Below are 57,671 nucleotides of genomic sequence, written 5' to 3' on the forward strand. Positions count from 1 at the left end.
TGTATAACATGAGGGGGATATATGTTGGCTTCGGATTGGGAGCGATAAATAACAACATATCCAACATTGCAAGGTATCCACCTCATACTTCCGGTTCTGACAGACAACCCTATGGCGGAGAAGATAAAAGTACTAACCTGTTATTGCCGATAAATTTGGGTTTTAATTATTACATAAAAGATTCCTTTGGTTACATGAGGTATGTAATTAATGTAAATGCACAGTCTAACTTTACTTTTGGCGAAGGCTTAGATGGTTATAATGAGTCGAGACTAAGCGCTAATAATACCTATCCGGACATGTATAATTCCATTACTGTAGGCTTCAGGTATCTGTTCGGTAACGTTCGCTCGTACCATAAAACGCTATAAACTCTATTTATCAATAGCATGAGGATATTATTATTGGTTTTTACATTTTCCTTTTCATTAACTTCAATGGCACAGCAATCGCCTTTTGAGTTAAGTGGAAAAACAGCAACTACAACATACACTGAAGCCATATCTTATTATCAAAACCTGGCTAAAACCTACCGGCAAGCCAAACTGTTAACCTATGGGCTTACTGATTTTGGAAAACCTTTACACTTATTGGTTTTATCACGTAACCGGGTTTTCGATCCCGTGCAGATCAGGAAGCAAAATAAAAGAATTTTATTGATCAATAATGGCATTCATCCAGGCGAACCAGAAGGGATAGATGCATCGATGATGCTGGCTCGTGATTTGCTCAAAGCGGGTAAATTGCCAAAGGATGTGGTAATCTGCATCATTCCGCTTTACAATATAGACGGCAGTTTTAACCGTAGTGGAACATCAAGGGCAAACCAAAACGGGCCGGTTGCTTACGGTTTTAGAGGAAATAGCAAAAACCTTGATCTGAACCGTGATTTTATTAAAACAGATTCCAAAAATTCGGCAGCATTTCAACTTATTTTTAATACCTGGCAGCCCGAGATATTTGTAGATACCCATACCAGCAATGGCGCCGATTATCAATATGTGATGACGCTTATCCCGACACAAAAAGATAAGCTAAACCTTATACTTTCTGATTATTTAACCAAAACTTTAGTGCCTGATTTATATTCCGGTATGGAAAAACTGGGTTATCCGATGATTCCTTATGTAAACTCGATAGGCGAAACCCCTGAAACCGGGATAACAGGTTTTATTGAATCGCCACGTTACTCTACTGGTTATACCACGCTGCACAATACCATTGGGTTTATGCCCGAAACGCATATGTTAAAATCGTACGATTTACGCGTAGATGCTACTTACAAGCTTTTGAAAACCTATATCCAGGTGATCGAACGGGATGCCAAAATCATTGGGGCAAATAAGAAAAAGGCCAATGAGGCTGTTGCTGCACAAAAAGAATATCCTTTAGCGTGGAAACTAAACAAAAACGATGTTAACGATATCCCATTTAAGGGATTTGAAGCAGGGCAAAAGCCCAGCACGGTAAGCGGCGCTGAACGTTTATATTACGATCGTAGCAAGCCTTACGTCAAAACCATTAAAGAGTGGAACAAGTATGAGCCCGCATTATCTGTTCAAAAACCTGTCGCCTATATCATCCCAAAAGCATGGGATCGGGTAATTACGCTGCTTAAACTGAATCAGGTTAAATTAAGGGAATTAAAAAGCGATCAGAAAATTGTTGTCGACAGTTATTACATCGGTGATTTTAAAACCGGAACCAAGCCATATGAAGGCCATTACCTGCACTCAGGTGTAACTGTAAATACTGTTCCACAAAAGTTGCAATACTATGCTGGTGATTATGTGGTTTATGTAAACCAGCCAGGCAACCGGTATATTGTAGAAACCTTAGAACCTCAGGCCACAGATTCTTATTTCAACTGGAATTTTTTCGATTCTATTCTGGATATGAAAGAGCATTATTCGGCCTATGTTTTTGAAGATACGGCTACAGAACTGCTAAAAAATAACCCTGATTTAAAAAGTAAACTGGACGCCAAAAAGTTGGCTGACCCTGAATTTGCAAAGAATGGTGCCGCACAACTTGATTTTGTGTATAAAAATTCTGATTATTACGAAAAAACACACAACAGATATCCGGTTGCACGTTTGGTTACAGATGTAAAACTGGATTTAAAATAAGCCCAAATGGAATACTTCAATATAGCACCAGTTGCCTCCTTAATTTTCGTTTTTACCATCATTACCAGCCTTTACGCTTTCTACGATCATTCGATTTATGGAAAATTTATGCTACATCCTTTTAGTGTTTCTAAAGGGCAGAATGTATATACATTAATTACCAGCGGACTTGTGCACGCCGATTGGATGCACCTCTTTTTTAACATGTTTACTTTTTACGCTTTTGCCTTTGCGCTTGAGAGTATGATGGGGAGCTGGCGGTTTGGGTTGCTTTACTTTTTGGGTCTGGTGTTGAGCGATCTGCCAACGGTAATCAAACATAAAGATAACTTTCACTACAATAGTCTGGGCGCTTCAGGCGCAATCAGCGCGGTACTTTTTAGTTATATATTGTATAACCCAATGTCTAAAATCTATATCATGTTTATCCCGATCGGGATTCCTGCTGTAGTTTTTGGAATTATATATTTAATTTATTGTGCTTACGCTTCCCGCAATTCAAGGGATCATATCAATCATGATGCACACTTTTTTGGCGCCTTAACCGGATTGATATTTACAATCATTTTCGTACCAGGTATTCTACAGAACTTTATTGCCATGTTAACGGGTGGTAGATAATTTTCATTAGAAAGAATCGTCATTCTCCTGAAAACTTATCGTGTGGATGCATCGCTGTTAATCCTTTTAGTACACATTCATTAAGTCAGCCGTCATGCTGATCCGATAGATTCTGCGTTACTTTACAAGTAGAAATAATATTTTTTCAATGGCCTTGTAGCTACTTCGTGGTCAGCATCTTTCATGCAGGATATACCCTGAAATGAATTACCTTCAGTGAGCTCGCTAAGGCTGGGTTCAGTGTGACGACTAGAATTTATTACCCTGCCGTAGGCAGATAAGGTTTCTCAAAGAAACTCATTGGCTCATCAGGATTTTTAATAATCTCAAACACGACATAACCCCAGGGTTTCCAGAAGTTTTCCAGCACCTGTGCATATATCTTATGCTGCCAGACATCAAAAAGGGGTTTGGTCATGTTGCCACGAAGAGGCATTGCTTCGATGTATGTGGTACCTTCAACAGGCATAAAGGTATATTCGGGTAAACGGTTAAAAAGGTAAGCAGAATAATAAAAGCGGGCGCTCAATTCTTCAAATTGCTCGGCGGTTAAAGCTTTTCCTTTTATCTCATTGATAATATCCTGATGGTAGCGTTTATTGGTGCCATTATCCTGTAAACAGGCGATGATCCCAAAATCTTTCATTTTTAACGAGAAGGTTAACGTATTAATCTCATCACGGAAGCTGAATGGTGTTTTTGTGTTTTCCAGTTTTACCACAATGATAGACCATGGCGTGAAATCTTCAAACTCCAGGCTGGTGTACAGGTTTTGCATCATGAAATTCAGGTTGGCAAATTTCATCATCAGCGATTGCGACATGTTTAAACCATCGGCAGTCATTTCTTTACGTAAGGCCGAATGCATTTCAATATATACAAAGCCATAAAGGAATTTGCCAATCCAGTTAAAAAGATCCAGCTCTGGCAGTGTGGAAACAGCATCATAACCTTTTGCAAATGCAGCTTCGATTTTATCTTCCAGTGGATTTAAAAACTGCTCATTGATCTCGGCATTCACCGGAATAACCAATGTATTGTATGAACGGATACTTTCATCCAAAAACTGGATCTGCTCTTCGCCACTTAAACCTGCCTGTTCCAACAACCATTTTGGAAGCAGAGGCACCTGGATTACAGGAGAATTAAATGTTTTTCCGCTTAAAAAGCAGGTTTTGTATAAAAAATCGAAATTTTTGAAAGGATTGTATAAGCCGGTATTCATCGCTGCAATATTAGCCATTATATTTTTAGGGCTAAGTAACGATGTTTTATTTTAACGCAGGGATTACAACCTTACTTAAGGGTTTGCGTTAATGATTACCGCTGCAGATATTGTATTATCAATATAGATTTGTTAATCCCCTGAGCTTGCCTAACGACCTACGTCATACACATTAAGGTGTTTCAACAGGCTCAACATGACAGCATCTGAGGTAAAATCGCCTTATGATACAATTCCAACTTAAGATATTACAAAGCTGCATCCATTAACAAATTAAGGTTTTTTAGCTCCCCTCCTTTTCAAGGAGGGGCCGGGGGTGGTTAAGCTAGTAATTATTGTAATAATAACTGATATCATCCACCAGCTGGTTGTAAATGGGTTTGGTAAATTCTAAAAACAGCGCGTTTGGCGGTGGCGGTAACTGCTCTCTGCGTTTGGTAATGGCTAATTGCGGTTTAGTTAAGGCCCTGTCGTCTCCCTTATAACTGGCCCAGCTGTCTCTCCAAACATAGGTTCCGGGAAATTTCTGTTGGTGAACCAGTTTCCTTGTTTTCCAATCAGTAATGCTCATGTCCAGTAAACCGGATGAAGAAATGTTCTTTTCAAAAATACTCAGCGTAGCTTTTACAGTGCCATAAACCGGCTTTTTATCACGCGTTTCGCCGATTACTACGCTATCACGTTTTAGCTTTTCTACCCTTTCTTTTACATAGGTTTGGCCTACCACAAAATCATCAAAATTTAAGCTGAGTACCTGATCTGGAACAATTTTTTGCTCGGTAGCTTGTCTTTCCCCGTAAAAAATAACAAACTTGTTTTTGGAATATTTTGCGATATACTGATCAATCTGCTGTTGAAAATAATCAGCGCTTAACTTATACAGACTGCTGTTAACGATAATCGGTTGTACCACAACCCTGGTTACAGCAGACCAATATGCATCTTCCATTTTTGCTTTGGCATCTTTGTAGTTTGGCTGAAGATTCAGCGTTTTCTCAAATTCGTAATATGCTTTTTTGGCGGCCTGGCGGCTACCATCTCTTAAATAGCTTAAGCCGGAATTATACCTTGCGCCGGCAGCATTATATTTAGCATCAGCCAGTTCAGTACTATATTTTGAAGGGTTCGGAATAATTGCCAAACATGCCGGACAGCTATTGATTTCATCTGCCAGTTGATTGATTTTCTGATAATCGTACATCACCGATTCCCATCTGAATAGATCGTTAGATATTTTTGCTTCCTCAATTTTCCGTAAATGATCTTTTAAAGCTAATTCGTAAGCCATTTTCAATACCTGCATGGCTTCGCTGTTTTTTGGCGAATTTTGTAGCCTGCTTACTGATTTTTGAACAGATAAATCGTAATCACCTTTTTGAAGGGCATTTTTTCCTGTGGTACATCCTCCAATAATTATGAGGGATAAATAAATAAAGTACCTTAATTTTGAGCTATTTTTCATGGCGATGGCGTTATGTTAATAAATAAAGATAATTTTAACACAATAATAACCTTATATATTAAGTAGACGATTGATAATGAAAATTAGTTGCAGGCCATTTGAATTAACGTTAAAACATCCTTTTTCAATTTCGAAATTTACCCGTACCAGTACGCCCTTAATGTTGTTGAAAATTGAATATGAAGGGGTAACCGGTTATGGCGAGGCATCTATGGTGCCTTATATGGGTGAGAGTTATGAAAGTGCGACAGCTTTTCTGAACCTTGTAGATTGGGACAAAATCCAATTTCCATTCGATTTTAAGGAGATTATTCCTTATTTAGATGTTCTGGCTCCTGGCCAGCCGGCAATCAAAGCTGCTATTGACATTGCGCTTAACGATGTTCAGGGGAAACTGTTAAATAAACCTTGTTACGAAATTTATGGTGCAGATCCTGCTAAAATGCCGGTAACTTCTTATACCATTGGGATTGATACGCCTGACGTCATCCGCGAAAAACTGAAAGATGCCGAAGCATTTAAAGTGATTAAGGTTAAGCTGGGAAGAGATAACGATCAGGAAATTATAGAAACGATCAGGAGCATGACCAATGTACCCTTATATGTGGATGCTAACCAGGGCTGGGCAGATAAGATTAAAGCCATTGATTTAATTTACTGGCTACATAACCAGGGGGTGGTATTAATTGAGCAGCCTATGGATAAGACCAACCTGGACGGGAACGCCTGGTTAACCGAACGAAGCCCTATTCCCTTACTTGCGGATGAAGCTGTACAGCGTTTAGCCGATATGGATAGTTTAAAAGGGGCTTATCATGGAATCAATGTAAAACTGATGAAGAGTTGTGGCATGTACGAAGGGCATCAGATGATTTTGAAAGCCCGTTCGTTCGGAATGAAAGTGCTGATCGGTTGTATGAGCGAAACCAGTTGCGCTACTTTGGCCGCCGCTGCTTTGGCTCCGTTATGCAACTGGGCGGATTTGGATGGGCCCTGGCTGACCAAAAACAATCCGTTTAAAGATCCGGCCTTTGAAAATGGAAAGTATATCCTCAATAATTTGCCGGGTTTAGGGCTGGAAGGTGTTACTCCTGATCTTTTTATTTAAACAGAGTAGAAATGATGAATGACAGGATGATAGAATGATTGAAGATCCTAAGCGATACGAGATAGGTGAATTTTGGCTGGGCACTATCCCTGATATTCACTCATTCAAAACTCACCCATGCTGTCATTAAATTGCTACTTCTGGTCTTTTTCTTTAAAACTTTTTCTGATGTCTTTGGTAAGTTGATACTTAAAGTAAAATAAACAAGCGGTTGTACCTACCAAAAAACCAGCTGGCAGATATTTGTGGTTATTATAACACCAAACCAGTCCGAAAATAGAAAGAATAATGGCCAGGTTATAGAAAATGTTTAAAGCAAATTTTTTTCCCACAGATAGAGGATTTTAGTTTTAAGAGAATTTACGTGCAAAGTACCAATTAGCAATAATCAATTTTCAAACACCATCCTGAGCTGAAATATTCAAAAGGTTTGCTCCTGTAAGGTTTAAGTTTGAAAATTGATCTTTGTTTGTGCTATAAAACCCTTCTCCAATTGATCATTGGAGTTTGGTTATTGGTCATTGTTTTCTTGATAATTGTTTATTGAATACTGGTTATGCTAATAAACCGGCATATTCGGATCAAAAGCTGCTTGCCAGGCCAAAATGCCGCCTTTTAAGTTATAAAGATTGTCAAATCCATATTGTTGCTCTAACTGCATAACCGCTGCAGCGCTTCTTTTTCCACTGCGGCACTGGATAATTACCGGCTTATCTTTCGCAACCTTGTCGGCCTCAATTAAAATTCCGCCCAAAGGGATGTTCTCGCCTTCAAGATTGGAAACCTCATATTCGAATGTTTCACGAACATCAATTAATTGAAAATCTTCTTTGTTATCGATTTTCTCTTTTAGTTCTTGTACCGATATTTCTTTCATTTTATAAATGTATTTATGCAAATATAGGAAAATCAAATTTACGCTCCCTATCAAAAAAATGCCATAAAATTTTGCTTAAAAGTGTAACAACCGGAACCCTTAGGCGTTTAACTATAAATAGTTACAAATGGACAAACTGAACCGTTTCTTTTGGTTTTGCTCTGGCGCTCACATCCCGACACTGGAAAAATATCCTTCAGAACAAAATAAATATACAGGCATTGGTGCCACCATTTTTTTTACCGGCCTTTTTGCTGCCCTTTCCGGAGGTTATGCCATGTATTTTGTATTTAAAGGTGATGATCTGGCCGTAATTTTTGCTATTGTTTTCGGTTTTTTATGGGGAGCAGCCATCTTTAATATGGATCGGTACATCGTGTCCAGCATTAATAAAAGTGCCAGCACCAATAAGCAGATATTACAGGCTACGCCGCGTATTCTGTTGGCTATTATGATCGGTATGGTTATTTCCAGGCCGATAGAGCTTAAAATCTTCGATAAAGAAATTAAAGAACGCCTAAAAGTAAGTTATTTAAATGGTCAGCGCGCTAAAATAGATACGCTGAACAAAGCATTTGAGAAAAAATATCAGGTAGAATTTGGCCGGTTAAACCAGCAGAAAGCTACCCGCGACTCGCTTGAAAAAGGAATCAAGGCCGACAGGCAAAAACTTAACTTCGAGATTTTCGGCAATAAAACCACCGAAACATCGGGTGTAATGGGTTATGGGCCATATGCCAAACGAAAGGAAGCAGAGATTGCACAACGTACAGCAGAGTTAGATTCGCTTAAAGCGAACATCAATAAATCGGAAAGTTTTGTAGATAAACGCAAAGAATTCGATGGATTGTTTACTGAAAAGCTGTACACCAAAAAACAGTTGGATAGTTTATCGGATATCGCCGGTTTTGCCGATCGCAACTGGGCATTAGGGCAGCTTAAATTTAATGTGGATGGTACGCGGGATAACAATACCGCAATTGCGGTTACTTTTATTGGACTGTTGTTTATCTTTTTTGAATGTTTGCCTGTTTTTGTAAAGCTGATGAGTGCCAGAGGCCCTTATGACTATGCAATTGCAGACGGGGATGAAGTATCGATTTACCATTCTAAAAAAGATAAGGATTTCCATTTGGAAGTGGCCGATAATATTCATGAAACGAGGGTCGATTCTGAGTCGTCAAAAAAGAAGGAAATCATAAAAGGCAAAGCCTATCGTGATCTCGAAAAATACGATTGGGACCGTGAGGGTTAATGATGTAAGATGTAAAATGGATGATATAAAACGGATGGTGTAGGGCGGATTATGGAAGACGGGTTATAGGAAAGGGAATCTGTTGTAAACATCAACCATACACTATTAAACCATTAACTAATAAACTACCAACCAAAAATCCTAAATTCACCCCGCTATAAATATAATATGAAGAAAATACTCTTTTTTACCCTTGTAGGGATGACAAGTTTGCAGCTTAAAGCGCAAAACATTGATAAAATCATTACCCGTGAATATACTGATCACCTGATTAAAACCTTAAGCGCTGATGACATGCAGGGACGTGCAACTTTTACGCCTGGTATTGATAAAGCAGCCACTTTTATTGAATCTGAATTCAAAAAGATTGGTTTACAGCCCCTGGCTGGTGAGAAAACTTTCCGGCAAACTTTTTATAAGTATCAGGTTAGCTCATTAAGTACAATCGTTAAAATTGACGGACAGGAAATTACACCTGCCAACATAATGGTTACAGGTGTTGCCACAGAAAGTGTTGCGCTTGATAAATCCAACGCCACTGTTGTTAAGTTAGACCCCGAAAAGCCTTTTGTAGCGCAGTTCAGGGCCATGCTAAATAGTGATAAAAGCCAGATCGTTTTAGTCGACAATAAGTTTGCTGATCTTTTTAACCGTTATAAAGATCATTTCAGCAAACCAACTACTATTGATGAAAAAGACGTAAAAGCAACCAACGGCGCAGTACAGGTTTTCGTTTTGGGTAAAGATGCCGCAACAGATTTTTCGGTAACAATTAAAAGTAAGGTAGATAAAATGCCTTTGTTTAATGTGGCCGGGGTAATTCCTGGTAAATCGAAAGCGAAAGAAATGGTCATCTTCTCTGGTCATTACGATCACCTTGGTTTCTTAAAAGCGGTAGATGGCGATAGTATAGCCAACGGTGCCGATGATGATGCTTCTGGCACAACAGCAATGATTGCTTTAGCGAAATATTATAAAGCACAAAAAAATAACGAGCGTACCTTAATCTTTGTTGCTTTTACTGCTGAAGAAATTGGCGGTTATGGTGCCAGATATTTCTCTGCAAAACTGAATCCTGATGATGTGGTAGCCATGTTTAATATTGAGATGATTGGCAAAGATTCGAAATTTGGTAAAAATACGGCCTTTATTACGGGTTATGAAAGATCTGATTTTGGAAAGATTTTGCAGAAAAACTTAGCAGGAACTGAGTTTACTTTCCATCCTGATCCCTATCCTGAGCAGAACTTATTCTATAGAAGTGATAACGCAACTTTAGCGGCTCTAGGTGTTCCGGCACACACCATTAGTACGGATAAAATTGATATTGATAAATTGTACCACAGCGTGAAAGACGAATATAATTCTTTAGATGTAGACAACATTCTTTCTACCATTAAAGCCATTGCCAAAAGTGCAACCAGTATTGTAAACGGTACAGATACGCCAACAAGGATTCCGAAGTTGAAGCAATAATAGCGATTAGATAACCTATCAGGTTTTTTAAAACCTGATAGGTTTAAACGCGATAGTAAAAAAAATGACCAGTGAAATCATCACTGGCCATTTTTATTTAGAATCTGGTGAAGGTTTACTTACTCAAATACATCGATTTGTCTTTGTAAAGCTTGCGGAAGTAAGGGTCTTCCAGATCTTTGATAAAGCGGATGGCCTCACCAGTAGATTTCATTTCAGGACCTAATTCTTTCGTTACCTCAGGGAATTTCTCGTAAGAGAAAACCGGTTCTTTAATAGCATAACCTTTAAGTTTACGCACAATGGTAAAGTCTTTCAGTTTGGCAACGCCCAGCATTATTTTAGCAGCAATGTTGATGTATGGAACATCATAAGCTTTTGCGATGAAAGGAACCGTACGTGATGCCCTGGGATTTGCTTCGATTACATAAACTTTCTCATCTTTAATGGCAAACTGAATGTTTAACAAACCACGTACATCTAACGCTTTTGCAATTTTAACAGAGTATTCTTCCATGGCCTGAGTTACCTTTTCTGATAAGCTGAATGTTGGCAATACCGCAAATGAATCTCCTGAGTGTATACCAGCAGGCTCAATGTGCTCCATCATACCGACAATATGCACATCTTCACCGTCAGAGATCGAATCAGATTCTGCCTCCTCTGCCCTATCTAAAAAGTGATCGATTAATACACGGTTGCCGGGTAAATCGCCTAACAGTTTTACAACAGCTTTTTCAAGGTCTTCATCGTTGATTACAATACTCATGCCTTGTCCGCCCAATACATAACTCGGGCGCACCAATACCGGATAGCCTACCTCGTTTGCTACAACGATGGCCTCTTCAGCATTTTCTGCAACACCATATTTTGGATAAGGAATATCCAATTCTTTTAACAGGTCAGAGAAACGGCCACGGTCTTCAGCAATGTCCATATTCTCGAAAGAAGTTCCAATAATTTTGATGCCGTTTTGGGTCAGTTTTTCAGCCATTTTCAAGGCAGTTTGACCACCTAGCTGAACAATTACGCCTTCAGGTTTTTCTAAGTCGATAATTTCGCGAACGTGTTCCCAGAAAACAGGTTCGAAGTACAATTTATCGGCCATGTTAAAATCAGTTGAAACCGTTTCAGGGTTACAGTTAACCATAACCGCTTCGAAACCCGATTCTTTTGCAGCCAATAAACCATGTACACATGAGTAATCGAACTCAATACCCTGACCGATACGGTTAGGGCCTGAACCTAAAACAATTATTTTTTTCCTGTCAGAAGGTTTTGATTCATTCTCTTCTTCAAAAGTGGAGTAATAGTATGGCGTTTTGGCCGGAAACTCTGCAGCACAGGTATCAACCATCTTGTATACCCTTTTTATGCCTAAAGCTTTACGGCGCTCGTAAACCTCATCCTCCGTAACATTGCCTAACAACCAGGCAATCTGAACGTCAGAGAAACCTTTTTGTTTTAGCGTTACAAAGAAATCCTGAGGGATATTATTTAGTGAGTATCTTTTTAATTCATTTTCAAGCAATACCAATTCCTGAATCTGGTTTAAGAACCATTTATCAATTTTGGTTACCTTACGGATAGATTCCAGCGGTACACCCATGGCCATGGCATCTTTTATCAGGAATAAACGGTTCCACGAAGCGTGCTCCAAACCGTCCATAATCTCTTCAATATTACGTACCTGTCTTCCATCTGCACCTAAACCCGCACGGTTGATTTCTAAACTCTGACAAGCTTTTTGTAATGCTTCGATAAATGTACGGCCAATGGCCATTACCTCACCTACCGATTTCATTTGCAAGCCAAGCTCTTTGTTGGCGCCTTTGAATTTATCGAAGTTCCAACGCGGTACTTTAACAATTACGTAATCTAAAGTAGGTTCGAAATATGCTGAAGTGGTTTTGGTAATCTGGTTTTCAATTTCATCAAGGTTATAGCCGATAGCCAGTTTAGCTGCGATTTTTGCAATTGGGTAACCAGTTGCCTTGCTGGCCAATGCTGATGATCGGGATACACGTGGGTTGATTTCGATGGCGATAATTTCATCGTTTGCCGGATTAACCGAAAACTGAACGTTACAGCCGCCTGCGAAGTTACCAATGGCACGCATCATTTTGATTGCCTGGTTACGCATATCCTGGTAACAACGGTCAGACAGGGTCATTGCAGGAGCAACTGTAATTGAATCTCCTGTGTGGATGCCCATTGGATCGAAGTTTTCAATCGAACAGATGATAATTACGTTATCATTGCTATCTCTTAGTAACTCTAACTCATATTCTTTCCATCCTAAAACCGCTTTTTCTACCAGTACTTCATGTGTTGGCGAAGCTTCCAGGCCGCGTTTTAAAGCTGCATCGAATTCTTCTTTTCTGTGTACGAAACCACCACCAGAGCCACCCAAAGTATATGAAGGGCGGATTACCAGCGGAAATCCGATTTCCTGAGCGGCTTCTTTACCTTCTAAAAATGAGTTGGCTATTTTAGATTGCGCAACACCCACACCGATATCAACCATTAACTGGCGGAAAGCCTCACGGTTTTCAGTTTTCTCAATTGCATCTACATCAACCCCTACAACCTTAACCCCGTATTTTTCCCAAACACCACGTTCTTCCGCTTCTTTACAAAGGTTTAGCGCTGTCTGACCGCCCATTGTAGGAAGTACCGCATCAATTCTAGGTAAATCTTCAGAGGCGATATGCTCCTGTAAAATAACTTCTATTGAATCAACAGTCAGCGGGCGCAGGTAAACATGGTCGCCAATAACCTTATCCGTCATAATCGTAGCCGGATTGGAGTTGATAATAGAAACGGTAATTCCTTCTTCTTTTAAAGAAAGTGCCGCTTGCGAACCTGAGTAATCAAACTCACAGGCTTGGCCAATAATAATTGGTCCAGATCCGATAATCAGTACTGAGCGTATGGAAGTGTCTTTAGGCATGATAAAGCTTAAAATAATTAAAATTCTAAAGTGTTTGAACCCGAAGGTGAAGAAGCAAAAGGTCTTATGCTTGCAAGAAGAAAATCCCAACTGTTCTGTCGGGATGCAAAGATACATCTTTGGATGTGATTTGAGCCGTTTTTTTTAAAATAAAAAAGAGTACTATTTTAGTACTCTTTTATGGTTTTTTCTTTTGTAAAATAAGCTACTGCTGTAATTTAATTTCGCCTAAATCGGTAGTGGCGCTATCTTTAACGGCAACCCTTTCTACTGTTGTATCTTTATACGGTGCATTGGCCTTGATTACCACAGTATAAACACCTTCTTTAAGGTTTGTAAAAGTAAAAACACCCTGATTGATCTGTGCACTTAGCGTGTCTTTCGCTGCTACAAGTGATACGGTTGACGCGGCATCAACTGGTGTAATTTTTCCGATTATGCCACCCGTTTTAATGTTGGTAAAAGCGATAGAACCCAATGCCGATATAATGAGCAGCGATAATGCAACACACAATTTTTTCATGGTATAACGTTTTAGTTGCCTAATGTCTTAAATAAATAACAGCATTTAGGACAAATAGTTTTAAATACTGAACACTATTTTTTCATTTGTACTATAAATTATACATAAATGTAAAATATAAATGTGTATATTTGTGATGAGTTCTTAATTAATGTGATAATACGTTCGTCAATGTAGTGCTGTTGGTCAGAATTAAGTCACGAAGTTGTGATGATCGGATTATTGGCAATAATGTTGTAATAACTGAAACGTATATGCGTTTTGTATATACTTTAGACAATGATCTAAAGCCTCCTCCGCGGATTAGTTACCCGCCATGAGGATTTCTTCATAAATAGTTTGTTTGGTTTATTATCCGGTTAGAGGAGCCCTCCTCAACCGGATTTTTTCTTTTAAGGCTTTTTCTTTTACATTTGACTATATTCAGAAAATGTATCGTGAATAAAAACATTAAAAAAATCGCTGTTGTTGGTCCGGAAAGTACAGGGAAATCTACGATATCTCAGTTACTGGCCAAATACTACAAAGTTTCGTGGGTGCCGGAGTATGCCCGTTATTACTGCGAAAATCTGGTTGCCGATTATACCCTGCAAGATGAAGTGAATATGTATTACGGGCAGGTAGCGTTAGAGGATGCAATTTTGGTTACCACCGAAAGTGATTTCATTATTTGCGATACCACTTTTATTACGGTTAAGATATGGAGCGATGAAGTACTTGGAGAGACGCCCCAGATTGTATTGGATGCTCTACCGAAAAAGCCTTACGATTTGTATCTGTTAATGGATATCGATTTGCCATGGCAGGATGATCCTCTTCGCGATTTTCCGGAGAAACGGGAATATTTTATGGAAGTTTGGCATCAGGAATTACAGGCGCTTCAAGCCAATTATCAAGTTATTGGTGGTTTAGGTGAAGAACGGGTCGCAAATGCCGTTAGAGCCATTGATGATTTTTTAAGCAGGTAAAAAGGTTATCTTTTTTGGGAAATGATTGTTGGTCGTTTTTTGGCAGCCGGCAGTCCCGCTTTCGCTTTAATCACCCGATGAAAAATCAGGGTTCGTGTTCGCTACTATCGGGTTTAAGAACAAGGGCTTGTTAACATGGTGCCTAAACATGAAACGTTCCTATGGAACGAAAAAAAAATAAACATTTTTTTTACCGATGATCCGTCCCGATGGGACGAGACGGTGTTATAAATTAACAACCGACCATTCTGGTTTGTTAAAAAATGTTCGCCCCGTCGGGACACCTCATTGGTAGCCAATTGTTTAATTGGCGAGGTTTAGTTCCATAGGAACGTTTGGTGTTTTAACGTTGATATCTCTACCTGCCTGGCCACCTGAACCCGATTGGAACGGATGCCAATTTCCTTCAAATTGGCAGGAGGGAAAGCGGGACTGAAAATGCCATGCGCACAGAACCGTTCATTTTCAAATCCATAATAACAAATAGTTCCACGTCTGTACGGGCAGGTATTATGCCATTAATTTTTACCCTATTAAACCCAATACATTAAAAAATATTCGGATTGCTTAAAATTTTCTACATTTGTCCCATCATTAGGGGTGCCTTGTTTAAATAAACACAAAAACAGGCTGAGATCATACCCATTTTGAGGCAAAAGGTAGAAGGTAAAAAGGTAGAGGGTTAAATCCCGTCAGCCTTAAAACCCTCCAGCCATCAACCTCAAATGCACCTGATCCGGGTAATGCCGGCGTAGGGATTGGAGTTATGGAAGTTTAACTGAAATCGGGGAAGCCCCTTTTTCCGATGGGTTTAACTAAAAACAAAACATTGAAAAATTTACTTTTTGCAGCACTTGTTGCAATGTTGCCCTTCTTTGTATCGGCACAAATTTCGGTTACGGGCAAAGTAACAGATCAGAATCAGCAGCCGCTGCCAGGTGCCACAGTTAAATTGCGGAATCAAAAAACAGCGGTGGTAACCAATGCCACGGGAACTTATAGTATTACCAACCTATCAGGCGGAAAATATACCATTGTTGTCAGTTACGTAGGTTATAAAACAGTTGAAAAGACTATTGACATTAACCAAAATACTACCGCTGATTTTAGCCTGACGCCACAAAATTTCCTGGCTGATGAAGTCATTGTACGTGCAACCCGTGCCACAGATAAATCGGCAACTACTTACAAGAATATTAGTAAGGAAGAAATTCAGCAGAATAATTTCGGGCAGGATTTGCCTTTTATTTTACAGAATACACCGGGTGTAGTGGTTACTTCTGATGCTGGTGCTGGTGTAGGTTATACAGGTATCAGAATACGTGGGAGCGATAACAGCAGGATTAACGTAACGGTTAACGGCATTCCCATCAATGATAGCGAAAGCCAGGGAACATTTTATGTGAACATGCCTGATTTTGCCTCGTCGGTTGATAACGTGCAGATTCAGCGTGGCGTTGGTACCTCAACCAACGGTGCAGGTGCATTTGGCGCAAGTTTAAACATTCAGACTACCGCCAATGAAACAGAACCCTATGCTGAACTGAACAATACTTATGGCAGTTTCAATACCTGGAAAAATACCGTAAAGGTAGGAACAGGTTTGATTAACAACCGATTTAGCTTTGATGGCCGTTTATCAAGAATCAGCTCTGATGGTTATGTAAATCGTGGCTCTTCATTATTGAAATCGTACTTTTTATCTGGTGCTTACCATGGAGATAAGGATTTATTGCGTGTAAATGTTTTCTCTGGAAATGAGAAAACCTACCAATCGTGGAACGGAATCCCACAATCACGTTTAGAAAATGATTTAGCTGGAATGCAGGCTTATATTGATAGAAATGGATTAAGTGCAGAGGATGCGGCAAACCTGCTTAACTCGGGCAGGCGATACAACAGTTTTCTTTATAATAATCAAACTGATAACTATACACAGAACCACTACCAGTTAATCTATGCCAGACAGTTTTCTGAACAGTTTTCTTTTAATGGTGCCTTACATTATACCAAGGGTGAAGGTTATTATGAAGAATACCGGGTACAGGATAGCCTGAAACATTATGGCTTGAATCCAGTTGCTGTTGCTGGTGGTACACCTATTGCCGAAACTGATTTAATTCGCAGACGTTGGTTAGATAATGATTTCTACGGCGTTACCTATGCTTTTAACTACGTACCTGAAAAGAATTTAAACTTTACTTTGGGTGGCGCATACAATGAATATAAGGGTGCGCATTTTGGCCAGGTAATTTGGGCGCAATATGCTTCAAACGGCAATATTGATCGCCATTATTATGATAATGAGGGTTTCAAAACCGATTTTAACGTTTATGGCAAGGTAAATTATAGCCCAATTGAAAATTTGAGTTTATTTGCCGATCTGCAATACCGTCGTGTATATTATGATATTGCCGGAACAGAAAATAAACTGAATACTTTGGCCATTAACCAAACCTTGAATTTCTTTAACCCGAAATTTGGGGCAACTTATTTTATTGATCCGCAAAGCAATATATATGCTTCGTATAGTGTGGCCAATAAAGAACCCAACCGTGATGACTTTACAGATGCCGCCGTGGGCGTTATTCCTAAACCAGAGCGTTTAAATGATTTAGAATTGGGCTACCGTTTTAAAAACGAACAATTTAATATAGGTGCCAATGCTTATGGCATGTTTTATAAAAACCAGTTGGTGGTTACCGGAAAAATAAATGATGTGGGCGGAAACTTTCGTCAAAATGTAGACAGGAGTTACCGTTTAGGGATCGAATTAGATGGTTCATACGTCCTTAGTCGTCAGTTTGTGTTAAATGCAAATGCAGCACTGAGCAGGAATAAAATCAAAAACTTTACCGAATATTATGATGATTATGATAACGGCGGACAAGTAGTTAAAAACTATGAATTAACTGATATCTCTTATTCTCCAAATACCGTGCTTTTTGGCGAGCTGGTTTATAAACCGGTAAGTGGTTTTGCAGTAGCTTTGCAAAGTAAATATGTAAGCAAGCAATACCTGGATAATACACAGAATAACGATAGGACGCTTAATGGTTATTGGGTAAGCAATGCACGTTTGGGTTATGATTTTAAATTTGCAGGTGTTAAAAACATGAACCTTGGTTTACTGGTAAACAATATTTTCGATAAAAAGTATGAAAGCAACGGTTATACATATGGCTATCAGTCAGGCGGAAGCAGAATAACTGAAAACTTCTTTTATCCGCAGGCGGGAACCAACTTTTTGCTAAGTTTGAATGTGAAATTTTAAGAAAGACTAAAGCAAAAAGCTGAAAGACTAAAGCAGAAAATCATTAAGATCGCCATTGCAAGATAAACGTTCAATGGCGATTTTGTTTATCTTGCCCTACTGATTTTAAAATCCTTTAATTTTAATTGTCCTGATTCAGAATGAAATACATAGAAAAACTTCATTACATCACGCACGATATCCCACATCTAAGTCACATTGAACAGGCACAACTGGCCTGTGAGGCCGGTGCAAAATGGATCCAGTACCGCTGCCTGAGCAAAAGTGATGAAGCACTGTTACAGGATATTAATGCGATAGCTGAAATATGTGATGATTGGGGAACCACTTTAATTGTTACCGATCATGTTCATTTAAATGGAAAGGCCGATATCCAAGGTTTTCATATAGAAGATATGAATGCTGATTTTATTGCCCTGCGCAAACTGGTTGGCAATGATATTACGCTTGGGGGATCTGCAAACACGTTAGAAAATCTAATCAGGCTAGCCAAAGAGGGTGCCGATTATGCCGGTTATGGTCCATTTGGAGCAACTGAAACTAAACCCAACAATTACCAACACCTGGGTTTTGAAGGTTATCAGCAAGTGGTAAAAGCATTAAAAGCTCAGGCCATCAACATTCCAATATTGGCTGTAGGCGGCATCAAAACCTATGATGTAGAAGCATTAATGCAAACTGGCATTTATGGGATAGCTGTTTCAGGGGCGATTAACTTTGCTGATGATTTTATTGAAGCCTATCAGGATTTTTACACGTTAGTTAAAGAAAGCGCTGTTAATTAACATTTTATGATTTGAACCGTGTAGGATAATTTTTAGCTTTGGATAAAGCCAAACAAAATATGTCTGAAAACGCTCTTCAAAATGCTGCACCCTGGAATATTTATAAAAAAATCTCTTTCAGGTTCTTTTTTCTGCTCCTGTCTCTTTTCATCATTCTGAATAATAACGGGGCTTTTACTTTATTGTCAAGTATACTGCAGTTGCCAAACCTGGTATTGCATGATTTTATTCCCTGGTTTTCTAAACACATTATCCACTATCATTACGATTTTACCATTTACACCAATGGCAGCGGCGATACCTCCTATGATTGGATATTGCTGCTCTTTATATTTTTGGTATCCGTAATTGGCAGCATCATCTGGTCGGTTTTTGATCGCAAACGCAAAAGTTACCACGCAGCTTATTACTGGTTAGTGGTACTGGTGAGATTTTATTTAGCCTTTACTTTGATACTATATGGCGCGATTAAAGTAATCAAACTACAGTTTCCCGATCCTTCATTGATGAGATTGCTCCAGCCATTCGGAGATGCCTCGCCAATGGGCCTAGCCTGGACATTTCTGGGTTTTTCTAAAGGGTATAATATTTTCATGGGTATTATCGAAGTTTCAGCCATCCTGTTATTATTCCGTAGAACAGTTGTTATAGGTACCTTTCTATCACTGGCTGCAACAGTGCATGTAATGGCGATGAATTATTTTTTTGATGTTCCTGTAAAACTACTCTCTACCGCACTGGTAGTAATGTGTCTTTTTATTTTAGCTCCGCATTTCTTAAAGCTATATCGCTTTTTTATTAAGTATGAAAGCCAGCAGCTTGAGCAAATGTACCGACCTGAATTTAAAAAGAAATGGCTTTATTATACGGCTTATGGTGTAAAATATCTATATATCGCAGCTTCACTACTATTTTTAATATCATCATTAATTGATCAAAGAAAAACGTATGGCAGTGCAGCGCCAAAGCCATTTATGTATGGCATTTACAATGTCGAGCACATGCGCTTTAAAGGTAAAATTCTGCAGCCACTCACAACAGATAGTACAAGGTGGAAACAGCTGATTATTAACTACCCCGGCTACGCACGAATAAAAAAGATGAACGATAGCACTGTTAATTTCACTACGGTTTTTGATCAGGGGAAAAAGATACTGGTACTCAAATCAACTGATAAAGACTCTGCAAAATATGTTTTAAACTATATCATTACGGGAAAAGACAAGCTGACCTTATCGGGCCTGACAGAAAAAGATTCGATATCGGTTAGTTTTAAACGAAAAGACCTTAAAGATTTTAAACTCATTAACAGGGGATTCCATTGGATAAGTGAATATCCATATAATCGTTAATCATTTTACGCCTGGCTGATTCTTCCTGTACCTTACTTTAAGCGAAATTTCTATATTCGCATTATGTCTTCACACCATATTGTAAAAGAAAAACAGGAACCAGCTTTGTACATTGATGAGCTTGGCGATTTTAACGAAGAACTTTTGGGACAGTTGCTCGAATGGAGTCCTACGCTTTTGGTTAACGGAGAAAATTACGACAAGATTTTCTCTCTGGGTTTAAAGGTAGATGTGCTGGTAAACGGGAGCGGACAGGAGGCGCAGGAAGATACAAAAGTTGTTCAGGGGCCTGCTGACGCTTTAATGGTAGCTGTTAATTATCTGTACGAAGAGAAGTATCCTGCGGTAAATGTGATTACAAGAAAATTCGACCTGGAGAAATTTGCCGGATTTGAAGATAAAATTAACCTGGTGGTATTCACCGAAAGGGCAAAACATTATCCTATAAAATCGGGATTTTCCGTTTGGAAGCCTGCCGGAAGCGAATTCCTGATCCATGGCAACCGATACCTCGAAGTAACGAACCTCGCACAGAATGAAGATGAAATTTTTATTGTAGTTAAAGACGGTTTTGTAGAGTTTACTTTTTCAGGACAACCGATTTTTATTAGCGAACCTATATGATCACCCTTAGAAGAGCAAAAGAAGAAGATATAGAAGTAATCAGGGATATTGCTGCTGCAACCTGGCCCTCAACCTATCTTGAAATTATCGGGCAAACCCAGATTGATTATATGTTGGATAAAATGTATAGCAAAGGGGAACTGCTGAAACAATTGATGGAAGGCTATATTTTCCTGATTGCAGAGGAAGGCGAAAATCAGTTTGGCTTTGCAGGATATTCCATTATTGGTCATGATGAACGCATTTATAAACTACACAAACTTTATGTGCTTCCATCTGCACATGGTAAAGGCATCGGAAAAAACTTAATTAATGAGGTTTTTAACCAGGTGAAAAATGCCGGGGGAAGTGCTTTGCAATTAAATGTGAACAAGCATAATAAAGCAAAGGATTTTTATTTAAAATGCGGTTTTGCGGTTAAAGAATCGGTAAAACTTGATATTGGTGAGGGTTATTTTATGGATGATTATGTAATGGAATATAAGTTTTAAACCCCACCAATCGTCATCCTGAACTTGATTCAGGCTCTTATGAATATATGCTGAAATAAATTCAGGGTGACGCATAGTCGAAAGGACGGGTAAAATTATTCCTAATTCTTCATCCTTCCCTGCTCTGCTTCGGTACCTGTTGAGCGGCGACGGGCCGGTTTAATCTCATTTTTACCGAAACGATAGGTAAAGCTAATCCGGCCGACCTGTGTTTCATTTTTTTGATGTAATGAGTAGGTTAAACCAGGATAAGCACTTGATAAATTACTTTCAGACATATTGAATACATCCGACAAAGCCAGCTTCAAACTTGCTTTTTTGTTGAACATTGATTTACTTAAGCCTGCGTCAATATAATAACGGGCTTTTAAACTTAGTGTTCCATAGTCCAGTGGCGATTCGTAGCTGCCGTTTATCTCCGCCGTAAATCCGTCCATAATGGTAAAGGTTTGCTGAGATTTAAACTGAAAAGATGTTTTTCCGGTTTTTAAAGCACTTCCGGCCAGATCTGGCGCTTCAAAACTAAGGTAAAAAACATTTAAGTTGTTATTGGTCTGCCACCATTTTGTAAGTTGAAGTGGTACATTTAGATTAGCATTGTAGCTGATATTGGTGGCAATATTTGCATTGGTTTGGTATAGCGATTGGCTTGCTGCGTCAGGCAAAATCACTTCAGCAATTACATCATTAATTCTGCTATAACCTATTGAGAGCATATATTTTTGCAACAGGGTATAACTCAGTTCAAAATTGTGTGTATACTGTGGATTTAAAAAAGGATTTCCTTTGCTATAGGTAAACTCATCCAAATAATAAATAAATGGATTTAAAGCATCATAACTCGGGCGGTCTATCCTTCTGCTGTAAGAAAACCCTAATTGATTGTTTTTTGAAAGTTTTTGCTGCACGAATAATGTAGGGAAAAAATCCCAGTAATTTCGCTCAACAACCGTATTTTTAGTGATCAGGTTTCCTTTTGAATTGGTTTGCTCAACCCTCAATCCAATTTGCACACTGGTATTTTTAAACTGTTTGTTTACATTGGTATAAGCTGCATTTACATTTTCGTCGTATACAAATTGATTGCTTCTTCTGGTATCATTCTCCCAGGTACTATTGACATACGCTTCTGCCTGAAGATCATTATCCGTCTTCACCCAACTGCTTTTGAGCCCGGCTTCAAGTTTAACCGTTTTGGTTAGCGAAACATTATAATCGATTTTAAATGCTTTGATATCAATAATGGAAGGGGTGTTGTTCCGGGTATAAATTATCGGACGGATTCTGTCTCCATTTTGAAAACGGTAATCGTTTTCATAGTTAGAACCATCGTTCCCTTTGTATCTCGAATAATCTAGATCGGCAGATATTTCTGAGCCGGCGGTATCTAAAACAGATTTGTAATTTAGATTATAAGAAACATTATTGTATTTGTTTGTCTGCAATGAATTGGTTATCAAAGTTGAATCTATCTTTTGAAAAGACGGACCAATTAAGGTGTTATTAGTTGAAGTTTCATTGCCGTGGTTAAAATAACCGTTAACCAATATTCCAATGGTGTTTTTCTTGTCAATGAAATAATCCAGTCCGGCCTTCAGGTTATTGTTATATTGTTTTCTGTTGCTCTCACCTACCTGCATAAAATAAGTATCGGTTGTGCCATTTGATATGCGGTCGATAGCAATCAGGTTATCGCGCTCAAATTTGCCATAACTATAATTGCCAAAAAGATTAACTTTCTGTGCGCGGTAGTTTAGGTTTAAACCCGTATTTGCCCTCAGGTTTTTGCCATAACCTAATGATCCGTTTATGCTACCGTTTGTGCCGCCGTTTTTATTCTTTTTGGTTTTGATATTGATGATTCCTGAATTACCTGAGGCATCATATTTGGAAGATGGATTGGTAATCAATTCAATGCTCTCAATGTCTGAACTCTGCATATTCCGTAGCAGGTTGGCTACATCGGCACTGCTCATGTAGGTTTGCTTGCCATCCAGTTGAATTAATACGCCCTGCTTGCCCATCATCGAAATCTTATCGTTTTGATCAACGGTTACGCCGGGTGCTTTTTGTAAAACTTCAAGCGCAGTGGAGCCGGTCATAACCGCACTATTGGAAACGTTCATTACAATCTTATCCATTTTTCTTTCGATTATTGGTTTGGTAACCGCTACATTTACATCTTTTAGGTTTTGAGTGCTTGCAATAAGCTGTGCCGTTCCAAAATCTACTTTCTGATGATCTTCTGTTAGAACAATGGTTTTACTTTTAAGGGTTTTGTACCCCATGTTGCTGGCTTTATAGTAATAACTCCCCTTGCCCGAAACGGTGAAATTAAATGTTCCGCTTGGGTCGGTAAATGCCGTTTTAACCACACTGGAATCGGATGCTTTAAAGAGTACGACGGTAACGTAATCTGCAGGTTTTTTATTTTCATCTAAAATTATCCCGCTGATGTTCGGTTTAGGATTGGTTTGTGCAAAACCTGTTTTAATAGTAAAAAGAAGCGTGAGGAAAAATGTTATTTTGTATAATGTTTTCATGTTTGGTGTATTTATTCTTTAAAAAATGGGCAAAAAAATCCCTATACCGCATTGCATGCGCTTTCAGTTTAATTACCTGCTTATTTAAAGTTTAGTCCGGGAAACGAAGGGTTTCCGTAATTTGTTATCAGTAAGACGACCGTTTTTTGAAAAGGTTACAGGGATTTTGAAAAAGTCCGAAGTCGGGATTTCGAAGTTCCGTACTGAGGTGGAAATCTATGGCCGGGTTTAGAGATTGAAAAAATGAAGAATAGCGCTGTTTAAATTAAGTTTGTGCCATGCCTTAACTAAACTTACAGCGAAATGTATATGCAAATCTTATTTCGTTGCGTCATTCTGAACTTGTTTCAGAATCCTTAGGGAGAGATAAATAGATATCTCATAGCATATGCCAGATAGAGCCTGAAACAAGTTCAGGACGACAATTTGCAGAAAGAAGTGAATAAAAAGGCACAGGCCAACAAATAAAATATCTGTTGGCCTGTACCTTAAATTATTTGAGCTGGCAAATATTATTTTACGCCCAGTACATCAACCCCTTGTTCAAAAACTACATCAACCGGAATATTCTTTTTGGTCAAACGGTCAAGGTCTGTTTGAAGCGTTGGATGAATGACTGCTTTCTCTTTTTGTGCCTTTTCTACTGCAGCTTTATCGCCGTTACCTTGAAGGGTAAGGATGAACGCACTCAAATCGTTCATTGCTGATGCAAATTTTTCGAAGTTTACTTTATAGGTGCCTTTTGGCGTACGCTCGAAAGCACCTTTTTCCTGAAAATAATTAAAGCATTGCATGTTTGCCTTTCCATGTGCTTCAGAAACACCAAAGCGGACTGAGCGCAAGATACCGGCCATAAATGTGGTATAGTAATCTTTAATATCACCTTGCAATTCGCCCTTTTTAAGCAGGCCGGTTACCATATATAAACCTAATATGTCGGCTTTGCCTTCTTCCAGCCAGCTGTATTGTTCTTTTAATGCGGCACGAACAAAGCCTTTTCCGGTAATGGTTTTTTTAATCCCTAAACCATGTGCTACTTCATGAAACATTACGTTTGCAAAAAAAGCATCAAATTTAATGTACTGCTGTTGGTCGGCTTCAATTAATTCTTTTGATATCGGTACCAGGATCTTGTCGAATTTTGCCTGCATGGCATTTTTCAGCTGCGAACGGCGTGTGCCTTTTTCCTGTTGAATTTTTTCATCGTTTGGTAGGTTAACAGCTATGGTTTTAGATCCCGCATTACAATCTCCGGCATAATAAACTACATCATACGCGTTTAACTCCGAGTCCGTTCCAGGGGTTTCGGTTTTATATTTTGCTGCAACCGGTAGGTTTTTCTGTAATTCGGGAAGCATTTTTACATACTTTGCCAAACGTTTGCTCCATTCCTTATCTTTAATTAATACATAAGCTTCGTAACTGGTACGGGCGTTAAAAAGTTTGTCTTCATAATTTTCGATCGGGCCGATAATAATATCCAGGCCATTGGTTTTCATATCCAGCCAGGCATAATCACTCGCCGTAAAATTATCGGTTACCAAGGCGTCCGCTCTTAAGTTTAAATATTTTTTTAAACCGGCATCTTCTGCAATTAAAGCAGCCTGTTTTAACAAGGAGCTTGCTTTTTGTAATTCAGCAGCAAACAGTACGTGATAAGGGGCGGTTGATAATTTGCCTGTACTGTCTTTTTGAACAACAGAATAGGCACCAAATTTATCTTTGAGGTCTGATTTTTCTATCGCTTCCTTTGTAATTCCCTTTGGATAAAAGAATGCTCCTTCTGGTTTAGGGCCTACACCTTCAACAAAAGGTTTATCGTTATTTAATCTATCCCAGGGGCCATAGTTGATATTAACAAAATCGCGGGTTTTTTCATCTTTAATAGTAGCCAGCAGGCTATCTCTTTGCGGGTAAGCTTGTTTCCAATAAAGCTGATCCATAATTTCTGCCGCCTGGATTAACAGAGGCAAAATTTTGCGGTCGTTAACACTAAGCCCGTTAATATTGGTCGTTAATTTTACCCTTTCATAAATCGGTAACCTCTGTGCAACATAATCGGTAAGACTATCTTTTTGTACTACTGCAGTATTTTCATGATTAGATTTATTATTGCCGGTACAAGATGATAATGCACCTGCTGAAATGGCTATCGCTGATACAAACAGGGTTGATCTGTATAAATTCTTCATAGTAAAGTATATGGCCGCTAAATTAGTAAATTTTAAAAGCTTTGTATAAAGTTTGATGCATTGGGCGAAGTTTAGCATAACTTTGTACCTTCATTTTTTTTAAAATCAACATGCCCATGCCGTTTTCCAATTTATACAAAACATCTTTATTAACTGCTTTTTCTCTGGCCATGATTTTGGCCTCATGCACAACCAACAGGTACGCGGCAACAGAAAAAATTTATAAGGATAAGGCAAAAGGCTTTGCAGAAATTATCGGAACGGTACCTCCAGCCGGGCAATTATACGATTCGTTAAATCCAACAAATCAGCAGTGGATTGGTTCTGTAAATTTTGGGATACGCAAACCAAATTTTGTGGTGATCCATCATACGGCTCAGGACAGTTTAGCACAAACCATCAAAACATTTTTTTCTGCCAAAGCCGGCACCAGCGCACATTATGTAATTGGCCGGGATGGTAAGGTGGTACATATGGTTAATGACTATTTACGGGCAAACCATGCTGGTGTGAGCAAATGGGGTAAAGATACCGACCTCAACTCTTCATCTATAGGAATTGAACTGGATAATAATGGTTTAACCGATCCATGGCCCGATGCACAGATCAATAGCTTGTTAAAGTTGCTGGCAACGCTAAAAAAAACATATAACATACCGACGGCGAATTTCATTGGTCATGCAGATATTGCACCAGGCCGTAAAAATGACCCCAGGAATTTCCCGTGGAAGAAATTAGCAGACAAGGGTTTCGGGTTTTGGTATGATGATGTGCTGAAAAATCCACCTGCAGACTTTGATACAGAAAAAGCCCTTAAATACATTGGTTATAATACGGCTAACCTGCCGGCTGCCATTGAAGCTTTCAAGATACACTTTATACAATCAGACATCACAAAAACATTAACACCGGTTGATATTTTGGTGTTGTATAACCTTTATACGAAGTATTAAGCGGAGTGACCTTTTGTTGTAGATTGCACTCATGCCATCATCATGAGGGATAGATTTTATAAAAATCATATAGATTACAGAGGAGTTTTTTTGCAGTGATAGGCATTGAGGAATCGTCATTGCGAGAAGGCTTTTTCAGCCGAAGAAGCAATCTTACAACAATCGCTACTAGCATGCGCTTTAAGATTGCTTCGTACCTCGCAATGACGACTCTTTATTAAGAAATTTGTCAAAGGAAGTTTGTTCCAGGATCTTTAAAAGTATAATGTCCAAAGTTTATGGCGTAAAAAAGAATGCTAATATTTGCTATCACATTCTTCCCTGTATGCATTTTCAGCCAAATTCTGGCAAAAAAAACACGGATAATCTGTGGTTATCCGTGTCTATTTGTGGTTTAAAATATTATTAATTTGGCTTCTTAAATGTATCTTTTAGCGTTACTGTTCTATTGAAAACCAATTTTTCGGCTGTTGAATCTTTATCTAAACAGAAATAACCTTTACGGATAAACTGATAGCGGCCATCCAAATCTGCATCTGCCAAAGCAGGTTCAATATAAGCGTTTGGCAATACCGTTAAGCTTTCTGGGTTTAAATAATCTTTAAAATCACCTTCTTCAGCATCTGGTGTTTCTGAAACAAATAACCGGTCGTAAAGGCGGATTTCGGCTGTTTTAGCGTGTGATGCACTCACCCAATGGATGGTTCCTTTAACATTGATCCCGCTCGTGTCGCTTCCGCTTTTCGATTCCGGAATGTAAGTACAATGAATTTCGGTCACGTTTCCGTTTTCGTCCTTCACAAAATCTTCGCATTTAACAATATAGGCAAATTTTAAGCGTACCATTGCACCAGGAGCCAGGCGGAACCATTTTTTTGCCGGCACTTCCATAAAATCTTCACGTTCTATCCAAAGCTCATTGCTAAAAGGGATCACTCGTGTGCCACCGCCGTCTTCAGCTTCAGGATTGTTTTCACCGATTAAATCTTCTGTTCCTTTTTCGTAATTCGTAATGACCAGTTTAATCGGGTCTAAAACTGCCATTACGCGATTAGCCGTTTTATTTAAATCCTCACGGATGCAGAATTCCAATAAGCTGAGTTCAATTAAGTTTTCGCGCTTGGCAATACCGATACGTTCGCAAAACTCGCGGATACTTTTTGGCGTAAAACCTCTCCTGCGCAAACCGCTGATGGTAGGCATGCGCGGATCGTCCCATCCGTTTACCAGGTTTTCGTTAACCAGTTGAAGCAGCTTACGCTTACTCATTACTGTACTGGTGAGATTTAAACGGGCAAATTCATATTGCTTGGAAGGAAAAATTTCCAATTTTTCGATAAACCAATCATATAATTCGCGGTGCGAAACATATTCTAAGGTACAGATGGAGTGGGTAATATGCTCAATACTATCGCTTTGTCCGTGAGCAAAATCGTACATTGGATAAATGCACCATTTATTGCCTGTTCGGTGATGTTCGGCATGTTTAATGCGATAGATAATCGGATCGCGCATTAACATGTTCGGACTGGCCATATCGATTTTAGCTCTCAAAATATACGCACCATCAGGAAATTCTCCATTTTTCATTTTCGTGAAAATGTCTAAATTTTCTTCAATGCTGCGGTTTCGGTATGGGCTATCCTGTCCCGGCTCAGTTGGTGTGCCTTTTAATGCTGCAATTTCGTCTGCAGCGCTTTCATCAACATAAGCCAGACCTTTTTCAATCAGCTTAACGGCAAAGCCATACAGCTCATCAAAATAATCTGAAGCATATAATTCATTTTTCCAGTTAAAGCCCAGCCACCTGATATCTTCTTGCTGACTGTTTACATATTCTGTTTTTTCCGTAACGGGATTGGTATCGTCAAAACGCAGGTTGGTATAACCGCCGTATTTTTGTGTTAGTCCGAAATTTAAGCATATCGCTTTAGCATGGCCAATGTGTAGATAACCATTAGGTTCAGGCGGGAAACGCGTAACCAAAGTTTCATACTTACCACTATTTAAGTCGTTCTCAACAATTTCTTCAATAAAGTTCAATGACTTTTCTTCACTCATAAAAACCTGTAAATTAGGAATGCAAATGTAAAAAGATTAGTGCAATTCTACTTGTTTTAGTTAATGATTAATTTGAAAGCCAAAATCGATACATTTACATCAACTTAATATGAATGATGAGCAAAGTATTAAATCGGCCTATCCGTGTTTTAGTAGCTAAAGTTGGATTAGATGGCCATGACAGAGGCGCTAAAGTAATTGCAACTTCTTTAAGAGACGCCGGCATGGAGGTAATTTATACCGGATTGCGCCAGACCCCTGAAATGGTGGTAAACACCGCACTTCAGGAGGATGTAGATGCCATCGGGATCTCTATTCTATCTGGTGCACACATGACGGTTTTTCCAAAGATTATTCATTTTATGAAAGAAAAACAGTTGGATGATGTGTTATTAACCGGCGGTGGGATTATCCCCGAGGCAGATCGGTTGAAACTAGCCGCTATGGGTGTTGGAGAGCTGTTTCCTCCGGGTACAACAATGGCCAGTATTGTAGAATATATCCAGAATTGGGTAACAGAAAATAGAAATTTTTAAGCTATGGCATATCAAAATTTAATTTCAGAACTAAAGGAAAACATTTTATACGTTACGATAAAAAGGGAAAAGGCACTAAATGCTTTAAATAAAGATACGTTGGCAGAACTTGCAGATGTAATTGCCTATGCAGATAAAACGGATGAGGTAAGAGGGGTTATTTTAACAGGCGCGGGTGAAAAGGCCTTCGTTGCAGGAGCCGATATTAAAGAGTTTTCTGATTATAGCGGTAAGCAGGGAGAAGATTTAGCCAAAATTGGTCAAGATCAGGTTTTTAATGCTATTGAAAACTCTCCAAAGCCATTTATTGCCGCAATTAATGGCTTTGCTTTAGGTGGAGGATTGGAGTTGGCTATGGCCTGCCACATGCGTATTGCGGCAGATCATGCAAAGTTGGGTTTGCCGGAAGTTACTTTAGGATTGATTCCGGGTTACGGAGGTACGCAGCGTCTTACCCAATTGGTTGGAAAAGGCAAAGCGATAGAAATGATTACAACTGCAAGCATGATTACAGCTCCAGCGGCAGAAAAAATAGGCCTGGTAAATTATGTGGTTCCGCAGCCTGATCTGATAAGCAAGGCCGAAGAAATATTGAATTTGATCAAACAACGTGCGCCATTGGCTGTTTCGGCTGCCATAAAAGCTGTCATCGCAGCGGTGAATAATAATAATGGCTATGCTACCGAAATTGAGGCGTTTGGCAAATGTTTCGAAACGGCCGATTTTAAAGAAGGGGTATCTGCATTTGTTGAAAAGAGAAAACCAAAATTTTCCGGAAAATAAGATTAGTGTAGTATTAATCTGATGTTTGTATAACAAAAATGTTGCAAATCCTTTTCAATGCAAATTTTTTTGAGTAACTATGTTATTTAATTATTAACTCTATATGTTGTCGATGTATATGGGTTTTTAGGATAACAACGCTGCTCATGAAAAAGAAGATACTCATTGTTGACGATGAAATTAGCATCGGCTTATTGCTCTCCAGATTTTTAACCAAAAAAGGATTTGAAGTTTCGAATGTAACAAGCGGTAAAAAGGTGATGCAGGCGCTTGGAAAAGAGCGGTTCGATCTGGTATTGTGTGATTATCGTTTAGATGATACAGATGGGAAGGAGATTTTAATCTATATTAAGGAGCACTATCCACATACCAGTGTAATTATTATCACGGGCTATTCAGATATTAAGCTTGCTGTAGAACTGATCAAACTTGGGGCTTTCGATTATATTGAGAAACCGCTTTACACGGATGAAATTTTAAATACCATTAATAAGGCCCTGGAAGCGCAGGGCGAATTAAGATCTGTTAAACATTTCGACCATGCCGGATGCAAGGTTGTTTCTGATCGGTTTAATTGTCAGGAGTATATTAATGGCGAGAGCGCAGCTTCAGCGTTCTTGCTGAAACAGATCCAGCTCATTGCACCAACAGGTTATACCGTTATTTTAACGGGGAAAAGTGGAACGGGAAAAGAATGTGTGGCCAAAACCATTCATTTAAATAGTTCTCGTCGTGAACAGCCTTTCATTGCCATGGATTGTGGTTCGTTAACCAAAGATTTAGCGGCCAGTGAATTTTTTGGACATGAAAAAGGAGCATTTACCGGTGCCGCCTTTACTAAAATTGGTCATTTTGAACAAGCTAATGGTGGTACATTATTTCTTGATGAGGTCGGTAATTTGTCGTACGAAATTCAGGCAACCTTGCTCAGGGCGGTGCAGGAGCGGAAAATAAAGCGGATTGGCAGTACAAAGGAGATTGATGTGGATGTACGGCTTATTGTAGCTACCAATGAAAATTTAAAGGAAGCGATCGAGAAGGGTGCATTTAGGGAAGATTTATATCACCGATTTGATGAATTTTCGATACACGTGCCGGCATTGAAAGATCGTGACCAGGATATCCTGATTTTTGCCGAACACTTTTTGGCGACAGCAAACCAGGAACTGAATAAAGAAATCAAAGGCTTTTCTGATGAAGTGAAGCAGTGTTTATTGGCATACAACTGGCCTGGTAACGTACGCGAGCTGAAGAACGTGATCAGGCGCATTGCCTTATTAACTGATGGCGACTGGATTGAGCCGCATGTTTTGCCATTGGAATTTGGGATGGCTGATTACCCGAAGAAACCGGGTGAAAAAAAAGCCGCACTTTTTCCGCATAGGTTAAATCACGATCCGTCTCTCAATTTACGCCATGCGGCTAAAGAAGCTGAATATCATACTATTTTAGAAGTATTGAGGACAGTTAATTTTAACAAAACCAAGGCTGCAAAAATCTTGAATATCGACAGAAAAACACTTTATAATAAAATCAAATTTATTGATCCTGAAAAAGGGATATAAATCTTAAATCGGGAAAACAAAACCGGCTATTTTAGGATTTAAAGAATAACCTTATTGTCTAAAAATGTCAGTATTTTCTTATAAGCAACGAAATAACATCAACCTGGTTATTATTATTGCGCTTGGGGTGCTAATTGCGTATTCCCTGCAGAGTATCTTTGGTGCAATTTTAAGTACTTTGGTGTTATATACGATCATGAGGCCAGCCTATATCCATTTGGCTGAACATAGGGGATGGAACAAAAGAGTAACGGCTATTTTCCTCATTGTCATTTCCATTATACTTATTGTGATGCCTTTTTATGCGTTAAGCAGCATGGTGATCAGTAAAATTTCAGAATTGAAGAATAATGAGGTTTTTTTCAGGAATTTACTGATTAAACTACAGCACCTCATTCCGTTTAAAATTAACCAGGGTCTTATTCAGGAAGGATTAAACCGCTTAGGCAATTGGGCTACCGACCTTTTTCCTTCTTTACTGTCAAGTGCAGTAAATATTGTGTTAAGCTTGTTGGTCGTTTACTTCTTACTCTACTTTATGCTGATTGAGCGGGAAAGATTCGAGTTTTCCCTGATAAAATATGCCCCATTTAGGGAACAGAACGCGCTTCGTTTTGGCGATGAAATGAGAAATACCACCTATGCGAATGTATTGGGCCAGGGATTAATCTGTCTTGTTCAAGGCTCACTGGTAAGCCTGTCTTTTTATGTTTTGGGTTATAAAGACCCGATGTTTTGGGGTGTAATTACAACTTTTATTTCCTTTGTACCTGTTTTAGGACCTCCTGTTGTTTTTGTGCCCGCTGCGATTTTACAGATCGCAAACGGAAATAATTTTGCAGGTTGGGCGATGCTTGTTTTCGGTTTCGTAGTCATTATCAATATCGATAATGTGCTGCGGTTTATGATTGCAAAAAAAGTTGGCAATATTCATCCTATAATAACAGTAATTGGCGTAATTATTGGTATACCTTTATTCGGAATACTGGGCCTTGTTTTTGGTCCGCTACTATTATCTTATTTTATACTGCTGGTTAAGATTTACGAAACCAGCACGCTTGCATCAGAAAGATTGGAAAGAATTAAAACAAATAATGAGCATAGCGAGTTATAATATAGCTTAACAATAAATAATGTAGTAGTTTTATATCGTACATCATTGTTAAACCCTTAAAATAATTAATTATGAATGATAACTCAAAAGTTGTAGTTGCGCTTTTAGCTGGCTTAGCTGCCGGTGCAGCTCTAGGAATTTTGTTCGCACCAGATAAAGGTGATGAAACCCGTGATAAACTTAGCCAGTCATTGAAAGATCTTGGCGATTCTATCAAAGATAAAGCTGCAGATGAGATTAATAATCTGGCTAGCCTGAAAGATAAAGTAGTAGACTCGATTAAAACTAAATTGAGAAGCGTAGAAGAAGAATATAGCGACGACGTAGAGCACGCATAATAAATAAACATTGCATAGCCGGGTTTTTACCCGGCTAAATCTCATCTGAACTATGCAAGAGAATAAAGATAAAAGTATTGAAGATCTGATAGACGACGCCAAAGGCTTTTTAGATGCCAGGGTTGAGTATACCAGACTTTATATTGTAGAAAAAGCGTCGAAAATTTTTGCTGATCTGGTAACCAGTACTACTGTTATCGTTTGCTTTATTTTGGCCTTTTTATTTGGCTCTGTAACATTGGCACTATACGTATCCGACCTTTTGGGCAGTTATGCAGGAGGTTTTGGCTGTGTTTCCCTATTCTATATTTTACTGGCCGTTATTGTTTATTTAACGAAAGATAAATACATTGAAAAAGCCATTATCAATATAGCGATCAGGAAATATTTTGATAAACTTGCAGATAAGGAGGAAGATGAGAAGTTATAAAGACATCCGTAACCTGGAAGACTTGCAGGCCAGAAAATTAGAACTTAAGGTGGAGTATACGCTTAAGCAAAATATGCTTAAAACAGATACCAAAACTTTCTTTAAACAATTTACACTTAGTGCATTGATAAAGAAATATGCAACGCCTAATAACCTGTTCAAAGCCGATGAAAAATTAAATATAAGCGGTACAGCAATGTCACTGCTTTTACCTATGGTGATGAATAAAACCCTATTCAGAGGTGCTGGTTTTTTAACTAAGGCGGCTGTGGGATTCGTATCTGGTAAGGTTGGTAAATCGCTTGATGCAGAACATTTATCGGCAATTTTTAATTCTGTTAAAGGCTGGTTTGGTAAAAGGAAAGAGAAAAAACAAAAGAAATTTATAGACTATGGGATTCCACCCGATAGTGAAACTTATTAACCTAAGTTCGATTATTAATATTACCTGTAGTAGCTGATATTGAATTTTTGATTAATCGACCATCACCCTGAACCGAGCCTTGGCGAGCTCACCGAAGGTAATTCATTTCAGGGTCTTCCCTGCTAAAAAGATGCTGACCACTGAGTAGCTACAAGGCCATTGAAATATTATTTCTACTTGTAAAACAAGTTCAGCATGACGAATCGGTCAGGGATAGGGCGCTTATAAGACAGTATTTTACTAAATAATTATCAAATTCAGGTTATTTGTTCAATGTGTCATTCGGAATTAGTTCATTATTGACATAATGACTAGATGAAGATAAAAAAGCCTCAGGATTTTAAATTCTGAGGCTTTTTTATGCATTTCGTTACCTGATCCGATAGTCGTATTTATTCAGGATCTTTTTAAAGATGCTAATCATGCAGTAATTATGGCACAATTTAAAGCACCACTACTTATCATAAGTACTGCATGTCGGAATCTATTACAAATCCGTCTTTATCTTCAGTTCTTTTAATTGTTTTTCGTCAATCGTACTTGGACTATCAATCATCACATCTCTGCCCGAATTGTTTTTAGGGAAGGCAATTACATCGCGGATAGAATCTAAACCAGCAAAAATTGAGGTTAAACGGTCGAAACCAAAGGCAATACCGCCATGCGGAGGTGCACCGAATTCGAATGCATCCATTAAGAAACCGAATTGCTTTTGTGCTTCTTCCGCAGTAAAGCCTAAATGTTTAAACATTAAAGCCTGCAACGCGCGGTCATGGATACGGATAGATCCGCCACCTACTTCTGTCCCGTTAATGACCAAATCGTATGCATTGGCGCGTACTTCACCCGGATTGGTATCCAATAGAGCAATATCTTCTGGTTTTGGCGAGGTGAACGGATGGTGCATGGCATGGTAACGTTCGGTTTCTTCATCCCATTCCAAAAGCGGAAAATCCAATACCCAAAGGGCAGAGAAGGTATTTTTATCGCGTAAACCTAAACGGTTGCCCATTTCTAAGCGAAGCTCATTCAGTTGTTTACGTACTTTATCTGTAGAACCGGCTAATATCAATAACAAATCGCCTTTTTCTGTTGCGAAAGCCTCACTCCATTGTTTGAGGTCTTCCTCATTAAAAAATTTATCTACAGAAGATTTTATGGTTCCATCGTCATTATGACGGGCATAAATCAAGCCTGTGGCGCCAATTTGCGGGCGTTTGATAAAATCTGTTAGTTCATCCAGTTGCTTGCGTGTATAGCTTGCTGCACCTTTAGCATTGATACCAACAACTAACTCTGCGTTGTCAAATACAGGAAAGCCTTTGCCTTTTACCAGGTGGTTAAGTTCCACAAACTGCATGGCAAAACGGGTATCTGGTTTATCAGAACCATACAAACGCATTGCATCTGCATATTGCATACGGGGTACTTCCGGTAAATCGTAGTTACGCACTTCTTTAAATAAAGTACGGATCAGGCCTTCAAAAGTATTTAAGATATCTTCCTGCTCAATGAACGACATTTCGCAATCGATCTGCGTAAATTCCGGCTGACGGTCGGCCCTTAAATCTTCATCCCTGAAACATTTTACAATTTGAAAATAACGGTCAAAACCCGATACCATCAATAATTGCTTAAAGGTTTGTGGCGATTGAGGCAAAGCATAAAACTCACCTTCGTTCATGCGGCTAGGCACCACAAAATCTCTTGCCCCTTCAGGTGTTGATTTAATTAATACAGGCGTTTCTACCTCAATAAAATCTAAGGCATCTAAATAACGGCGAACCGATTGGGCCATTTTATGACGTAAAACCAGGTTATTGCGCACCGGGTTACGGCGTAGATCCAAATAACGGTATTTCATACGCAACTCATCACCACCATCTGTTTCATCATCGATCATGAATGGAGGTAATTTCGCCGCGTTTAAAATCTCCAAAGCAGAAACTTTGATCTCTACTTCACCGGTCGGCATTTTTGGGTTTTTATTGCTTCTTTCTACAACCGTACCAACCGCTTTGATCACAAATTCACGGCCTAAAGTACGTGCGGTTTCACAAAGCCCGCGATTATCGTCCATGTTAAAAACCAACTGGGTAATACCATAACGATCGCGGATGTCGATAAAAGTCATACCGCCTAAATCTCTTGATTTTTGTACCCAACCACATAGCGTAACACTTTCGCCTAAGTTATTTAGGTTTAATGCACCACAAGTTACTGTTCTTAACATATATATAATCTAAATTGAGCGGCAAAAATACCGATTTTGTTTTAAAGTTTAAGATAGAAGAGTTAAGGAAAATTTTGCTAATGATTATTATTGCTTTGACCACAAAGGCACAAAGATCACAAAGAAAAATAGTTGGCAATTTCAACAATTAGGTATCTGTTGTAATATGATCCCAGTTATCTTCATAAAACGTGATCCAATTAATTGCCCGATGCCATTCCGGAACTACATCCTGATTGATATTTTGAACTTCTATATCATCTATGCCAGACTGTCTTTCTGCCCAATGTGAGATAAGCGATAATATCTTCTCTATCATCACGATTATCAATTGTGGTATTTAAATATGCAAGAATCAAAATCCGTTTAGCAATATCTGCGGCAGGTCTGATTACCGCTTCGCTTTCTTCCTCTATTAGGGGTAAATATTAATTTATCGGGATGTTATTTTCTTTTAGGATTATTTCAGTTTGGTCCTTACGTTGTTGGGCAGTCATATTTAATGATAATTTAATTTAGCATCACAACCTAAATTTATGCTTTTGATTTTAATCTGCTCAGCGTTTCTTGTGATATGTTTAGGTAAGAAGCCACCATCCTATTAGGCAGGCGCATCACCACAGTTGGATTCTGCGCCAGCAACTGGCGGTAACGCTCGGTCGCATCAAGTGTAATAAACGACATTAAGCGGTTGGTATTAGTTACGTAAGCATATTCCAGATAATGGCGGTAAAATTTCTCCCACTGCGGGATCATTTGAAGCAACTGTTGAAAATCGTTTTGAGAAATGTAGTATAGACTGGTATCTTCTACAGCTTGGACATATTCCTTGGAGATATCGTTGGTAATGAAACTTACCAGGGCTGAGGCAAACTGATTTTCAAAAGCAAAATGCCGGGTGGCTTCCGTACCACCGGCCGTTAGGAAGAAAATTCGTAAGCAACCTTTATCAATAAAGTAAAGACGCTGACATGTTTCCCCAGGACTGATCAGGATTTCGTTTTTCTTTACCTGCAACATCTTGAAAAAAGACAATACCTGTTCGAGCTCCGCATCGTTAATGATAATTTTTGCGCTGATATAACTGGAAAGCTGTTCTTGCATGATATGACTTTTACCAAATGTAACAATGTTTAGGTTTTGGAGGTAACCTTCTCAGCCAGTTTACGTGCGTTGGGAATAATAATGAAAGCTGCCAGATAAGCTACGGGTAACATTACGCTCCAGGCCTTCAGGAATTTGAGGAACCAATCTTCGCCAAAACCATAGTTTCGCATTAAACCCACAAATGCCATAATTAATGTCATCGGGATCACCACAAAAAGTGTGTTGATGTGTTTGAAATGTTCTTTTTTCATATTGATTTTTTTAATACATCAAAGTTGAGTGTATTAACAAACTTAACCTTTGATGTAAGTCAAAAAATGAAGCAAGCTAAATTTAAGTAACATGACAAACCTGATAAAAATATTTATTATTTCTTATGAATAGCGTTTAGAAAACCTGAATTCTAGGGAAATCGCTTTTAACTTTTCTCTGTTAGTTTCCAGCTCTTTCTGCGCATGCCTAAGTGTTATGTTTGCCACGGAAGCACGAAAAACACGGAAAAATTTAATCTACTCCGTGATTTCTGTGACTAATTAATTTTTGCACATTTTTTAAAAGCAATATCCCTAACCTGAATTCGATTCATGATTTTTTTCGAAGATATTCATAATGAAGTTTTAATATTTTTCTTCCAGCACAATTTCAAGCGCAACTACTTTCCACTCTCCCTTAATATTTTTCCAATGATAAATTTCTTCAGTCTGTACGGTCTGTTTTTTTGAAAAAATAAGCAGGTTTGGTTTTATAAGAACCGATTTACGTGCAATTTTCTCAGTAAAAATATCATTCTCTGCAGAAGATTTGATTCTATAATGAGTGGTTTGTATGGTTTTGGCTCCGCTGAAATATTTTTTTAGGTCGATGGTAAAATCACGTTTGTTTATCGCAGTTTTTTCAAAGGGTGTGAAACTCAAATCGTCGGCAAACATATCCGTATACGCTACGACATCTTTACTCTCCAGCGCCAGGTTTGCTTTTTTATGTATTTCGTTTATTGCTGAAATGATTAAGTCGGTTTCCATGCCATGAAGTTAGCGGTTTGGATCAGGGATTTCAAATTTATGATGAACTCGCAGCTGAATTTCCATAAATGTTAAAAAGTAAAGGCATTTAATTGCCGATACTTATCAATCATTTCTGTTTTCTGGAAATGAGCGGCAGCATTTCATCGGTTTATTTAACAAGGGGTTGTTTAAGTGGTACCAAAAGCGGGACTGAAATTGCGAAAGTGCAAAACCCTGCATTTCTCAATACTAAAAAAAGTATTTCTATTTTTTTGGAAATGAAAGGCAGCATTTTATAGGTGCTTTCGTCCCGCCATTCGCTTATAGTCCTCATTTCGTTTCCCTCCATTCCTGGCTATCCGCTGCTGTCGGGTTTATTAACAAGGGTTTGTTCAAAATAGTAGGTCTCTCACGGAGAATAAGGTAAGATAAATCCGATTGTCGGGGGAGCGCTTCCGATCCTTCATAGGAACTCGTACCCAAAGCGGGACTGAAATTGCGAAAAGTGCAAAACCCTGCATTTCCCAATACTTAAGAAGTATTTCTATTTTTTTGGAAATGAAAGGCAGCATTTCATAGGTGCTTTCGTCCCGCCATTCGCTTGTAGTCCTCATTTCGTTTCCCTCCATTCCGGGCTACTCGCTGCTGTCGGGTTTATTTAACAAGGGTTTGTTTTCAGGACGCCAAACTTTGTGTCTAAACCCGATTGTCGGGAAGAGCTTCCGATCCTTCATCGGAACTCGTACCAAAAGCGGGGCTGGAATTGCCAAAAGCGCAGAACCGCACATTTCCAAATACTTAAAAATCATTTCTATTTTTTGGAAATGAAAAGCAGTATTTCATAGGTGCTATATTCCCGCCATTCGCTTGTAGTCCTCATTTCGTTTCCCTCCATTCCGGGCTACTCGCTGCTGTTGGGTTTATTAACAAGGGTCTGTTTATAATAGCTATTTTAAGTGGTTAATTAAAGATTTGGGTTTCTAGCACATGCTTAGGTTAAATAAACCTGATCGGACGGACGCCAATTTCCTTCAATTGGCTGGAGGGAGAGCAGGGCTGAACATGCCAAAGGCACAGAACCCCTCATTTCCAAAAGCCTGAATATCAATAGTCATCTGTTGAAATAGTGCTTTAAAAGAGCCTGATTTATATGTATTCGTCATGCTGAATTTATTGGCGATTCAGAATTGAAAATAGCTTACCTGAGATAATTTAAATATACTATGTTTCAGATATTTCCGCAGTGTTAACCAGAAATTAAGATATTTTAAATTTTTTTCTACCTTGATGCAACGTTTTAAAATCGCTGATGTCTTATTATCAGAATATTCGAAATTTTGGAAGCCGTATACATCGATAAAAACCTCGAACTCGTAAAAAAATGCATGCAGGGCAGTCGCGCAGCACAGTTTGAATTATACAAGCTGTATGCCAAGGCAATGTATAATGTGGCGCTGCGCATTTTAAATTATGAGGAAGAGGCAGAAGATGTTTTACAGGAAGCATTTTTAGATGCATTTACCAGAATTGTTGATTTTAGACAGGAAACTACCTTCGGCCTTTGGCTAAAGCAGATTGTGATCAACAAATCCATCAATTACCTGCGTAAGCGCAGGATGGAGTTTGTAAGTACAGACGAAATATCGGAAGTGCCTGATGAAGATAGTTTTGATTACAGTGAAATGCAGTTACAGGCCGAAGAGATAAGGCAGGCCATTACCCAATTGCCAGACGGTTATAGGGTGGTGCTGAGTTTGTACCTGTTAGAGGGTTATGACCATGAAGAAATTGCACACATTTTAAAAATAAGCGAAAATACCAGCCGTACACAGTACATGAGGGCTAAAAAAAAGTTAAAGAGTATTTTAGAAATGAAAGGGATGAGAGATGAATAATAGATTAGAAACCTTTGTAAAAGAAAACCGAAAAGCTTTCGATATCATGGAGCCTTCGGCAGATCTTTGGGCAAAAATTGAACAGGGTTTAGATCACAAAAAGAAAAAAAAACCGGTAAAACTGTATTTATGGATGAGCGCAGCGGCAGCTGTAGTGGTCGTTTTTGGTTTGGTCTGGTTATACGTAGGGAAATTGCAAAACAAAGATTTAGAAATAGCCGACGTTAGTGCTTCATATGCCAAAAAGGAAGTCCATTTTACGGGTCTAATTACCGAAAAGAGGGATAGCTTAGCCATTTTTGCCTCTGCAAATCCGGAACTTTATAAAAAATTTACGGCTGATTTAAGAAAACTTGATGAAGATTACGAAAAATTAAAAGCAGAGTTGCCAACTTCGCCCAACCAGACTTTCGTGGTAAAGGCTATGGTTAAAAACCGTGAAATACAATTACAGTTATTAAAACAACAATTATTAATTATTAACCAGGTTGACGATTACAAAAGAGTTAACCAGATTTAATACAGGGCGAATAAAACAGCTCTAATACTGAAATCGGTCTTGATGTTTGATTCAACACACTTGATACTAAGAGGAGAACGCTCACCACATCGAAAGTTTAAGGCCAGCCGGCAGGTTTTAAGCATACAGGTGTTTAATATTTAACAACATGAAAACAATAAAAATATTTTTGGCCCTTTTGGCTTTAATTGCCGTAAAAACCAGTGCGCAAGAAGCGATGGTGAATAGTCCATCGGAGAAAGTGCTTGTAGAAAATGCGGAGAAATCATCGCTGATAGCGATGGTAAATAACTCAAAATATAAGCAAACGGGCAGCGATGCGGAACGTTCAAAATCATTTAGCAAAAGTTTTAATGTAGATAGAAATGATAAGGTAAATTTAAATAACCAGTTCGGATCTATTGTAATTAAAACCTGGGATAAAAAAGAGGTACGTGTTGATATAGATATTAAAGCCTATGCCAACTCAGATGGCGATGTACAGAAATTGATCGATGGGGTAAGTATTGATGCTACTAAAAATGGCGATGTGGTTTCATTCAAAACTAACATGGGCGATAGAAACGGACGTTATGGACGTGGGGTAAAAAATGGAGTAACTACCTGGCGAAGGGAAGTAAAGGTGAATTACACGGTGTTTATGCCGGCAGTAAACCCTTTAACTGTGCTACAACAATATGGTAATGTTGAAATGGGTAATTTTGCAGGCCCAACCTCACTAAAAGTGGAATACGGCAATCTTGTAGCAGGAAACCTAAGCAATACCAACAACTATATCAATGTTCAGTACGGGAAATGTGATATTCAGGATTTAAATGCAGCTGTGATTAAGCACGAATATAACGGACCTGTAACCATCGGTGCTGTGGGGACTTTAGAACTCGTTGCTGAATACGTAGCCGTAAACATCAATATCATCAGAAAATCTGCTGATCTTAAAGTAGAGTACGGAAGAGGCTTAACCGTTGGCACTATTGGTGGCAACTTGCTCTTGAGTGCCGAATATGCCAAAGTTAACATCAATACAGTCAAAGGAAATGCGGTAGTGAAACAAGCTTACGGTGATTTGAATATTGCATCAGCAGGTAAAATTGCAGTTAATGCAGAATACTCGAATGTTAATTTAGGTACATTGAATGGTGATGCCACTATCAAAATGGATTACAACCGTTTAAATGTAAATGAAATTACTCCGGCCTGCAAAAACTTCACTTTCGGGGGTGAATATGCAAATGTTGGATTGGGCTTTGCAGATCGTTATAATGGTAATTTCAATGTTTCTACTTCTTATGCCGGCTTTAAATATGGTTCAAACGTAACATCAAGTTTGGTTAGCAAAGACGATGAAATCAAACGGTATACGGGCAAAATCGGTAGCGGTGGCGCTGCAAACGTATCCATCAGATCTGAATATGGTTCCATTACCTTTAAATAAGACCTCATAAACCAAACAAACAAGGAGCCTTGCCGCATTGGCAGGGCTTTTTTAATATAATGCCTAAATTTTGTACAGACGCTGGCAAAAGAATTGAAGCCCTAAGTACACCAGACAAATAAAACAAATAATGAAAAGAATTCTTTTATTGATGCTTTTGCCATTGGCTGCTTTAGCTCAACCTAATAAATTAACCAAAGCAGATAAAATTTATGGGCTATCGAAATTTTGGCAGGAGGTAAACTATAACTTCGTTTATTTAAACAAAATAGACCGGGTGAAATGGGATAGTACTTATAAAGCATTAATTAATACGATACCTGAAACGCCTAATGACTATGAGTACTATCGGGAAATGCAAAGATTTTGCGCGATGCTTAAAGATGGGCATACCAATATTTATATGCCGGGCGGTAAAGATTTCGAACCGCTGAATACCATGTTCGGCGATTATCGTTTGTTTATTGAGAATGTAGAAAATAAAGCAATCATTACACATGTTAACCTGAGCAAGAAAGATGAGATCCCGGTTGGAAGCGAGATATTAGCCGTAAATGGAAAGGCCACGGCCAAATATATAGCTGAAAACGTTTCTCCATATATTTCTTCTTCTACTGACTATGTTTTACAGGATTGGTGTATCAGTAAATTACTTCAGGGGATTGAGGGCAGCCAGTTTGAAATTAAAATTAAAAAACCAGGAGGACAGGTTTTAAGTTTAAAATTAACACATGGGCAAACAGCGGAAAAAGAAATTTATCCGGCCTTTCCTGCAGTATCGTCGCTTCTTGATTTTAAATGGTATCCTAATCAGGTAGCTTATGTTGCGCTAAACTCCTTTGGAGAGGAGAAAATTGATTCTCTTTTTCTGACTAAGTTGCCGGATTTATACCAAGCCAAAGCAATAGTGATTGATTTAAGGAACAATGGAGGCGGAAGTACAGCAATTGGAAGTTATATATTAAAATATTTAACCAATGACAGCTTACTTTATGGCTCACGCTATTCTACCAGGCAACTCACTTCTGCATTCAAGGCCTGGGGTAAATACACTTCTGCAAAAGATACGGTAAATAGCGAGTGGGATAAAAAGGCATTTCTGACCTATCAGGATAATTATTTCTATAATTTTGATTATTATCCGCTTAAAAACACACTCTCGGCAAAGCGGATCGTAGTACCCACAGTTTTATTAATTGGCCATAATACTGCTTCGGCCGCTGAAGACTTTTTAATTTACGCAGACAATCAAAAGCACATGACCAAAATTGGCAGAAATTCTTTTGGAAGTACCGGACAGCCCTACCTCTTCGATTTACCCGGCGGTGGAAGTGCAAGAGTCTGCACAAAAAAGGATACCTACCCGGATGGTCGTGAGTTTGTAGGTAATGGTGTAAAACCAGATATAGAAGTAATTCCAACGCTAAAGGATTTTATTGCCAATAAAGACGTAACCTTAAACACAGCACTTGATTACCTCAATAAGAAGATAAAATAGTCAGCACCAAATAAATGATTAAGTCTCATCTTATTAGGTGAGACTTTTTTATATTTATTGCCTATGAAAATTTATCTGATCATTTTGTTAAATATCTTTTCTTTTACCGCGCTGGCTCAAGACGCCCCGGTTAAATGGGCTACGCAGGAAACTTTTTTCGAAGATCTGATTGGGAAAAGCTTACCCACTTTTAATGGGGTAACGGTCAATAACAAGCCGTTCTCCAATATCGACCTTAAAAACCAGGTGGTAGTGATTAACTTCTGGTTTGAAAAATGCCCACCCTGTATAGCCGAAATGCCAGAATTGAATAATTTTGTGGATAAATATGGTAAAAAGTCCGTTCGGTTTATTGGCATTACACATGATGGCCCGGCCAGTGCCAAACGATTTCAAAAGCGCAACGGTTACCAATATGAAATTGTATCATTAAGCAAAGATGAGATTAGAAAACTAAATATCAATCACGGTTTTCCGTCGAATGTGTTGGTTGGGAAGGATGGTAAGATTGTTTATGCCACAGCCAACATTTCTTTTTGCGATCCGCAATTTAAAGCTAAATCGGCTCTTTTTGAAGAAAAATTAAAATCGTTATTACTTGAAGAGCTGGATTGATGTAAGAAACCTGAAATTTAAAGAACGTATTCGTCATTTATCGGTTTAACGGGCTCTGGAATTTCTTCTTCTTCAAGCATTTGCAGGAGATTGATTTCTATCGTTCTGGTAATTTGGTTAAGCGGAACACCAGCCGAATTGTTTTCGAAAGGGTTAACCAGGCTCATTCCATTAATCTGCGTAGAAACAAAAACGAAACCGATCAACCAACCCAAAAATATAGATGCCGGACCTGCATCCTCACTGATTACCAGGGTGAATGTTACGACAAACAGCCAGATAAATACTTTAGTCAGATAAGAATAGGTAGTAGGGAAAATGGTGTTTTTAATACGCTCACTCATGCCCATTGAATCCGAAAATCTGGTCAGTATTTCATTGATTTCAATAAAACGGAAGCCATCAATAGCATTTGATTTTGATAATCTTTGTAAATCTCTCGATTGGATATTTAAAAGGGCATTATGCTTATTGGTATGTTTTTCTATTTCTTTCAGATCGGCCTCGGTTAAATATTTGGTATAAATCTCATCTATCGTTCCTCTCAAATTGGCCTTTAACGCATATAAAAAACCAATATGCCTGTAAATCATACGTTTTACGCTTTCCTCATCTTTATCAACATAATTGAGCAGCGCCCTTGCAAAAGAGCGTGAATCATTTACCAAAGCGCCCCAAACTTTTCTTGCCTCCCACCATCTATCGTAAGCCTGGTTATTGTTAAAACCGATAAAAAAAGCAATGGCTGTACCTAAAAGTGTTGGGATGATAGATGGAACGGAGAAATGATGTGAGATCAAATATTCGCGTACGAGATAAGCTACGGTGCAGGAGGCAATCATAATCAGGTCAACTTGCCACGTATTTCTTAAAATTCTACTTAATCTGATATTCTGTATTAACAACATATAATATGACGGAAAATGAATGAGCTACGGATGAAATTACAAAACTAAAGCCAAAATGTTTGATCATGTAATAAATTAAGCGACAAAGATTACAGGTTGCCGTTTATGACGTAAATGTTTATCTTGGTAAACCAAATATTCCTGACCATTTATGAGCGACCATTTACCCAAGAACAATATTTTTAAAGTAATCGGTGCATCCTCTTTGGGTACATTGATCGAATGGTATGATTTTTACATCTTCGGCAGCCTTGCGGTTATCATTGGTCACCAGCTATTTCCGGAGGATGCAGGTGCATCAGCCTTAATTAACACGCTGGCTATCTTTGCGGCTGGTTTTATTGTCCGTCCGTTTGGTGCATTGGTTTTTGGCAGACTTGGTGATTTAATTGGCCGCAAGTATACTTTTCTGCTCACTTTGGTGCTTATGGGTGGATCGACTTTTTTTATCGGTCTGATCCCTTCTTATAAAAGCATTGGTTATGCTGCCCCAATTCTGGTTTTAGTTTTGAGGTTAATCCAGGGTTTGGCTTTGGGTGGCGAATATGGTGGTGCGGCTACTTATGTGGCAGAACATGCCCCAAAAAACAAACGTGGCTTTTTTACCAGCTGGATCCAGACTACCGCTACATTGGGTTTATTCCTCTCGTTAGGGATTATTGTGATCACAAAAAATATCCTGGGTGCCGAAACGTTTGGAAATTGGGGTTGGAGAATCCCTTTCCTGTTATCGATTGTACTGGTTGTGGTATCGATTTACATCCGCATGAAAATGCACGAGTCGCCCCTGTTCTCTAAACTGAAAGCTGAAGGAAATATTTCGAAGAATCCATTAAAAGAAAGTTTTAACAATAAGGCTAATTTTAAAATGGTACTTCTGGCATTGTTTGGCGCCACAATGGGTCAAGGCGTAGTCTGGTACACCGGACAGTTTTATGCACAATCCTTTTTGGAAAATACCTGTAAGCTGGATTTTAACGATTCGCGGTATATTTTACTCTGGGGAATTGCTTTTGCTACGCCGTTTTTCGTGGTTTTTGGTGCCTGGAGTGATCGGGTGGGACGAAAGTGGATCATGTTAAGTGGAATGCTTTTAGGCATTCTGTTTTACCGGCCAATATATCAGGTCTTTTTGGATGATACCGATTATGCCAAAATTGAACAAGCTGATATTTTAGCTGTCACCCCAGCTCGCGCAACTGCTGTTTTAATGGAAAATTTAACCGATAGCTTACGAACCGTTTCTACCAAAGTAAGCCTTAAAAACGGAGCTTCCTTTAACAGGGTGCAAACAGATACCGTTTCTGCAACAAGGGGGATTCTTTTGGGCAAAGAAATTATTAAAGATAAAGTTTTGCCAACACCGGTATTCTGGAAATTTGTTGGCTTGATTTTCTTCCAGATTTTGCTCGTTACCATGGTTTATGGTCCAATTGCGGCTTTCCTGGTCGAATTATTTCCGACCAAAATCAGGTACACCTCTATGTCGCTGCCCTATCACATCGGTAATGGTGTTTTCGGGGGGCTTGTGCCATTTATTGCCACACTAATTGCAAGTTTTTCAGGCGCCACACCATTGTCCGGTCTTTGGTATCCAATTGGGGTGGCAGCGCTAAGTTTGGTTATTGGCACAGTCTATTTATCAAATAAAAGAGACGAAAAAATTAACGATTAAATAAGATGAATACGTTAAAGAAATTTTTAGGCCTGGTTTGGATGGTTTTAGGACCATTAACGATGACTTTTTTGTTTATCCAGGCGATAGATAAGGTAGGCTTAACGCATACCGATATCGAACGTACCAATACCATATTGCAGTGGGCAATTATTCTGTTTATTTTCCTCCCCATTAGCCTGGGTTTGATGATATTTGGCTTTTATGCCTGGAAAGGTGAGTACGATCACCTGCCAGAAAGTTCCGAAGAATTGTAGTTTTTTTAGCTAAGCTCCTCAAAGATTTAGCTTCCGGGCCTTGGTATCCCTGAACTCGCTATACTCCGCCACCATTGCAGAATTCTTTAATGTGGTCGTTATCTTAAACCGGATTAGTGCAGAACGGAGAGATCTATAAAATTAAGTCAATACTATGCAATCGTTCCCGACATCGTTTGCAATGTTTAATTTATAAAAAACTTCTTTCTGCTGAGTTTTAATGTTTAAAATTGTTCATCATATATTTTTAAAATACGGCTGCGTAATGAAGTTTAACCTTTTACGTGGCCGGTTTTAATTTTAGCCTAACCAAAAAGATATGAAAGTAATCAGCCTGTTCTTTCTGCTTGTATTGTCCTTTGCTGTAAATGCCGCTGATGTAAAACCTGATTTTATTGTGGCTGCAGATGGAAGTGGAAATTTTAAAACCATACAGGAGGCCATTCATGCGGTGCCTGATTTTAGGAATAAAACAACCGTAATCTTTATCAAAAAGGGTATTTATAAGGAGAAATTGGTATTACCTGGCTCTAAAAGAAATGTGAAATTTATTGGCGAAAGTTTAAACGAAACCATTTTAACTTATGATGACTACGCCGGGAAAAAGAATATTTTTGGTGAAGAAAAAGGGACATCCGGCTCATCAAGCTTTTACATTTATGCCGAAGGCTTTTCAGCTGAGAATATCACTTTCCAGAATTCATCAGGCCCTGTGGGACAAGCCGTAGCGGTTTGGGCAGGTGGCGATAAATTGATTTTTACCAATTGCAGGTTTTTGGGCTTTCAGGATACGCTTTATACTTATGGAGGCAATAACCGTCAATATTATAAAAACTGCTATATTGAAGGTACGGTTGATTTTATTTTCGGGGCATCGACGGCTTGGTTCGAAAGCTGCACCATTTTCTGCAAAAAAAGAGGTTATATTACGGCTGCCTCAACGGCTGATACCACAAAATTTGGCTACGTTCTTAACAAATGTACAATCAAAGGCGATGCACCAGCCAGTAGCTTTTATTTGGGCCGTCCATGGAGGCCATACGCAAAAGTGGCCTATCTCAACTGCGAATTACCTGATTTTATCCGACCGGAAGGCTGGAACAACTGGGATAAAGAAAGCAATGAAAAAACGGCTTATTTTGCTGAATATAAGAGTACTGGAAAAGGATCCGATCCTAAAAACAGGGTAAAATGGTCACACCAACTGACAGATGAAGAATATAAAGGCTATATTTTAGAAAACGTTTTCCGTGGATGGAATCCTGAAGCAAAATAATGTTGTAAACGACTGATTTACTGTGTTTAAAGTTTTGTCTGTAATGAGTGTTTTGCTGCATTTTCCGGCAACGATTGCATAGATTTCTCTTCTGTTTTAACTTCAAACAACGTACACTTGTTATTACAATAACCAAGTATAATTTAACAGCGCAAATAATGAAACATATTTCTGGCCGTTTATGCCATATTAAAGTAGCTCTCGCTTGCTTAGTTTTAACAGCAGCTGGTTCTGCCATGGCGCAACAAAAGCCAGGCTTACCCATTATCCGGCAGGTTAAATTTAAAGAAGATACCACGAGTATTGTTGCTTTTGGCGCAAAAGGCGATGGTATTACCTTAAATACCGAAAGCATTAATAAAACCATTACCAGCGTGAGTGAAAAAGGCGGAGGAGTGGTGTTAATTCCGTCGGGTTTGTGGTTAACTGGCCCTATCGAACTAAAAAGCAACGTAAACCTGCACCTTAAACGCGATGCCATCCTACAATTTACGGGAGATTTTAATCAATACAAATTGGTAGAGGGAAACTGGGAAGGTCAACCCGCATGGCGGAACCAAAGCCCGATTTCAGGGATGAACCTTGAAAACATTGCCATTACCGGAACAGGAATTATCGACGGGAATGGTGGTGCCTGGCGTATGGTTAAAAGAGATAAACTTACTGAAACACAGTGGAAGAATCTCGTAGCATCCGGAGGCATCGTTAAAGCCGACGGAAAGATGTGGTACCCATCTGAAAAAACCCTTAAAGGCTCGAATACCAAAAACGCCGGTGTAATTGAAGCTGGCAAAACTGCCGCAGACTATGATGATATCAAAGATTTTCTTCGTCCGAATTTATTGGTGTTAACAGGCTGTAAAAAAATACTTTTAGAAGGGGTTACCTTTCAGAATTCGCCGGCGTGGAATTTACACCCTTTGCTTTGTGAAGATCTAACCTTAAGAAATTTGCAGGTAAAAAACCCTTGGTTTGCACAAAATGGCGATGGTGTTGATGTAGAATCATGTAAAAACGTATTGATTGAAGGCAACACTTTTGACGTTGGAGACGACGGAATCTGTATTAAATCAGGAAGAGATGAAGCGGGCCGCAAACGGGGTATACCAACTGAAAACGTGATCGTTAGAAACAATGTGGTTTACCATGCACATGGCGGTTTTGTAATCGGTAGCGAAATGAGTGGCGGGGCAAAAAACATCTGGGTGTACAACTGTTCTTTTATCGGTACTGATATTGGTTTACGCTTTAAAACTACGCGTGGCCGTGGCGGTGTGGTCGAGAATATTTATATCAATAACATCAACATGATTGATATTCCCGGCGAGGCCATTTTATTCGATATGTATTATGCAGCTGTTGATCCGGTTCCCCTGGCTGGCGAAAAGCGGGAAGCCATTAAAACCGTTACCGTTCCTGTTACCGAAGCTACCCCACAGTTCCGGAACTTTTATATCAAGGATGTAGTGGCTAATGGTGCCGAAAAAGCGATATTTTTTAGAGGTTTACCTGAAATGAACATTAAGGATATCTACCTGGAAAACGTAACCATCAAAGCGAAAAAAGGAATCGAAATTATTGAAGCTACCGGAATTTTCCTGAAGAACATCAACATCATTGCAGAAAATACAAATCCCTTGGTGATGATCCAGAATGGATCAAATATCAATATCAGCAGCTTAAAGTACCCTGATAACAGCAAATTGCTTTTTGATGTTTCCGGCGAAAAAACAAAAGGTGTAAAAATTGTTGGGACAGATGTTTCTAAAGCTAAAACAACTGTCGTTTTAGGTACAGGGGTAGCTAAAAAAGCACTGGAAATTTCAAAATAACAACATGATGAAACAATCGATCTTATATACAATAGTTGCATTTATTGGTTTTTCTGTTTTAACACAACGTGGGTTTGCCCAAAAAAAGTTATCTGAACAGTTAACCTTAACTGCGATGGAAAAACTGTTTCAGGATACGACGCTGCTAAAAGGTGCCAAAGGCCCCAAATGGACTTACGACATGGGGGTTGTTCTGGAAGGTGCAGCTGCCGTTTGGCGAAATACCGGCGACGGGAGGTATTTTAAATATATCCAAAGTTCGATGGATGCCTATCTGGATAAGGAAGGTAACATTGCTACATATAAACCGGAAGATTTTAATATTGATAACATCAAAAATGGCCGCTCATTATTGCTGTTGTATAAAGTTACCGGGCAGCAGAAATACCTGTTAGCCGCAACTAAATTATACGATCAGCTGCAAAAACAACCGCGTACCAGAGAGGGTGGTTTCTGGCACAAGAAAATTTATCCAAACCAGATGTGGCTGGATGGTTTATACATGGGTGAGCCATTCTACGCTGAATATGCTAAACTGATGAAAAAGGATGCTGCTTTTGATGACATTGCTAAACAGTTTATCCTGATGGAAAAAAACTCGCGTGATGCAAAAACAGGGTTGCTTTACCATGGCTATGATGAAAGCAAAACCGAACAGTGGGCAGACAAGATAACCGGGCGTTCGCCAAATTTTTGGGCCAGGGCAATGGGCTGGTACATTATGGCTTTGGTGGATGTGCTGGATAATTTTCCTGCAGATCATCCGCAAAGGAAAGAACTACTGGCTATTTTAAATCGTACGGCAACTGCAGTAGTGAAATACCAGGATCCAAAATCAGGTGTTTGGTTTGATATTCTAGATATGCCAACCCGAAGAGGAAATTACCTGGAAAGTTCGGCATCGAGCATGTTTGTGTATGGTTTGGCTAAAGGCATTCGTAAAGGCTGGTTAGCATCATCTTTTATGGCTGCGGCTAATAAAGGTTATACGGGTTTAAAGAAAGAGTTTGTGGAACAAGCAGGAACTGAAAGGATAAATTTGACTAAAACAGTTTCCGTATCCGGTTTGGGTGGAAAACCAAAATACCGGGATGGAAGCTTCGACTACTACATTAGTGAAAAAGTAATTACCAATGATCCGAAAGGCGTAGGCGCATTTATTTGCGCTGCTGCTGAAATGGAAATAAACCAGTTGCCAAAACCGGGAAAAGGATTAACCGTTACCATTGATAATTTTTTCAATAATGAGTATATGGTTGGCCCAACCGGAGATAAAATCCCTTTCCATTACTTATGGGAAGAAGATGATAACAATGGATTTTCTCTATTCGGAAAAATGTTTAACGATGCTGGTGTAAAAACCAATACGCTTAAAGTTGCACCAACAACTGTAAACTTAAAAGGCAGCAATATTTATATTATTGTAGATCCGGATACTGAAAAAGAAACTGCGAAGCCCAACTACATGAATGCTGAGCATGCGAAACAAATTGCAGACTGGGTGAAAGCTGGTGGGGTTTTGGTATTGCTCCTAAACGATGCAGGCAATTGCGAAATTTCAAAATTCAATGTTTTGCCCGAAACCTTCGGAATCCATTTTAATGAGGATAGCCGAAACAAAGTTCAGGGTATGAATTTTGAACAAGGAGCAATAAAAATCCCGGAAGGAAACGTTATTTTCAAAACAGCTAAGAAAGTATACATCAAAGAAATATCGACTCTTGTGGCTAAGAGTCCCGCTGTTTCTGCTTTAGCCGATAAGCGAGACGTGATTGTTGCCACTGCAAAATATGGCAAAGGGACAGTTTTCGCCGTCGGTGATCCATGGTTTTATAACGAATATATCGATGGTAGAAAACTACCTGCAGAGTTTGAAAATTTTAAAGCCACGAATGATCTGGTGAATTGGTTAATCAAGCAAGTGCCGGGGAAAAAATAGGTTTATTAACCACAGATGAAGTGGATGAACACAGATAAATAGTGGTTCGTGGAGAGAAGAACCACGGCATAAGAGAAGGAAAATTACTCCATGCTAATCTGTGTCTCGGTGGTAAAAACTAACCATGGCGTAAAATAAAATTAGTGATCTGTGATGACACAGAACACGGCACAAACAGAATGATGAAAATGAGAATATTGTTAAGCCTAATCTGCAGCACTTTATTATTGTCGTGTTATGCACAACAATCTGTTGATTCTACAGCAGATAAGATGCTGGTTTATCAATTGGGCAATGGCGGCTGGCCAAAGCAGCTGGAAGATAAAAGTGTAGTTAACTACGACGCGGCTTTAACACCAGCCTTGTTGGACAAAATAAAGGCAACTAAAGATTTACATGCCACTTTCGATAATAAAGCTACCAGTAGAGAAGTTGTTTACCTGGTAAAGGCATATAAAAAAACGCAGAACAAAGCTTATTTAGCTGCTGCTGAAAAAGGCCTTGATTATATTTTATCGGCACAGTATGCCAATGGTGGATGGCCACAATATTATCCTGATCAATCTTCTTACCGATCTGAGATTACTTACAACGATGATGCAATGATCAATGTGCTGAACATATTACAGGATATTGCCACGCAAACAAACGATTTCGATGTGGTAAACCCAGTCTACATAAAAAAAGCAGGAAAAGCAGTTGCGAAAGGCATTGATTGTATCTTAAAAACGCAGGTGAAACAAAATGGCGTATTAAGCATTTGGGCTGCACAGTATGATAAAGATTCGATGTTGCCTGCAAAGGCCAGGGCTTTTGAGCCGGCCTCATTGAGTACCAGCGAATCTGTAGGGATTGTGCGCTTTTTAATGCGGATCAAAAATCCTTCGGTTGCAGAAAAAAATGCCATTACCGCTGCAGTAAAATGGTTCGATACCTATAAAATTGTAGGCTTCCGTTTTGATAGGCCGAAAAATCCTAAAGCCAATGTCAAAGCTGCGGCCTTGATCGAAGATTCAACGGCAATTGCCTGGGCGCGCTTTTACGACCTTGATCAAAATACCCCGATTTTTGGTGATCGCGACAATGCCATTAAAACAAAATTAGAGGAATTAAGCCTTGAAAGGCGCAATGGGTATGCCTGGTATGGCAACTGGGCGCAGAAATTAATTGAAAAAGAGTACCCGAAGTGGTTAACCACAAATGGTAAATAAAGATAAGTATACTCTTCGAAAGGAAATATAATTCACCTTGTGCCTCGTTGCCCTGGTGGCCAAATAACATTAGCAATGATTTTAAACAAAGAAAATTTAAAGAACATTAACGGCGAAAAGGTTACAAAACCTACACCCGAAATTTTAGCATTACCAGAGCGGGTAATCCAGTTTGGTACCGGGGTTTTACTGCGTGGTTTACCTGATTATTTTATTGATAAAGCCAATCAGAAAGGAATTTTCAACGGTCGTGTACTTGTTGTTAAATCTACAGCAAAAGGTGGTGCTGATGCCTTTTCGAAACAGGATAATTTATATACACTTTGTGTAAAAGGCATTGAGGATGGGGTTAATGTTGAAGAAAATTCGATTAATGCTTCAATAAGCCGGGTTTTAGCAGCTTCGCAAGATTGGACAGAAATTTTAAAAGCTGCCCACCAACCCGAAATGCAGGTCGTAATTTCTAATACCACAGAAGTTGGCATTGTAAAAAGCGAAGATAAAATCACTGACCATCCTCCACAATCTTACCCTGGCAAACTGCTTGCCTTTTTGCACGAACGCTATAAAGCCTTTAACGGGTCAGTAGAAAGCGGAATGGTGATCGTGCCAACAGAACTCATTAGTGATAATGCTGATAAACTGAAAGAAATTTTGCTTGATCTGGCTATCCACAATAAATTAGGCTGGGATTTTGAAAACTGGTTAAAAACAGCCAATCATTTTTGCAAAACCTTAGTTGACAGAATTGTGCCAGGAAAACTTCCGGAAGCAGCGCAAAAAGCCGTTGAAAATGAACTGGGTTATGAAGATGAACTGATGATCATGGCCGAACCTTTCCGGCTTTGGGCGATCGAATCATCAAGCGAAAAAGTGAAAGAAGTATTATCTTTTGCAAAAGCAGATAAAGGTATCTTTATTGTTCCTTCCATTGATAAATTTAAAGAACTTAAACTCCGTTTGCTTAATGGTACACATACCATTAGCTGCGGGCTGGCTATTTTAGCAGGCTTCGATACCGTGAAAGAGGCCATGGCAAATAAAGATTTCTCGGCCAATGTATTAAAACTGATGAAAGATGAAATTGCGCCTGTGGTGGTGAATGAGGATATTACCTACAGTGAAGCAATTGCCTTTGCAGAAAGTGTAATCGACCGTTTTAGCAATCCATCTTTAGCACACCAGTGGCAGGCCATTACGCTAAATTTTACCTCAAAAATGCAAATGCGTAATATGCCGCTCATCAGGAGATATTATGCTTTAAAAAATGAAGTGCCTCAGCTTACTGCTTTGGGTGTAGCTGCCTACATCCTTTTCATGAATGTGGATAAACAGGGTGATACTTACACAGCAAGTGTAAACGGAAAAACCTACCCCATACAGGATGAATTTGCAGAAATTTTATATGAATACTGGAAAAACCCAGAAACCGTTATAGATAATACCCTAGGCGACAGGCGCCTGTGGGATAAAAACCTTAATAATTATCCAGGCTTTAACGCAGCCGTAAAATCGTACGTTGATTTATTACAGAACAAAGGTGCAAAAGAAACTTTAAGTAACTTGCATTCAGAAACAGCAATTTAAAATGGTTACTAGAATTTTAAAAATCCATCCTAACGATAATGTATTGGTTGCTTTGCAAAACCTGGCAAAAGGCGAAACCATTATTCACGATGGACAGGAATATATTTTACAGGATGACATTCCGGCCAAGCATAAATTTTTTATGCAGGATATGAATCCAGGTGATCACATCATGATGTATGGCGTATTGGTGGGAAAAGCACAGCACTTTATCCTTAAAGGTGGTTTAATGGATACCGAAAATACCAAACATGCGTCTGATCCTTTTGAATTCCGTCCGTACCATTACGAATGGCATGCACCTGACGTGGCTAAGTTTGAAGGCAGAACCTTTAATGGTTACATCCGTAGCGATGGCAGGGTAGGTACTGCAAATTATTGGTTGTTCATACCGACCGTTTTCTGTGAAAACCGCAATCTGGATGTCATCCGGGAAGCCTTACACAACGAGCTGGGCTATGCAGTAACAGATAAATACAAATCATACGCGCATCAACTGGTTGAAGCCTATAAAAATGGTGAAGTTTTAGGTGAAGCCGATCCGGAATCTATGGGTATGGCTAATTTATCTGCCAACCGGGTGTTTAAAAACGTTGATGGCATTAAATTCTTGAATCACCAGGGCGGTTGTGGTGGTACGCGTCAGGATGCTGCTGTGCTAAGTAAGTTATTGGCTGCATATGCCGATCATCCTAATGTGGCTGGTGTAACGGTATTGAGTTTAGGCTGCCAGAATCTTCAGGTGCACGATTTTATGGAAGATTTGAAGCATCGTAACCCTAATTTCGATAAACCTTTGTTTGTTTTTGAACAACAACAATCGCAGAGCGAGGAACAGCTGATTAAAGAAGCCATCCGTAAAACCTTTATCGGTTTAACCGAGATCAATAAAATCGAGCGTCAGCCGGCGCCCTTAAGTAAACTGGTGCTGGGTGTAAAATGCGGCGGTAGTGATGGTTTTAGCGGGATTAGTGCCAACCCTGCTGTGGGCTATACCTCCGATTTGTTGGTGGCTTTAGGAGGTACCGTGCTCCTTGCTGAATTCCCTGAGCTTTGTGGCGCTGAACAACAGTTGATTGATCGCACTAAAGATGAAACAGCAGCACGTAAGTTTATCCAGTTAATGACGGCTTATAACCAGGCTGCAGAAAATGTAGGTTCTGGATTTTTTATGAATCCATCACCGGGCAATATTAAAGATGGTTTAATCACTGATGCCATTAAAAGTACCGGAGCAGCCAAAAAGGGCGGGACATCACCGGTAGAAGATGTGTTGGATTATACCGAGCCTGCAACTAAGCCCGGATTAAATTTAGTTTGCACACCTGGAAACGACGTGGAAGCCACTACAGGAAAGGCTGCATCAGGTGCAACCTTAATTTTGTTCACCACCGGTTTAGGAACGCCAACAGGCAATCCGGTTTGTCCAACTATCAAGGTATCGACTAATAATGCTTTAACGAAGCGAATGAGCGATATCATTGATATCAACTGTGGTCCTGTAATTGAAGGCGAAAAAACAATCGAACAAATGGGCGAAGATATCTTGGAATATTGCATTAAAGCGGCTAGCGGTGAAGTAATTCCTAAAGCGGTGTTGCTTAATCAGGATGATTTTATCCCATGGAAAAGGGGGGTGAGTTTGTAGTCCGAAGTCGTAAGGCCGAGGTCGGAGGTTTGCGTGGCTATCCTTGCAACCGCCTTTAGCTTGCAGTTGCCGCGGTCTGTGTCCCGTCGCCGCGGTCTGTGTCCCCACAGACCACAAAATGAATAGGGTTCCGGTCTGTGGGGACACAGACCGGTGATAAAAGGATGATAAAATGAATACATATACTATTTACCGTGGTCTGTGTCACCACAGACCGCAAACAAGATAAAATATAAATTGAGTTCCGGTCTGTGAGGGCATAGTCGGAGCATAAATAAAACATAAATAGATAAGTGTTTTGATCATCTCAAATCTACTGTCTCAAATAACATAGAATGAAACCTTTTTTAGACGAAAATTTTCTTTTGCAAAGCAAAACTGCTGAAAAGCTTTATCACCATTTTGCAAAATCACTACCCATTATTGATTACCATAACCACCTGATACCGGAGCAGATTGCCAATAATACGCAATTTGCCAACATCAGCCAGGTTTGGCTTGCAGGCGATCATTACAAATGGAGGGCCATGCGTGCTAACGGAGTGGATGAAAAATACATTACTGGTGTAGGATCTGATTACGAAAAATTTGAAAAATGGGCCGAAACCGTTCCTTATACCTTACGCAATCCGTTATACCACTGGACACATTTGGAACTTCAACGTTATTTTGGTATAAACGACCTGCTTTCGGGCAAAACGGCCCGGCAAATTTATGATGAATGCGCTGCTAAACTGCAAACGCCTGAATATTCAGTACGTGGTTTGTTAGCCAAAATGAATGTAGAGGTTGTTTGTACTACCGACGATCCTTTAGATAGCCTGAACTTTCATCAACAACTGGCAAGAGAAGGTGCTAACCTTAAAATGTTACCAGCTTTCCGTCCGGATAAGGCCATGAACAGTGATGATATTGAAGGCTTAAATGAATATATCGACAAACTGGAAACGGTTGCCGATAAAAGCATTA

General features: G+C 39.1%; 49 protein-coding genes (2 of these 49 running past the window's edge). 34 read left to right on the plus strand and 15 right to left on the minus strand.

The window, feature by feature from the left end; translation table 11 throughout:
- The 3 genes in view from DV942_RS14025 to DV942_RS14035 are tightly spaced (at most 18 nt apart) and all read left to right on the plus strand, a layout consistent with a single transcriptional unit that may run on beyond the window.
- Positions 1-371: the 3' portion of a hypothetical protein gene (locus DV942_RS14025; RefSeq protein ID WP_145858450.1), read on the plus strand. 355 nt of this gene lie to the left of the window's left edge; 371 of the gene's 726 nt are visible here — the last part of the coding sequence; the start codon falls outside the window, past its left edge; its stop codon occupies positions 369-371.
- A gap of 18 nt (positions 372-389) precedes the next feature.
- Complete coding sequence (locus tag DV942_RS14030; RefSeq protein WP_244950697.1) at positions 390-2,129, plus strand: M14 family zinc carboxypeptidase; 1,740 nt, start codon at positions 390-392, stop codon at positions 2,127-2,129.
- Between the two features lie 6 nt (positions 2,130-2,135).
- Complete coding sequence (locus DV942_RS14035) at positions 2,136-2,750, plus strand: rhomboid family intramembrane serine protease (protein ID WP_090981096.1); 615 nt, start codon at positions 2,136-2,138, stop codon at positions 2,748-2,750.
- Positions 2,751-3,009: 259 nt separating this feature from the next.
- Here DV942_RS14035 and DV942_RS14040 read toward each other — a convergent pair whose 3' ends face one another.
- Together DV942_RS14040 and DV942_RS14045 are read right to left on the minus strand one after the other, a co-directional pair.
- Positions 3,010-3,993: a hypothetical protein gene (locus DV942_RS14040; RefSeq protein ID WP_145858452.1), complete on the minus strand. Its 984-nt coding sequence runs from the start codon at positions 3,991-3,993 to the stop codon at positions 3,010-3,012.
- 307 nt (positions 3,994-4,300) lie between these two features.
- Positions 4,301-5,437 (minus strand): hypothetical protein, encoded by a 1,137-nt coding sequence (locus DV942_RS14045; RefSeq protein WP_145858454.1) that lies wholly within the window; start codon positions 5,435-5,437, stop codon positions 4,301-4,303.
- Positions 5,438-5,513: 76 nt separating this feature from the next.
- On the opposite strand from DV942_RS14045, the gene DV942_RS14050 reads away from it, so the two are divergent.
- Positions 5,514-6,545 (plus strand): dipeptide epimerase, encoded by a 1,032-nt coding sequence (locus DV942_RS14050; RefSeq protein ID WP_145858456.1) that lies wholly within the window; start codon positions 5,514-5,516, stop codon positions 6,543-6,545.
- A 134-nt stretch (positions 6,546-6,679) separates the two neighbouring features.
- On the opposite strand, the gene DV942_RS14055 is transcribed toward DV942_RS14050, so the two are convergent.
- Together DV942_RS14055 and DV942_RS14060 are read right to left on the minus strand one after the other, a co-directional pair.
- A complete protein-coding gene (locus tag DV942_RS14055; RefSeq protein WP_090981088.1) occupies positions 6,680-6,877 on the minus strand; it encodes a DUF6358 family protein in 198 nt (65 codons plus the stop codon).
- A gap of 227 nt (positions 6,878-7,104) precedes the next feature.
- Positions 7,105-7,422: a rhodanese-like domain-containing protein gene (locus tag DV942_RS14060; RefSeq protein WP_090981086.1), complete on the minus strand. Its 318-nt coding sequence runs from the start codon at positions 7,420-7,422 to the stop codon at positions 7,105-7,107.
- 127 nt (positions 7,423-7,549) lie between these two features.
- On the opposite strand from DV942_RS14060, the gene DV942_RS14065 reads away from it, so the two are divergent.
- Together DV942_RS14065 and DV942_RS14070 are read left to right on the plus strand one after the other, a co-directional pair.
- On the plus strand, positions 7,550-8,677 hold the full coding sequence (locus DV942_RS14065; RefSeq protein WP_145858458.1) for a DUF4407 domain-containing protein: 1,128 nt from the start codon (positions 7,550-7,552) through the stop codon (positions 8,675-8,677).
- 168 nt (positions 8,678-8,845) lie between these two features.
- Complete coding sequence (locus DV942_RS14070) at positions 8,846-10,153, plus strand: M20/M25/M40 family metallo-hydrolase (RefSeq protein ID WP_145858460.1); 1,308 nt, start codon at positions 8,846-8,848, stop codon at positions 10,151-10,153.
- 115 nt (positions 10,154-10,268) lie between these two features.
- On the opposite strand, the gene carB is transcribed toward DV942_RS14070, so the two are convergent.
- Together carB and DV942_RS14080 are read right to left on the minus strand one after the other, a co-directional pair.
- A complete protein-coding gene (carB, locus tag DV942_RS14075; RefSeq protein ID WP_145858462.1) occupies positions 10,269-13,106 on the minus strand; it encodes a carbamoyl-phosphate synthase large subunit in 2,838 nt (945 codons plus the stop codon).
- Positions 13,107-13,311: 205 nt separating this feature from the next.
- Entirely contained in the window at positions 13,312-13,629 is a 318-nt protein-coding gene (locus DV942_RS14080) for a hypothetical protein (RefSeq protein ID WP_090981079.1), read from the minus strand.
- A gap of 437 nt (positions 13,630-14,066) precedes the next feature.
- Here DV942_RS14080 and DV942_RS14085 point away from each other — a divergent pair, with 437 nt between their 5' ends.
- The 6 genes from DV942_RS14085 to DV942_RS14110 all read left to right on the plus strand — a co-directional run bounded on the left by DV942_RS14085 (position 14,067) and on the right by DV942_RS14110 (position 21,123).
- On the plus strand, positions 14,067-14,597 hold the full coding sequence (locus tag DV942_RS14085; protein ID WP_145858464.1) for an AAA family ATPase: 531 nt from the start codon (positions 14,067-14,069) through the stop codon (positions 14,595-14,597).
- An 829-nt stretch (positions 14,598-15,426) separates the two neighbouring features.
- On the plus strand, positions 15,427-17,871 hold the full coding sequence (locus DV942_RS14090) for a TonB-dependent receptor (RefSeq protein WP_342354883.1): 2,445 nt from the start codon (positions 15,427-15,429) through the stop codon (positions 17,869-17,871).
- A 140-nt stretch (positions 17,872-18,011) separates the two neighbouring features.
- Positions 18,012-18,656, plus strand: coding sequence for a thiamine phosphate synthase (locus DV942_RS14095; RefSeq protein WP_145858468.1), 645 nt, complete (start codon positions 18,012-18,014; stop codon positions 18,654-18,656).
- Between the two features lie 59 nt (positions 18,657-18,715).
- A complete protein-coding gene (locus tag DV942_RS14100) occupies positions 18,716-20,008 on the plus strand; it encodes a hypothetical protein (protein ID WP_145858470.1) in 1,293 nt (430 codons plus the stop codon).
- 63 nt (positions 20,009-20,071) lie between these two features.
- The gene (locus tag DV942_RS14105) at positions 20,072-20,632 is read left to right on the plus strand and encodes a thiamine pyrophosphokinase (RefSeq protein ID WP_145858472.1); all 561 of its coding nucleotides are present in this window, start codon (positions 20,072-20,074) and stop codon (positions 20,630-20,632) included.
- The gene (locus tag DV942_RS14110) at positions 20,629-21,123 is read left to right on the plus strand and encodes a GNAT family N-acetyltransferase (RefSeq protein WP_145858474.1); all 495 of its coding nucleotides are present in this window, start codon (positions 20,629-20,631) and stop codon (positions 21,121-21,123) included. The genes DV942_RS14105 and DV942_RS14110 overlap by 4 nt, the downstream gene beginning before the upstream one ends.
- A gap of 101 nt (positions 21,124-21,224) precedes the next feature.
- Here the strand turns inward: DV942_RS14110 and DV942_RS14115 are convergent, their stop codons facing one another.
- Entirely contained in the window at positions 21,225-23,666 is a 2,442-nt protein-coding gene (locus DV942_RS14115; protein ID WP_145858476.1) for a TonB-dependent receptor, read from the minus strand.
- A 512-nt stretch (positions 23,667-24,178) separates the two neighbouring features.
- Positions 24,179-25,858 carry a dipeptidyl-peptidase 3 family protein gene (locus DV942_RS14120; protein ID WP_145858478.1) on the minus strand — a complete coding sequence of 560 codons (1,680 nt, stop codon included), beginning with the start codon at positions 25,856-25,858 and terminating at the stop codon, positions 24,179-24,181.
- Positions 25,859-25,974: 116 nt separating this feature from the next.
- Here DV942_RS14120 and DV942_RS14125 point away from each other — a divergent pair, with 116 nt between their 5' ends.
- Complete coding sequence (locus tag DV942_RS14125; RefSeq protein WP_145858480.1) at positions 25,975-26,811, plus strand: N-acetylmuramoyl-L-alanine amidase; 837 nt, start codon at positions 25,975-25,977, stop codon at positions 26,809-26,811.
- 405 nt (positions 26,812-27,216) lie between these two features.
- On the opposite strand, the gene DV942_RS14130 is transcribed toward DV942_RS14125, so the two are convergent.
- A complete protein-coding gene (locus DV942_RS14130) occupies positions 27,217-28,872 on the minus strand; it encodes a glutamine--tRNA ligase/YqeY domain fusion protein (protein ID WP_145858482.1) in 1,656 nt (551 codons plus the stop codon).
- Positions 28,873-28,985: 113 nt separating this feature from the next.
- Here DV942_RS14130 and DV942_RS14135 point away from each other — a divergent pair, with 113 nt between their 5' ends.
- The 7 genes from DV942_RS14135 (at position 28,986) to DV942_RS14165 (ending at position 34,062) form a co-directional block, all read left to right on the plus strand.
- Positions 28,986-29,408 (plus strand): cobalamin B12-binding domain-containing protein, encoded by a 423-nt coding sequence (locus DV942_RS14135; protein WP_244278738.1) that lies wholly within the window; start codon positions 28,986-28,988, stop codon positions 29,406-29,408.
- A gap of 3 nt (positions 29,409-29,411) precedes the next feature.
- Complete coding sequence (locus DV942_RS14140; RefSeq protein ID WP_145858484.1) at positions 29,412-30,191, plus strand: enoyl-CoA hydratase/isomerase family protein; 780 nt, start codon at positions 29,412-29,414, stop codon at positions 30,189-30,191.
- A 146-nt stretch (positions 30,192-30,337) separates the two neighbouring features.
- Positions 30,338-31,756: a sigma-54-dependent transcriptional regulator gene (locus DV942_RS14145; protein WP_145858486.1), complete on the plus strand. Its 1,419-nt coding sequence runs from the start codon at positions 30,338-30,340 to the stop codon at positions 31,754-31,756.
- A 64-nt stretch (positions 31,757-31,820) separates the two neighbouring features.
- A complete protein-coding gene (locus tag DV942_RS14150) occupies positions 31,821-32,870 on the plus strand; it encodes an AI-2E family transporter (protein WP_090981049.1) in 1,050 nt (349 codons plus the stop codon).
- A 71-nt stretch (positions 32,871-32,941) separates the two neighbouring features.
- Complete coding sequence (locus tag DV942_RS14155) at positions 32,942-33,208, plus strand: YtxH domain-containing protein (RefSeq protein ID WP_047800161.1); 267 nt, start codon at positions 32,942-32,944, stop codon at positions 33,206-33,208.
- 52 nt (positions 33,209-33,260) lie between these two features.
- Positions 33,261-33,638: a hypothetical protein gene (locus DV942_RS14160; protein WP_090981047.1), complete on the plus strand. Its 378-nt coding sequence runs from the start codon at positions 33,261-33,263 to the stop codon at positions 33,636-33,638.
- Positions 33,625-34,062, plus strand: a complete 438-nt coding sequence (locus DV942_RS14165; RefSeq protein WP_090981045.1) for a hypothetical protein — start codon at positions 33,625-33,627, stop codon at positions 34,060-34,062. Before DV942_RS14160 ends, DV942_RS14165 begins: the two co-directional genes overlap by 14 nt.
- A 487-nt stretch (positions 34,063-34,549) precedes the next feature.
- Here the strand turns inward: DV942_RS14165 and aspS are convergent, their stop codons facing one another.
- The 5 genes from aspS to DV942_RS14190 all read right to left on the minus strand — a co-directional run bounded on the left by aspS (position 34,550) and on the right by DV942_RS14190 (position 38,424).
- The gene (gene aspS / locus DV942_RS14170) at positions 34,550-36,295 is read right to left on the minus strand and encodes an aspartate--tRNA ligase (protein ID WP_145858487.1); all 1,746 of its coding nucleotides are present in this window, start codon (positions 36,293-36,295) and stop codon (positions 34,550-34,552) included.
- Positions 36,296-36,443: 148 nt separating this feature from the next.
- Entirely contained in the window at positions 36,444-36,614 is a 171-nt protein-coding gene (locus tag DV942_RS14175; RefSeq protein WP_145858489.1) for a DUF4272 domain-containing protein, read from the minus strand.
- A gap of 215 nt (positions 36,615-36,829) precedes the next feature.
- A complete protein-coding gene (locus tag DV942_RS14180) occupies positions 36,830-37,399 on the minus strand; it encodes a Crp/Fnr family transcriptional regulator (protein ID WP_145858492.1) in 570 nt (189 codons plus the stop codon).
- A gap of 29 nt (positions 37,400-37,428) precedes the next feature.
- Complete coding sequence (locus tag DV942_RS14185) at positions 37,429-37,653, minus strand: DUF2798 domain-containing protein (RefSeq protein ID WP_090981030.1); 225 nt, start codon at positions 37,651-37,653, stop codon at positions 37,429-37,431.
- Positions 37,654-38,019: 366 nt separating this feature from the next.
- Positions 38,020-38,424 carry a nuclear transport factor 2 family protein gene (locus DV942_RS14190; protein ID WP_145858494.1) on the minus strand — a complete coding sequence of 135 codons (405 nt, stop codon included), beginning with the start codon at positions 38,422-38,424 and terminating at the stop codon, positions 38,020-38,022.
- Between the two features lie 1,319 nt (positions 38,425-39,743).
- On the opposite strand from DV942_RS14190, the gene DV942_RS14195 reads away from it, so the two are divergent.
- From DV942_RS14195 to DV942_RS14215, 5 genes are all read left to right on the plus strand, one after another.
- On the plus strand, positions 39,744-40,301 hold the full coding sequence (locus tag DV942_RS14195; protein ID WP_186462311.1) for an RNA polymerase sigma factor: 558 nt from the start codon (positions 39,744-39,746) through the stop codon (positions 40,299-40,301).
- Complete coding sequence (locus tag DV942_RS14200; protein WP_244950698.1) at positions 40,294-40,821, plus strand: hypothetical protein; 528 nt, start codon at positions 40,294-40,296, stop codon at positions 40,819-40,821. The genes DV942_RS14195 and DV942_RS14200 overlap by 8 nt, the downstream gene beginning before the upstream one ends.
- A gap of 148 nt (positions 40,822-40,969) precedes the next feature.
- Positions 40,970-42,256 carry a hypothetical protein gene (locus DV942_RS14205; protein ID WP_244950699.1) on the plus strand — a complete coding sequence of 429 codons (1,287 nt, stop codon included), beginning with the start codon at positions 40,970-40,972 and terminating at the stop codon, positions 42,254-42,256.
- Between the two features lie 130 nt (positions 42,257-42,386).
- On the plus strand, positions 42,387-43,754 hold the full coding sequence (locus DV942_RS14210; RefSeq protein WP_145858498.1) for a S41 family peptidase: 1,368 nt from the start codon (positions 42,387-42,389) through the stop codon (positions 43,752-43,754).
- A gap of 63 nt (positions 43,755-43,817) precedes the next feature.
- Positions 43,818-44,369, plus strand: a complete 552-nt coding sequence (locus DV942_RS14215) for a TlpA family protein disulfide reductase (protein WP_145858500.1) — start codon at positions 43,818-43,820, stop codon at positions 44,367-44,369.
- A 17-nt stretch (positions 44,370-44,386) separates the two neighbouring features.
- Here DV942_RS14215 and DV942_RS14220 read toward each other — a convergent pair whose 3' ends face one another.
- Positions 44,387-45,277 (minus strand): bestrophin family protein, encoded by an 891-nt coding sequence (locus tag DV942_RS14220; protein WP_145858502.1) that lies wholly within the window; start codon positions 45,275-45,277, stop codon positions 44,387-44,389.
- A 151-nt stretch (positions 45,278-45,428) separates the two neighbouring features.
- Between DV942_RS14220 and DV942_RS14225 the strand changes: the two genes are divergently transcribed.
- From DV942_RS14225 to uxaC, 9 genes are all read left to right on the plus strand, one after another.
- Positions 45,429-46,952: an MFS transporter gene (locus tag DV942_RS14225; protein WP_145858505.1), complete on the plus strand. Its 1,524-nt coding sequence runs from the start codon at positions 45,429-45,431 to the stop codon at positions 46,950-46,952.
- Positions 46,953-46,957: 5 nt separating this feature from the next.
- Entirely contained in the window at positions 46,958-47,209 is a 252-nt protein-coding gene (locus tag DV942_RS14230; RefSeq protein ID WP_090981022.1) for a DUF6814 family protein, read from the plus strand.
- Positions 47,210-47,528: 319 nt separating this feature from the next.
- The gene (locus tag DV942_RS14235; RefSeq protein WP_145858507.1) at positions 47,529-48,485 is read left to right on the plus strand and encodes a pectinesterase family protein; all 957 of its coding nucleotides are present in this window, start codon (positions 47,529-47,531) and stop codon (positions 48,483-48,485) included.
- Between the two features lie 158 nt (positions 48,486-48,643).
- Entirely contained in the window at positions 48,644-50,317 is a 1,674-nt protein-coding gene (locus DV942_RS14240; RefSeq protein ID WP_145858510.1) for a glycoside hydrolase family 28 protein, read from the plus strand.
- 4 nt (positions 50,318-50,321) lie between these two features.
- Positions 50,322-52,256 (plus strand): glycoside hydrolase family 88 protein, encoded by a 1,935-nt coding sequence (locus DV942_RS14245; protein WP_342354884.1) that lies wholly within the window; start codon positions 50,322-50,324, stop codon positions 52,254-52,256.
- 188 nt (positions 52,257-52,444) lie between these two features.
- Positions 52,445-53,467 carry a pectate lyase gene (gene pelA, locus DV942_RS14250; protein ID WP_244950700.1) on the plus strand — a complete coding sequence of 341 codons (1,023 nt, stop codon included), beginning with the start codon at positions 52,445-52,447 and terminating at the stop codon, positions 53,465-53,467.
- Between the two features lie 75 nt (positions 53,468-53,542).
- Positions 53,543-55,054 carry a tagaturonate reductase gene (locus DV942_RS14255; protein WP_145858514.1) on the plus strand — a complete coding sequence of 504 codons (1,512 nt, stop codon included), beginning with the start codon at positions 53,543-53,545 and terminating at the stop codon, positions 55,052-55,054.
- 1 nt (position 55,055) lies between these two features.
- Complete coding sequence (locus tag DV942_RS14260) at positions 55,056-56,702, plus strand: UxaA family hydrolase (protein WP_145858516.1); 1,647 nt, start codon at positions 55,056-55,058, stop codon at positions 56,700-56,702.
- Positions 56,703-57,037: 335 nt separating this feature from the next.
- Positions 57,038-57,671, plus strand: partial view of a glucuronate isomerase gene (uxaC, locus tag DV942_RS14265; RefSeq protein ID WP_145858518.1) — the 5' end (the start) only. Its footprint extends 767 nt past the window's final position; the window shows 634 of its 1,401 coding nt (coding positions 1-634); its start codon is at positions 57,038-57,040; the stop codon falls past the right edge of the window.

Origin of the sequence: Pedobacter suwonensis (assembly GCF_007833675.1) — a bacterium.
In the GTDB taxonomy this organism is placed as follows: domain Bacteria; phylum Bacteroidota; class Bacteroidia; order Sphingobacteriales; family Sphingobacteriaceae; genus Pedobacter; species Pedobacter suwonensis.

Excerpts from the sequence above, each read along its gene's own strand:
- DV942_RS14030 (WP_244950697.1), top strand. The coding sequence starts at position 390 with ATGAGGATATTATTATTGGTTTTTACATTTTCCTTTTCATTAACTTCA.
- DV942_RS14035 (WP_090981096.1), top strand. The coding sequence starts at position 2,136 with ATGGAATACTTCAATATAGCACCAGTTGCCTCCTTAATTTTCGTTTTT.
- DV942_RS14040 (WP_145858452.1), bottom strand. The coding sequence starts at position 3,993 with ATGGCTAATATTGCAGCGATGAATACCGGCTTATACAATCCTTTCAAA.
- DV942_RS14045 (WP_145858454.1), bottom strand. The coding sequence starts at position 5,437 with ATGAAAAATAGCTCAAAATTAAGGTACTTTATTTATTTATCCCTCATA.
- DV942_RS14050 (WP_145858456.1), top strand. The coding sequence starts at position 5,514 with ATGAAAATTAGTTGCAGGCCATTTGAATTAACGTTAAAACATCCTTTT.
- DV942_RS14060 (WP_090981086.1), bottom strand. The coding sequence starts at position 7,422 with ATGAAAGAAATATCGGTACAAGAACTAAAAGAGAAAATCGATAACAAA.
- DV942_RS14065 (WP_145858458.1), top strand. The coding sequence starts at position 7,550 with ATGGACAAACTGAACCGTTTCTTTTGGTTTTGCTCTGGCGCTCACATC.
- DV942_RS14070 (WP_145858460.1), top strand. The coding sequence starts at position 8,846 with ATGAAGAAAATACTCTTTTTTACCCTTGTAGGGATGACAAGTTTGCAG.
- carB (WP_145858462.1), bottom strand. The coding sequence starts at position 13,106 with ATGCCTAAAGACACTTCCATACGCTCAGTACTGATTATCGGATCTGGA.
- DV942_RS14080 (WP_090981079.1), bottom strand. The coding sequence starts at position 13,629 with ATGAAAAAATTGTGTGTTGCATTATCGCTGCTCATTATATCGGCATTG.
- DV942_RS14095 (WP_145858468.1), top strand. The coding sequence starts at position 18,012 with ATGAAATACATAGAAAAACTTCATTACATCACGCACGATATCCCACAT.
- DV942_RS14100 (WP_145858470.1), top strand. The coding sequence starts at position 18,716 with ATGTCTGAAAACGCTCTTCAAAATGCTGCACCCTGGAATATTTATAAA.
- DV942_RS14105 (WP_145858472.1), top strand. The coding sequence starts at position 20,072 with ATGTCTTCACACCATATTGTAAAAGAAAAACAGGAACCAGCTTTGTAC.
- DV942_RS14110 (WP_145858474.1), top strand. The coding sequence starts at position 20,629 with ATGATCACCCTTAGAAGAGCAAAAGAAGAAGATATAGAAGTAATCAGG.
- DV942_RS14115 (WP_145858476.1), bottom strand. The coding sequence starts at position 23,666 with ATGAAAACATTATACAAAATAACATTTTTCCTCACGCTTCTTTTTACT.
- DV942_RS14120 (WP_145858478.1), bottom strand. The coding sequence starts at position 25,858 with ATGAAGAATTTATACAGATCAACCCTGTTTGTATCAGCGATAGCCATT.
- DV942_RS14125 (WP_145858480.1), top strand. The coding sequence starts at position 25,975 with ATGCCGTTTTCCAATTTATACAAAACATCTTTATTAACTGCTTTTTCT.
- DV942_RS14130 (WP_145858482.1), bottom strand. The coding sequence starts at position 28,872 with ATGAGTGAAGAAAAGTCATTGAACTTTATTGAAGAAATTGTTGAGAAC.
- DV942_RS14135 (WP_244278738.1), top strand. The coding sequence starts at position 28,986 with ATGATGAGCAAAGTATTAAATCGGCCTATCCGTGTTTTAGTAGCTAAA.
- DV942_RS14140 (WP_145858484.1), top strand. The coding sequence starts at position 29,412 with ATGGCATATCAAAATTTAATTTCAGAACTAAAGGAAAACATTTTATAC.
- DV942_RS14145 (WP_145858486.1), top strand. The coding sequence starts at position 30,338 with ATGAAAAAGAAGATACTCATTGTTGACGATGAAATTAGCATCGGCTTA.
- DV942_RS14150 (WP_090981049.1), top strand. The coding sequence starts at position 31,821 with ATGTCAGTATTTTCTTATAAGCAACGAAATAACATCAACCTGGTTATT.
- DV942_RS14155 (WP_047800161.1), top strand. The coding sequence starts at position 32,942 with ATGAATGATAACTCAAAAGTTGTAGTTGCGCTTTTAGCTGGCTTAGCT.
- DV942_RS14160 (WP_090981047.1), top strand. The coding sequence starts at position 33,261 with ATGCAAGAGAATAAAGATAAAAGTATTGAAGATCTGATAGACGACGCC.
- DV942_RS14165 (WP_090981045.1), top strand. The coding sequence starts at position 33,625 with ATGAGAAGTTATAAAGACATCCGTAACCTGGAAGACTTGCAGGCCAGA.
- aspS (WP_145858487.1), bottom strand. The coding sequence starts at position 36,295 with ATGTTAAGAACAGTAACTTGTGGTGCATTAAACCTAAATAACTTAGGC.
- DV942_RS14175 (WP_145858489.1), bottom strand. The coding sequence starts at position 36,614 with ATGATAGAGAAGATATTATCGCTTATCTCACATTGGGCAGAAAGACAG.
- DV942_RS14180 (WP_145858492.1), bottom strand. The coding sequence starts at position 37,399 with ATGCAAGAACAGCTTTCCAGTTATATCAGCGCAAAAATTATCATTAAC.
- DV942_RS14185 (WP_090981030.1), bottom strand. The coding sequence starts at position 37,653 with ATGAAAAAAGAACATTTCAAACACATCAACACACTTTTTGTGGTGATC.
- DV942_RS14190 (WP_145858494.1), bottom strand. The coding sequence starts at position 38,424 with ATGGAAACCGACTTAATCATTTCAGCAATAAACGAAATACATAAAAAA.
- DV942_RS14200 (WP_244950698.1), top strand. The coding sequence starts at position 40,294 with ATGAATAATAGATTAGAAACCTTTGTAAAAGAAAACCGAAAAGCTTTC.
- DV942_RS14205 (WP_244950699.1), top strand. The coding sequence starts at position 40,970 with ATGAAAACAATAAAAATATTTTTGGCCCTTTTGGCTTTAATTGCCGTA.
- DV942_RS14210 (WP_145858498.1), top strand. The coding sequence starts at position 42,387 with ATGAAAAGAATTCTTTTATTGATGCTTTTGCCATTGGCTGCTTTAGCT.
- DV942_RS14215 (WP_145858500.1), top strand. The coding sequence starts at position 43,818 with ATGAAAATTTATCTGATCATTTTGTTAAATATCTTTTCTTTTACCGCG.
- DV942_RS14220 (WP_145858502.1), bottom strand. The coding sequence starts at position 45,277 with ATGTTGTTAATACAGAATATCAGATTAAGTAGAATTTTAAGAAATACG.
- DV942_RS14225 (WP_145858505.1), top strand. The coding sequence starts at position 45,429 with ATGAGCGACCATTTACCCAAGAACAATATTTTTAAAGTAATCGGTGCA.
- DV942_RS14230 (WP_090981022.1), top strand. The coding sequence starts at position 46,958 with ATGAATACGTTAAAGAAATTTTTAGGCCTGGTTTGGATGGTTTTAGGA.
- DV942_RS14235 (WP_145858507.1), top strand. The coding sequence starts at position 47,529 with ATGAAAGTAATCAGCCTGTTCTTTCTGCTTGTATTGTCCTTTGCTGTA.
- DV942_RS14240 (WP_145858510.1), top strand. The coding sequence starts at position 48,644 with ATGAAACATATTTCTGGCCGTTTATGCCATATTAAAGTAGCTCTCGCT.
- DV942_RS14245 (WP_342354884.1), top strand. The coding sequence starts at position 50,322 with ATGATGAAACAATCGATCTTATATACAATAGTTGCATTTATTGGTTTT.
- pelA (WP_244950700.1), top strand. The coding sequence starts at position 52,445 with ATGAGAATATTGTTAAGCCTAATCTGCAGCACTTTATTATTGTCGTGT.
- DV942_RS14255 (WP_145858514.1), top strand. The coding sequence starts at position 53,543 with ATGATTTTAAACAAAGAAAATTTAAAGAACATTAACGGCGAAAAGGTT.
- DV942_RS14260 (WP_145858516.1), top strand. The coding sequence starts at position 55,056 with ATGGTTACTAGAATTTTAAAAATCCATCCTAACGATAATGTATTGGTT.